General features: G+C 71.6%; 49 protein-coding genes and 2 tRNA genes (1 of these 51 running past the window's edge). 26 read left to right on the plus strand and 25 right to left on the minus strand.

The annotated features are described in order from the left end of the window. Positions 1–545: 545 nt before the first annotated feature. Together nirB and cobA are read left to right on the plus strand one after the other, a co-directional pair. A complete protein-coding gene (gene nirB / locus AVL61_RS04960; RefSeq protein WP_058873263.1) occupies positions 546–3,212 on the plus strand; it encodes a nitrite reductase large subunit NirB in 2,667 nt (888 codons plus the stop codon). Positions 3,213–3,223: 11 nt separating this feature from the next. After that, positions 3,224–4,246 carry a uroporphyrinogen-III C-methyltransferase gene (gene cobA, locus AVL61_RS04965; RefSeq protein ID WP_058873375.1) on the plus strand — a complete coding sequence of 341 codons (1,023 nt, stop codon included), beginning with the start codon at positions 3,224–3,226 and terminating at the stop codon, positions 4,244–4,246. Between the two features lie 177 nt (positions 4,247–4,423). Here the strand turns inward: cobA and AVL61_RS04970 are convergent, their stop codons facing one another. The 3 genes from AVL61_RS04970 to dnaB form a co-directional block, all read right to left on the minus strand. Beyond that, positions 4,424–5,017 (minus strand): recombinase family protein, encoded by a 594-nt coding sequence (locus tag AVL61_RS04970; protein ID WP_058873376.1) that lies wholly within the window; start codon positions 5,015–5,017, stop codon positions 4,424–4,426. A gap of 189 nt (positions 5,018–5,206) precedes the next feature. After that, positions 5,207–5,512: a hypothetical protein gene (locus AVL61_RS17785; protein ID WP_157571299.1), complete on the minus strand. Its 306-nt coding sequence runs from the start codon at positions 5,510–5,512 to the stop codon at positions 5,207–5,209. Between the two features lie 132 nt (positions 5,513–5,644). Beyond that, a complete protein-coding gene (gene dnaB, locus AVL61_RS04975; protein WP_058873377.1) occupies positions 5,645–7,999 on the minus strand; it encodes a replicative DNA helicase in 2,355 nt (784 codons plus the stop codon). Positions 8,000–8,149: 150 nt separating this feature from the next. Here dnaB and AVL61_RS04980 point away from each other — a divergent pair, with 150 nt between their 5' ends. Further along, positions 8,150–9,580 carry an amidase family protein gene (locus tag AVL61_RS04980; protein ID WP_082696971.1) on the plus strand — a complete coding sequence of 477 codons (1,431 nt, stop codon included), beginning with the start codon at positions 8,150–8,152 and terminating at the stop codon, positions 9,578–9,580. A 167-nt stretch (positions 9,581–9,747) separates the two neighbouring features. After that, on the plus strand, positions 9,748–10,716 hold the full coding sequence (locus AVL61_RS04985) for an ABC transporter substrate-binding protein (RefSeq protein WP_058873265.1): 969 nt from the start codon (positions 9,748–9,750) through the stop codon (positions 10,714–10,716). On the opposite strand, the gene AVL61_RS04990 is transcribed toward AVL61_RS04985, so the two are convergent. Next, positions 10,713–11,786 (minus strand): patatin-like phospholipase family protein, encoded by a 1,074-nt coding sequence (locus AVL61_RS04990; RefSeq protein WP_058873266.1) that lies wholly within the window; start codon positions 11,784–11,786, stop codon positions 10,713–10,715. The genes AVL61_RS04985 and AVL61_RS04990 overlap by 4 nt on opposite strands. A gap of 402 nt (positions 11,787–12,188) precedes the next feature. Then, a complete protein-coding gene (locus AVL61_RS04995) occupies positions 12,189–12,497 on the minus strand; it encodes a hypothetical protein (RefSeq protein WP_058873267.1) in 309 nt (102 codons plus the stop codon). Positions 12,498–12,595: 98 nt separating this feature from the next. Between AVL61_RS04995 and AVL61_RS05000 the strand changes: the two genes are divergently transcribed. After that, positions 12,596–13,213 (plus strand): class I SAM-dependent methyltransferase, encoded by a 618-nt coding sequence (locus AVL61_RS05000; RefSeq protein ID WP_058873268.1) that lies wholly within the window; start codon positions 12,596–12,598, stop codon positions 13,211–13,213. A gap of 90 nt (positions 13,214–13,303) precedes the next feature. Here AVL61_RS05000 and rplI read toward each other — a convergent pair whose 3' ends face one another. The 5 genes from rplI to AVL61_RS05025 all read right to left on the minus strand — a co-directional run bounded on the left by rplI (position 13,304) and on the right by AVL61_RS05025 (position 15,715). Next, positions 13,304–13,753 carry a 50S ribosomal protein L9 gene (gene rplI, locus AVL61_RS05005; protein WP_058873269.1) on the minus strand — a complete coding sequence of 150 codons (450 nt, stop codon included), beginning with the start codon at positions 13,751–13,753 and terminating at the stop codon, positions 13,304–13,306. 19 nt (positions 13,754–13,772) lie between these two features. Further along, positions 13,773–14,009: a 30S ribosomal protein S18 gene (gene rpsR, locus AVL61_RS05010; RefSeq protein WP_017835048.1), complete on the minus strand. Its 237-nt coding sequence runs from the start codon at positions 14,007–14,009 to the stop codon at positions 13,773–13,775. 78 nt (positions 14,010–14,087) lie between these two features. Then, entirely contained in the window at positions 14,088–14,726 is a 639-nt protein-coding gene (locus AVL61_RS05015; protein WP_058873270.1) for a single-stranded DNA-binding protein, read from the minus strand. Positions 14,727–14,836: 110 nt separating this feature from the next. Then, the gene (rpsF, locus tag AVL61_RS05020; RefSeq protein ID WP_058873271.1) at positions 14,837–15,142 is read right to left on the minus strand and encodes a 30S ribosomal protein S6; all 306 of its coding nucleotides are present in this window, start codon (positions 15,140–15,142) and stop codon (positions 14,837–14,839) included. A 153-nt stretch (positions 15,143–15,295) separates the two neighbouring features. After that, positions 15,296–15,715, minus strand: coding sequence for a TM2 domain-containing protein (locus AVL61_RS05025; protein WP_058873272.1), 420 nt, complete (start codon positions 15,713–15,715; stop codon positions 15,296–15,298). A 275-nt stretch (positions 15,716–15,990) separates the two neighbouring features. Here AVL61_RS05025 and AVL61_RS05030 point away from each other — a divergent pair, with 275 nt between their 5' ends. Genes AVL61_RS05030 through AVL61_RS05045 form a run of 4 tightly spaced genes read left to right on the plus strand, consistent with a single transcriptional unit; the run spans position 15,991 to position 22,452 of the window. Beyond that, positions 15,991–17,019 carry an extracellular solute-binding protein gene (locus tag AVL61_RS05030; protein WP_058873273.1) on the plus strand — a complete coding sequence of 343 codons (1,029 nt, stop codon included), beginning with the start codon at positions 15,991–15,993 and terminating at the stop codon, positions 17,017–17,019. Beyond that, entirely contained in the window at positions 17,016–18,707 is a 1,692-nt protein-coding gene (locus AVL61_RS05035; RefSeq protein ID WP_058873274.1) for an ABC transporter permease, read from the plus strand. The genes AVL61_RS05030 and AVL61_RS05035 overlap by 4 nt, the downstream gene beginning before the upstream one ends. Beyond that, positions 18,704–19,888: an ABC transporter ATP-binding protein gene (locus AVL61_RS05040; protein WP_082696973.1), complete on the plus strand. Its 1,185-nt coding sequence runs from the start codon at positions 18,704–18,706 to the stop codon at positions 19,886–19,888. Before AVL61_RS05035 ends, AVL61_RS05040 begins: the two co-directional genes overlap by 4 nt. A 23-nt stretch (positions 19,889–19,911) precedes the next feature. Beyond that, positions 19,912–22,452, plus strand: a complete 2,541-nt coding sequence (locus tag AVL61_RS05045) for an AMP-binding protein (RefSeq protein WP_058873275.1) — start codon at positions 19,912–19,914, stop codon at positions 22,450–22,452. Here the strand turns inward: AVL61_RS05045 and AVL61_RS05050 are convergent. From AVL61_RS05050 to AVL61_RS05075, 6 genes are all read right to left on the minus strand, one after another. Beyond that, positions 22,427–23,554, minus strand: coding sequence for a hypothetical protein (locus AVL61_RS05050; protein ID WP_058873276.1), 1,128 nt, complete (start codon positions 23,552–23,554; stop codon positions 22,427–22,429). The two genes, AVL61_RS05045 and AVL61_RS05050, sit on opposite strands and share 26 nt — an antisense overlap. 113 nt (positions 23,555–23,667) lie before the next feature. Next, positions 23,668–24,684 (minus strand): ABC transporter permease subunit, encoded by a 1,017-nt coding sequence (locus AVL61_RS05055; RefSeq protein ID WP_058873277.1) that lies wholly within the window; start codon positions 24,682–24,684, stop codon positions 23,668–23,670. Beyond that, positions 24,681–25,646 (minus strand): ATP-binding cassette domain-containing protein, encoded by a 966-nt coding sequence (locus tag AVL61_RS05060; RefSeq protein WP_058873278.1) that lies wholly within the window; start codon positions 25,644–25,646, stop codon positions 24,681–24,683. The genes AVL61_RS05055 and AVL61_RS05060 overlap by 4 nt, the downstream gene beginning before the upstream one ends. 144 nt (positions 25,647–25,790) lie before the next feature. After that, entirely contained in the window at positions 25,791–27,029 is a 1,239-nt protein-coding gene (locus AVL61_RS05065) for a glycosyltransferase 87 family protein (RefSeq protein WP_058873279.1), read from the minus strand. Then, complete coding sequence (locus AVL61_RS05070; RefSeq protein ID WP_058873280.1) at positions 27,026–28,297, minus strand: glycosyltransferase family 87 protein; 1,272 nt, start codon at positions 28,295–28,297, stop codon at positions 27,026–27,028. Before AVL61_RS05070 ends, AVL61_RS05065 begins: the two co-directional genes overlap by 4 nt. Continuing rightward, positions 28,294–29,706, minus strand: coding sequence for a CCA tRNA nucleotidyltransferase (locus AVL61_RS05075; RefSeq protein ID WP_058873378.1), 1,413 nt, complete (start codon positions 29,704–29,706; stop codon positions 28,294–28,296). Before AVL61_RS05075 ends, AVL61_RS05070 begins: the two co-directional genes overlap by 4 nt. Before the next feature lie 124 nt (positions 29,707–29,830). Between AVL61_RS05075 and AVL61_RS05080 the strand changes: the two genes are divergently transcribed. From AVL61_RS05080 to AVL61_RS05105, 6 genes are all read left to right on the plus strand, one after another. Further along, positions 29,831–30,331, plus strand: a complete 501-nt coding sequence (locus tag AVL61_RS05080) for an NUDIX domain-containing protein (protein WP_058873281.1) — start codon at positions 29,831–29,833, stop codon at positions 30,329–30,331. A gap of 82 nt (positions 30,332–30,413) precedes the next feature. Then, positions 30,414–32,036, plus strand: a complete 1,623-nt coding sequence (murJ, locus tag AVL61_RS05085; RefSeq protein WP_058873282.1) for a murein biosynthesis integral membrane protein MurJ — start codon at positions 30,414–30,416, stop codon at positions 32,034–32,036. A gap of 154 nt (positions 32,037–32,190) precedes the next feature. Continuing rightward, positions 32,191–33,651 carry a hypothetical protein gene (locus AVL61_RS05090; RefSeq protein ID WP_157571300.1) on the plus strand — a complete coding sequence of 487 codons (1,461 nt, stop codon included), beginning with the start codon at positions 32,191–32,193 and terminating at the stop codon, positions 33,649–33,651. A gap of 132 nt (positions 33,652–33,783) precedes the next feature. Beyond that, on the plus strand, positions 33,784–34,815 hold the full coding sequence (gene trxB / locus AVL61_RS05095) for a thioredoxin-disulfide reductase (protein WP_082696974.1): 1,032 nt from the start codon (positions 33,784–33,786) through the stop codon (positions 34,813–34,815). Positions 34,816–34,948: 133 nt separating this feature from the next. Next, a complete protein-coding gene (trxA, locus tag AVL61_RS05100; protein WP_058873284.1) occupies positions 34,949–35,284 on the plus strand; it encodes a thioredoxin in 336 nt (111 codons plus the stop codon). A gap of 118 nt (positions 35,285–35,402) precedes the next feature. Then, a complete protein-coding gene (locus AVL61_RS05105) occupies positions 35,403–36,611 on the plus strand; it encodes a peptidoglycan-binding protein (protein ID WP_058873285.1) in 1,209 nt (402 codons plus the stop codon). An 88-nt stretch (positions 36,612–36,699) separates the two neighbouring features. On the opposite strand, the gene AVL61_RS18350 is transcribed toward AVL61_RS05105, so the two are convergent. From AVL61_RS18350 to rpmH, 8 genes are all read right to left on the minus strand, one after another. After that, a complete protein-coding gene (locus AVL61_RS18350; protein WP_082696988.1) occupies positions 36,700–38,025 on the minus strand; it encodes a ParB/RepB/Spo0J family partition protein in 1,326 nt (441 codons plus the stop codon). 662 nt (positions 38,026–38,687) lie between these two features. Then, positions 38,688–39,584: a ParA family protein gene (locus AVL61_RS05115; RefSeq protein WP_231738280.1), complete on the minus strand. Its 897-nt coding sequence runs from the start codon at positions 39,582–39,584 to the stop codon at positions 38,688–38,690. Between the two features lie 324 nt (positions 39,585–39,908). Next, complete coding sequence (gene rsmG / locus AVL61_RS05120) at positions 39,909–40,580, minus strand: 16S rRNA (guanine(527)-N(7))-methyltransferase RsmG (protein WP_058873288.1); 672 nt, start codon at positions 40,578–40,580, stop codon at positions 39,909–39,911. Beyond that, positions 40,580–41,239 (minus strand): Jag family protein, encoded by a 660-nt coding sequence (locus tag AVL61_RS05125; protein WP_058873289.1) that lies wholly within the window; start codon positions 41,237–41,239, stop codon positions 40,580–40,582. The genes rsmG and AVL61_RS05125 overlap by 1 nt, the downstream gene beginning before the upstream one ends. Positions 41,240–41,324: 85 nt before the next feature. Then, the gene (gene yidC / locus AVL61_RS05130; protein ID WP_058873290.1) at positions 41,325–42,311 is read right to left on the minus strand and encodes a membrane protein insertase YidC; all 987 of its coding nucleotides are present in this window, start codon (positions 42,309–42,311) and stop codon (positions 41,325–41,327) included. Next, a complete protein-coding gene (gene yidD, locus AVL61_RS05135) occupies positions 42,308–42,748 on the minus strand; it encodes a membrane protein insertion efficiency factor YidD (RefSeq protein WP_058873291.1) in 441 nt (146 codons plus the stop codon). Before yidD ends, yidC begins: the two co-directional genes overlap by 4 nt. Next, the gene (gene rnpA, locus AVL61_RS05140) at positions 42,745–43,158 is read right to left on the minus strand and encodes a ribonuclease P protein component (protein ID WP_058873292.1); all 414 of its coding nucleotides are present in this window, start codon (positions 43,156–43,158) and stop codon (positions 42,745–42,747) included. The genes yidD and rnpA overlap by 4 nt, the downstream gene beginning before the upstream one ends. A 102-nt stretch (positions 43,159–43,260) precedes the next feature. Continuing rightward, the gene (rpmH, locus tag AVL61_RS17310) at positions 43,261–43,398 is read right to left on the minus strand and encodes a 50S ribosomal protein L34 (RefSeq protein WP_019181680.1); all 138 of its coding nucleotides are present in this window, start codon (positions 43,396–43,398) and stop codon (positions 43,261–43,263) included. 658 nt (positions 43,399–44,056) lie between these two features. Here rpmH and dnaA point away from each other — a divergent pair. The 11 genes from dnaA to AVL61_RS05190 all read left to right on the plus strand — a co-directional run bounded on the left by dnaA (position 44,057) and on the right by AVL61_RS05190 (position 57,101). Then, positions 44,057–45,640 (plus strand): chromosomal replication initiator protein DnaA, encoded by a 1,584-nt coding sequence (gene dnaA, locus AVL61_RS05145; protein WP_058873380.1) that lies wholly within the window; start codon positions 44,057–44,059, stop codon positions 45,638–45,640. A gap of 630 nt (positions 45,641–46,270) precedes the next feature. Beyond that, a complete protein-coding gene (dnaN, locus tag AVL61_RS05150) occupies positions 46,271–47,395 on the plus strand; it encodes a DNA polymerase III subunit beta (RefSeq protein WP_058873293.1) in 1,125 nt (374 codons plus the stop codon). A 36-nt stretch (positions 47,396–47,431) separates the two neighbouring features. After that, positions 47,432–48,649, plus strand: a complete 1,218-nt coding sequence (recF, locus tag AVL61_RS05155) for a DNA replication/repair protein RecF (RefSeq protein ID WP_058873294.1) — start codon at positions 47,432–47,434, stop codon at positions 48,647–48,649. Next, a complete protein-coding gene (locus AVL61_RS05160) occupies positions 48,649–49,356 on the plus strand; it encodes a DciA family protein (RefSeq protein WP_408669409.1) in 708 nt (235 codons plus the stop codon). The genes recF and AVL61_RS05160 overlap by 1 nt, the downstream gene beginning before the upstream one ends. Positions 49,357–49,707: 351 nt before the next feature. Beyond that, complete coding sequence (gyrB, locus tag AVL61_RS05165; protein WP_058873295.1) at positions 49,708–51,795, plus strand: DNA topoisomerase (ATP-hydrolyzing) subunit B; 2,088 nt, start codon at positions 49,708–49,710, stop codon at positions 51,793–51,795. A gap of 90 nt (positions 51,796–51,885) precedes the next feature. Further along, a complete protein-coding gene (gyrA, locus tag AVL61_RS05170) occupies positions 51,886–54,579 on the plus strand; it encodes a DNA gyrase subunit A (RefSeq protein WP_058873296.1) in 2,694 nt (897 codons plus the stop codon). Further along, the gene (locus AVL61_RS17315) at positions 54,576–55,190 is read left to right on the plus strand and encodes a DUF3566 domain-containing protein (RefSeq protein WP_082696975.1); all 615 of its coding nucleotides are present in this window, start codon (positions 54,576–54,578) and stop codon (positions 55,188–55,190) included. The genes gyrA and AVL61_RS17315 overlap by 4 nt, the downstream gene beginning before the upstream one ends. 93 nt (positions 55,191–55,283) lie before the next feature. Continuing rightward, positions 55,284–55,357, plus strand: a tRNA-Ile gene (locus AVL61_RS05180). 32 nt (positions 55,358–55,389) lie between these two features. Continuing rightward, positions 55,390–55,512, plus strand: a complete 123-nt coding sequence (locus AVL61_RS18585; protein WP_269433307.1) for a hypothetical protein — start codon at positions 55,390–55,392, stop codon at positions 55,510–55,512. A 12-nt stretch (positions 55,513–55,524) separates the two neighbouring features. Beyond that, positions 55,525–55,600, plus strand: a tRNA-Ala gene (locus AVL61_RS05185). A gap of 181 nt (positions 55,601–55,781) precedes the next feature. Continuing rightward, positions 55,782–57,101 (plus strand): Nramp family divalent metal transporter, encoded by a 1,320-nt coding sequence (locus AVL61_RS05190; RefSeq protein ID WP_058873297.1) that lies wholly within the window; start codon positions 55,782–55,784, stop codon positions 57,099–57,101. A gap of 76 nt (positions 57,102–57,177) precedes the next feature. Here AVL61_RS05190 and AVL61_RS05195 read toward each other — a convergent pair whose 3' ends face one another. Beyond that, positions 57,178–57,671 carry the 3' portion of a hypothetical protein gene (locus AVL61_RS05195; protein ID WP_058873298.1) on the minus strand. Its footprint extends 379 nt past the window's final position, so only the last 494 of its 873 coding nucleotides appear in the window; the start codon falls outside the window, past its right edge; it ends in the stop codon at positions 57,178–57,180.

Below are 57,671 nucleotides of genomic sequence, written 5' to 3' on the forward strand. Positions count from 1 at the left end.
AGAAGCCGCATAACTCGATGTCCACGAAACGGGGTCAACCCCACCACCTGGCGGCCGTTGATCAGCGCGGCCTCGCCCCAACCGACCTCTAGTGCGTCGATGCCGCACACGTGGTACCAGTTCAGGCTGGTCTCGTCGGTGGTGGCTTCGGGCGGGGTCAGGGCGGTCATGGAGCACCTCGTTCGTTGCGGGGATGTCAGGTCGCGGGCTCGACGCTAGGGACAGCGTGTTTCGCGGGAGACCGGGCGCCGTAACGCCAGAGTAAAACGCAATTCACGGCCTCCGCCCGCCATCGTGATAGGCCCGAGCAGCGGAACCGTCGTTTCCCCTGGATCCCAGAAGCAGAACGGTGTTGTTGCACTCATGTTTCTCGCCCCTCACGGGTGCTCTCCGCTGCGTTCGGGCAACGTCAAAGCGGTCGAAACATCGGAGCAACGGGGCAGCAACCGACGCCGCCTACGGTCTGTAACACGGGCTGCTGCCCTCTCGCTCCGACCACTCCAGGCGCCCGCTCCGGCACCGACCACCCGACCCGAAGGCCTGCCATGAACCAGAACCCGTCCCGCCGAATCGTCGTCGTGGGCGGCGGCCCCGCCGCCCACCGGTTCGTCGAATCGATGTGCTCCCGGAACACGGCAGGCATCTCCATCACCGTCCTGACCGAGGAGGTGCACCTGCCCTACGACCGCGTAGGACTTAGCCGCGCCCTCACGGATCCGAGCACGGACCTGACCCTGGGCGAGCATTCCCTGTGGGACCACGAGAACGTCACCCTCGTGACCGGTGCCCGCGCCGTGGACCTGGACCTCGAAGCCCGCGTGGTGGTCACCGAGACCGGCGACCACCACGCCTATGACGAGCTCGTGCTGGCCACCGGCTCCAACGCCGCCCGGCTGCCGATCCCCGGCAACGAGCACACCTACGTCTACCGCACGCTCGAGGACGTCTGGTTCCTCAACCGGGAGGTCGCCGCACTCACGGAGAAGCTGGGCCGCGTGGTCAACGCCGTTACCATCGGCGGCGGGCTGCTCGGCCTCGAGGCCGCGGCCGGGCTGCAGCAGCTCGGCGCGGAGCCGATCGTCATCGACGGCGCCCCCTGGCTGATGAGCACCCAGCTGGACGAGGGCGCCGGGCAGGCCATGGGCCGGCTCGTGGCCGACAAGGGCCTGACCGTGCACGGCGGCGTCTTCCCGAAGGAGGTCCGCACCGAGACGGGACCGGACGGCGAGCCGGTGGTGACCGGCGTCGAGATGGCCGACGGCCGGTTCATCGACGCGGATCTCGTGGTGGTGGCCATCGGTGTCCGACCACGAGACGAGCTCGCCCGGACGGTCAACGAAGCCGCCGGGCCCGACGCCGAGCCCGTGTTCCGGATGGGCCAGCGCGGTGGCATCGTGATCGACGAGGGCTGCGCCACCGATGTCGAACACGTGTGGGCCATCGGCGAGGTGGCGAACTTCGACGGCATGTGCCTGGGCCTCGTGGCTCCCGCCAACACCATGGCCGAGATCGTCGCCGATCGACTGCACGGCGGGGACGCCTCCTTCCCCGGCTTCGACACCGCCACCAAGCTCAAGCTCTCCGGCGTCGACGTGGCCAGCTTCGGCGACGCCTTCGCGAGAACCGAAGGCGCACTCGAGATCGTGTACGCCGATCCGGCCCGCGGCGTCTACCAGAAGATTGTGGTCACCGACGATGCCCGCACGCTGTTGGGCGGCATCTTCGTGGGCGACGCCGCGCCGTACACGTCGCTGCGCCCACTCCTCGGCCGCGAGTTGCCCGCCGAGCCCGGGGCCTTCCTCACCGCGGCCGGCGGCGGTGAGACGCCCGAGACCGAGCTACCCGACGACGCGGTCCTGTGCTCCTGCAACAACGTAGCCGCCGGTTCCATCCGCGAAGCAATCAACGGGTGCGGCGCGTGCGAGGGTCAGGACCCCGTCCAGGATCTCAGCGAACTGAAGGGCTGCACGCGCGCCGGCACCCAGTGCGGATCCTGCGTCCCCGTGCTGAAGAAACTGCTCGAGTCCGAGCTCACCAAGTCCGGGATCACCGTTTCCAAGGCGCTGTGCGAGCACTTCGCACTATCCCGCGCTGAGCTCTTTGAGGCCGTGCGCGTGCTGCAGCTGCGCTCCTTCGAGGACATCCTGGCCCGCTTCGGCACCGGCCGGGGCTGCGACGTCTGCAAGCCCGCGGTCGCCTCCATCCTGGCCTCCCAGTACTCCGAGTACGTGCTCGACGCCGGCCTCGGCGCCCTCCAGGACACCAACGACCGCGCCCTGGCCAACATGCAGAAGAACGGCACCTACTCCGTGGTCCCGCGCATTCCCGGGGGCGAGATCACGCCCGCCAAACTCGCGGTCATCGCGCGCGTGGCCGAAAAGTACAACCTCTACACGAAAATCACCGGTGCCCTACGCATCGACATGTTCGGCGCCCGCCTCGAGCAGCTGCCGGACATTTGGAAGGAGCTCGTAGAGGCAGGCTTCGAGTCCGGCCACGCCTACGGCAAAGCCCTGCGCAACGTGAAGTCCTGTGTAGGTTCCACCTGGTGCCGTTTCGGCGTGCAGGACTCGGTGTCCATGGCCATCCAACTCGAGCTGCGCTACCGCGGCCTGCGGTCCCCGCACAAGCTGAAAATGGGCGTCTCTGGCTGCGCCCGTGAGTGCGCCGAGGCCCGAGGCAAGGACGTCGGCGTCATCGCGACCGCCGACGGCTGGAACCTCTACGTCGGGGGCAACGGCGGCGCGAACCCCGTACACGGGAAGCTACTGGCCCAGGACCTTGACGACGGCACGCTGATCCGCTACATCGACCGGTACCTCATGTACTACATCCGCACCGCCGACCGGCTCCAGCGCACGGCGCACTGGCAGGAAGAACTCGAAGGCGGTCTACGGCACGTCGAGGACGTGGTTGTCCAGGACACCCTCGGCATCGCCGAGGACCTGGAGGCCGCCATGGCCCGCCACGTGGACCACTACCAGGACGAGTGGGCCTCCACCCTCCAGGACCCGGAGCGGTTGCGCCGCTTCCGCTCCTTCGTCAACGCCCCGCAGGAGGCGGACACCTCCATCGTCAACGTCGCGGAGCGCGGCATGGAGCGCCCCGCGACCGCCGAGGAGATCGCCGCGGGCGGTGCCGCCGGACCCGTGCTGATCAGCTCGACTATCCCCGTGCGCGTCGCGGAGCAGAGCACAGAGCGGGCCCTGTGAACGCCCCCGCGATGGACCTGACCGGCGCCACGGTCCTGGTGGCCGGCGCACCGGAGGCCGCCCGGCGCGCTGTCCGCCGCTACCGCAGCGCCGGGGCGACCGTGCGGACCGTGCAGACCCCGGCGGACTACCGCAGCGTGCTGCTGGGCCGGGTGGTCCTCGTCGCCCTCGTCGAGGACGGCGACCCCGGGTGGGAACGGCTCGTGGCCGACTGCCGCACGTGCACCGTACTGCTGATCCGCGAGTCCGCCGCAGCACCCGGCGGGCGGGTCACCCTGGTCGGGGGCGGCCCCGGACCGGAGGACCTGCTCACCGCCCGGGCCCTGGACGCGCTGCGCGAGGCCGATGTCGTCTTCTACGACCGGCTCGGCCCGCACCGGGGGTTGAAGCGGCTGACCGGGGGTGCAGAACTCGTCGACGTCGGCAAACGCCCCGGTCACCACGCCGTCCCGCAGCACGAGATCGAGCGCCTCCTGGTTGAGGCCGCCCTTGAGGGTCAGCACGTGGTGCGGCTCAAGGGTGGGGACCCCTTCGTCTTCGGCCGCGGCGGCGAGGAAGTCGCCGCGTGCGTGCGGGCGGGAGTCGAGGTCTCGGTCGTCCCAGGCGTCACGAGCGCCGTCTCCGTCCCCGCCGCCGCAGGGATCCCCGTGACGCACCGCGGCGTCAGCCACCTGTTCACCGTGGTCTCCGGTCACGCGCCACTCACCGACGCCGAGCACCGCCACCTCGCCGGCCTGGGCGGGACGATCGTCGTGCTCATGGGCGTCGGCACGCTGCCGCAACTGGTCGCCGGTCTGTCCGCAGCCGGCATGGACACGACCACGCCAGTCGCCGTCGTCGAACGGGGCTGGAGTGACTCGCAGCGCACCACCGTGTCGGATCTCGCCAGCGTCATCACGGACGCGGCGACCGCCCGGTGCGCCTCGCCCGCCGTGCTTGTAATCGGCGACGTCGTGCGCCAGGCGTACGGCGGCCAGTGCGCCGATCCGCTGGCCGGGATCATCCGGGCCGTCGGGGGCGCCCCGCTACAGTGAGCGCCATAACGGCTCGCCGGGCGTTCCTCGTGGCCGTCATTGGGTTGGAGCCGACGGCTTCACCTCCCGGCTGCGTTGTCGCAGAACAACAACTACCGGAAGACCCCGCGCCGAAATCACAGGTAGAACGGAAACGCGGCGGCATATGCATCACGATGACCATAGGCAACGGCGGTCTCAGATCGTCGTCGCTTGCGGCAGCTCCCGGATCCGTCTATAGAGCGTGGCCCTGGACATGCCGAGGTCCCGCGCGACTTGAGTGGCCGGTTCGCCGGACTCGATCAGGCGCAGGGCGTTGCGGATCTGGGAGTCGGTGAAGGTCTGGCGCCGCCCGCCGAGGTCCTTGCCGGCGGCCCGGCGTTTGGCCACCGAGTCGGTGATCCGCTCCCGTTTGATCTCCAGTTCCATCTGGGCCAGGGCGGCCATGACGGTGAAGACCATTGAGCCCATCGGGGTGGCCGTGTCCACGTCTCCCCCACCGAGGTTGAGCACCCGCAATCCAGCGCCTCTCGCGCGCAACGCCTCGGCGAAGACGAGCATGTTCTGCGTTGACCGCCCCAGACGGTCCAGCGTGGTGATGACCAACGTGTCGCCTTTTTCGAGGGATGCCACGGCCTTGTCGAACTGAGGGCGTGATGTACGCCCTCCAGACACTCCACTGTCGACATACATGTCATCGCGCCGCACGCCGGCACTCAGCAGGTCAGACACTTGACGGTCTGCGTCCTGCTGCCGTGTCGATACTCGCGCATAGCCGATCAGCTTGCCCATGCCCATGCCCATCCCATCTGTCTCGCAACTAAGGTTGAGCATCCAATTCTAGGGGCATGGATAAAGTACAAGGATGCGAGACACCCGCAGCCGCGGAAACATGCGGGCGCAAACTTTCCGGACGAGACGTCTCGCATCCCTTCGCTTGAGATACCTGGTGCGCTTTCGTGGCTGTCGCTCATCCTGGGTTCAGCCCCATGACGCCGGAACACGAAGATCTGAGCGCTGACGACCTAGCCACCTTTTCTGGACGTCGGCCAGCGTGTCAGAGCGCGGCTTTCGCAAGTCCTGCTGTTGCAGGAAATGGACTGGAGGGTTGGCCACGCCAGCTCCGATGAACCGGGCTAATTGCTCCTTGACCGTTTGGATGCGGTCCAGGCGAGGTGTTAATAGCCGGTATGCAATCTGCTCGATTTCCTTTTGCAGTTTGAAGATCTTTGACCAAGAGCGGTTCCCTACGGCGTCGACCCTGACCGTCAGTTTTCCGGTGATCACCGGACGGTTCTATGGAATCATGCGGACAGCTGGTGTCCCGCGGCAGCAAACCTCGCCCTAATCCTAATCCAGGTTTCCTGAGGCTCGTTCAGTTTTACCTGTATATCGACAACACCGACGGTCCTGCGAACGCTACAACCCCTCGTGGGCCATGTTCGCGAACCGGGAGTAGTGACCCTGGAACGCCACCACGATCGTCTTAGTAGGACCGTTGCGGTGCTTCGCCACGATCACGTCGGCCTCACCGGCGCGCGGCGACTCCTTGTCGTAGACGTCATCGCGGTGCAACAGGATCACCATGTCCGCGTCCTGCTCGATCGAGTTGTGCACCGTGATGCCGTTGGCGACGAAGTTGTGGTTGCCGAGCACGGTTGCATCGAAGACCTCCTCTTCGCCCTCGTGCTCAATAGACACTATGGAGTCCCACAGCAGATCGTTCACCGCGGCGAGGTTCATGTCGGCCTCGTCAAGCAGCGTTGAGACCTGCGCCAGCTTCAGAGCCGGTTCCACGGACCGCACCTCGTCGAGGCAGGACCGGACCAGCGATCCCAGCGGCATCGGATCCACCAGCACGTCGCCGACGCTCCGCCAAAGCTCGGCGTCGATCTCAGCATTGACTGGCACGTCGAGCTCCTCGAGGATCACGCGGGCCGCTTCGCCGAAATCGCTGCTGCGCCCGATCTCCTTGAGGAACCGGATCTGGTCGTCGTGCTCCTCCACTATCAGCTCGACTCTGCCGTCGGTCGGTACCGCCGTCGTCGAGATCCCGAAGCGCAGAAGCAGGCGGCTGAACTGATCAGCCTGCAATGGGCCGTCGAAAGACGACGAGACATGGGCCTGCCGATCATTGAGCACGACCGCTCCGTGCTCACGCCAGACGGCCTGCACGAACCGGCGGATCTGCGCCTTCGGCAGGGAGAACACCTCGGGAGACAGGCCAACGCCCCCTTCGGCGAGCACCTGTGCGGCATCTTGGATCTGGGCGTCGTCCCACTCCGTGCGCTGCGTTGGTCCGTCGACGTGCCGAGGCACGCCCACTCGATCCCCGACGGACAGCTCGCCCAGGGGCTTCCACCCTTGGTAAGTGAAGAAGGGATGGTTCGCGGTTGCCCGCACCGTCTTCCCGGATGACAGCGTGAGCCGGTAGACCGGCTTTATCCCGGTCGAGAAGACGTAGGTGAGTGTGCGTTCGACGTAGCGCATGTCGTCGCCCAGCGACCACACCGGGACGTCCCTGGCTCCGGATTCGTAAAGTTCGCCCATGGTGACCTCTGCTCCGGTGTCGGAACGGAGGATTCGAGTCTCCGCTGTGAGACAGCCCGACTCGCGAAGATCCGAGACCATCGGCTTCTTGTCCTGGCGCTGTTCGGACCCACGGTTCAGCTGGGACAGCGCGATGACCGGGACCTCGAGCTCCTTGGCCAGCAGCTTCAGCGCACGGGAGAACTCCGAGACCTCCTGCTGGCGGGACTCGACCTTCTTGCCCGAGCTCATGAGCTGGAGGTAGTCCAGCACCACGAGCTTGAGGTCGTGCTTCTGCTTGAGCCGGCGGCACTTCGCCCGGATCTCCATGAGGGACATGTTCGGGGAGTCGTCGATGAACAGCGGCGCGGAGTCCATCTTGCCCATCGTGGTGGCGATCTTGGCCCACTGCTCGTCCTGCAGGCGGCCCTTGCGCAGGTCCTGCATGTTGAGCGTGGCCTCGGCGGAGAGCAGGCGCATGGCGATCTCGTTGCGGCTCATCTCGAGGGAGAAGATCACCGTGGTCTGGTTGTGCTTGATCGCCGCGGACCGCGCGACGTCGAGGGCCAGGGTTGATTTGCCCATGGCCGGCCTCGCCGCGATGACGATCATCTGGCCGCCCTGGAAGCCCTGGGTCAGTTCGTCGAGCTCGATGAAGCCGGTGGGCACGCCGCGCATGCCTTCGCCGCGCGAGCCGGCGGCCTCGATCTCGTCGACGGTGGACTCGATGACCTCCTTGAGCACCGTGTAGTCCTCGGAGGAGCGGCGCTCGGCCACCTGGTAGATCTCGGCCTGGGCGGCGTTGACGATGTCGTCGACCTCGCCGTCGGAGCTGTAGCCCAGCTGCACGATCTTGGTGCCGGCCTCCACGAGCCGGCGCAGCACGCCGCGCTCGCGCACGATCTCGGCGTAGAAGCCCGCGTTAGCCGCGGTGGGCACGGAGGAGATGAGGGTGTGCAGGTACGCGGGGCCGCCGACGCGCTCGATCTCGCCGCGCTTGGTCAGCTCGTCGGCCACGGTGATGGCGTCGGCGGGCTCGCCGCGCCCGTACAGGGAGATCACGGCCTCGTAGATGGACTCGTGGGCGGGCTTGTAGAAGTCGACGCCGCGCAGGACCTCCACCACGTCCGCGATCGCGTCCTTGGACAGCATCATCCCGCCGAGCACGGACTGCTCCGCCACGTTGTCCTGCGGCGGGGTCCGGCCGAACTCCCGGTCGCTCCCGGACGAGCGCTCCGACACCATCGACACCTGGTCCACCTCTCCTCGCGCGTCCTGCGGGGGGCAGGGTGCGCACACGACGACGCCGCCCCGACCTTCCGGGCAGCCCCTCCATTCTCGCACCGACCGCGGACACCGCTTGCCGCCCGGGCCCGTCCGTGGACACCATGGACCATGACGCTCAGCACAGATCTCAGCGGTCCCTGTTCGTGGGACATCCGGACCACTCGGGCGGAGCTGACGGCGGGCCGGATCAGCCACGTGGAGCACCTCGACGCCCTGCTGGAGCGCCTGCCCGCGGCGCGGCGGCTGGGCGCGGTGATCAGCGCGGACCCGGAGCTGGCGCGGATCTTCGCCCATGCGCTGGACCGGCGGCAGACGCGGGGCCCGCTGACGGGGATCCCGCTGGCGGTCAAGGACATCGTGGACGTCGCGGGGTTCCCGACCACGGGCGGCACGCGAGCGCTCGAACGGGACGTGGTGGGCCGGGACGCCCCGGCGGTGGCCCGGCTGCGCGAGGCGGGCGCCCTGTTCACCCTGAAGACGAACCTGCACGAGCTGTCCTTCGGCATCACGTCCAACAACGGCTCGTTCGGCCCCGTGCGCCACCCCGCCGACCCGGCGCTGAGCCCCGGCGGCAGCAGCGGGGGCTCGGCGGTGGCCGTGGCGGTGGGCCTGGTCCCGGCGGCGGTCGCCGCGGACACCGGGGGCTCGGCCCGGATCCCCGCCGCCCTCTGCGGGATCGTGGGGTTCCGGCCCACGCTGGGCCGCTACCCGTCGTCGGGCGTCCTGCCGATCGCCCACTCGCGGGACACGATCGGCCCCATGGCCCGGACCGTGGACGACGTGGTGCTGCTGGACGCCCTGCTCGCGGGCGAGCACCCGCACGGCGCGCCCGGTGCGCGCCACCTGGAGTTCGACGACGAGGGGCCCGGCCCGCTGCACGGCGTCCGGCTGGGGGTGCCCGAGCTGTTCCTGGAGGACCTGGAGCCGGGTGTGGACTCGGTCTTCGGCGCGGCCCTGCGGGCGCTCGAGGCCGCCGGTGCAGAGCTCGTGGGCGTCGACGTCCGGCCGGCCCGCGAGCTGGCCGCCGCGGCCGGGATGACGATCGCCCTCCACGAGTTCCTGCCCGATCTGCAGACCTACCTGGAGGCGCGCGGCACGGGGCACTCCCTCGACGAGGTCCGGGACGGGATCGGCAGCCCGGACGTGCGGCGGATCTGGGAGCTGGCGCAGGTCTTCCGCGCCGCCGACGACGACTACCGGGCGGCCCAGGAGGAGCGCCGGCTGGCCCTGCGGCTGTACACGGGGGCGATCCAGGGCCAGGGGGTGACGGCCCTGGTGCAGCCGACGTGCCCGCTGACGGCCCGGCCGATCGGCGACGACGAGACCGTGGAGCTCAACGGCCGGCGCGTGCCCACCTTCGACACCTTCACCCGCCACTCCGACCTGGCGGGCATCCTCGGCACCCCGGGGATCAGCATCCCCGCCGGGCGCACCGCGGAGGGCCTGCCGGTGGGCCTGGAGCTCGCGGCGGGCCCGGGCGCGGACGCCGTGCTGCTCGACCTGGCGCGCACCGTGGAGGCGCTGCTGCGCGACCAGTGAGCCCGTCCGGTTCTCTTCGGGGGACAACGCAACGGTTCAGAGCCACAACCGTTGACGAATCCAACGGTCTGCCTCTACGGTGAGGACACCGGCGTGCGTGATGCATGTCACAGCGGATTCACCGGTGCCGGCCGCCGGCAGGACCGACCCGAGGAAGAGGACCCACCATGAAGCACCCGTTCGCCGGCGCAGCCGCCGTCGGAACCGTCCTGACGTTCGCCCTGACCGCCTGCGGCGGCGGGGGGACCACCGGCGGGGGCGGCGAGGAGCTGCAGCCGCTCACCATCGGCGTCATCCCCATCGCGCCGTCCGCGCCCGTGCAGCTCGCCCTGGACGAGGGGATCTTCGAGGACCACGGCCTGGACGTCACGATCGAGACCGCCCAGGGCGGTGCGGCCATGCTCCCGGCCGTCTCGGGCGGATCCATGGACATCGGCGTGGGCAACCCGCTCTCGGTCATCCTCGCCAAGGACCAGGGCCTCGACATGAAGATCCTCAGCGGCTACAGCAGCTCCCTGCCCGAGGGCGAGGACATCACCGGTGTCGCCGCCAACCGGGACGCGGGCATCGCCTCCTGGGCCGACCTGGCCGGCAAGCGGGTCGCCGTGAACACGGTCAACGGCCAGGGCGACCTGACCATCAAGGAGGCCGTGAGCCAGGACGGCGGCGACCCCGACGCCGTGGAGTTCGTGGAGATGCCCTTCCAGGACATGCCGGCCCAGCTGGACCGCGGGGAGATCGACGCCGCCTGGGTCCCGGAGCCGTTCCTGACCCAGTTGATCAACGGCGAGCAGACCGAGCTGGTCGGCTACAACTACCAGGACACGGTGCCGGGCCTCGACACCATGGTCACCTTCAGCAGCGCCGCGTTCGCCGAGGAGAACCCGGAGGTCCTCGAGAACTACGACGCCGCGATCGAGGACGCGCTCGAGTTCGCGCAGAACAACCCGGAGCGGGTGCGCGAGACCCTGGTGAGCTTCCTCAACATGCCGGAGGAGGTCGCCGCCGACCTCCGGCTGGAGGAGTTCGACGCGGAGGTGGACCGCGACGAGCTCGAGACGCTCTCGGAGCTGATGCTGAAGTACGACGTGATCTCGAACGAGGCGAACCTGGACGAGATCATCCAGGCGGACTAGATCTCCGGGTCCGGCCGCGCCGGCGGGAAGTCGTCGGCGCGGTCGATGGCCTCCTCGGTCATCCGCCGGCCGAGCTCGATGAGCTCCCCGGCGCGGTGGAAGTCCAGCAGCCGCCCGGCGCTCTTCGGCACGGTGACGAGGAGGTCGGGCGGATAGCCGGCCAGCCGGTAGCGCAGCACCATGGACTGCAGCACCTCGAGGGACAGCTGCATGACGTCGAGCGTGCGCAGCCCCGCCGGCAGGACGCCGAACCCCTCCGCCACGGCCTCCTCGACGGCCTCCTCGACGACGTCCTGCACGAGGGCCTCGCCCACGTCGGCCGGGCCGGCCCCGGTGGAGCGCAGGGACCGGGACGACGCGCCGCGGCCGCGCGTCTCCGCGAAGCGCTCCAGGACGCTGCGCGTCAGCTCGCGGTCCAGGACGTGGGAGGCGCCGCGGCGGAACCGCCCCACCCACTCCTCCGCGGGACGCGCGGCGGCCGTCTCGTGGGCGGGGACCCTGCCCTCCCCGGACTGCTGCCCCCCGGAGAGGGAGACCGCCACCGTCACGTCCGCGCGGGTGGCGACGGTCGCGGCGATGGGCACGGGGTTCATGATCCCGCCGTCGGCGAGCAGCCGGCCGTTGAGCATGACGGGGGTGATGATGCTGGGCAGGGCGATCGACGCGCGGACGGCCACGTCCACCGGGCCCTCCTGGAACCAGACCTCCTTGCGGGCGAGCAGGTCCGTGGCCACCGCGGTGAAGGGGATGGGCAGGTCCTCGATGAGCGTGCCGTCGAGCAGCTCGCGCACCTTCGCCATGATCTTCTCCGCCCGGATCACCCCGGGCGCCGAGGGGGACGGGTCCAGCAGCCGCAGCACGTCCCGCTGGCTCAGCCCCAGCACCCACTGCGCGTACGCCTCCATCCGGCCGGCGGCGTGGAGCCCGCCCACGAGGGCCCCCATGGAGCTTCCCGCGACGGTCACGATGTCGTAGCCGCGCTCCTCGAGGACCTGGATGGCACCGATGTGCGCGTAGCCGCGGGCGCCGCCGCTGCCCAGCGCCAGGGCCACACGAGTGCGTGGGGACATCCGCCGCTCCTCCTCCGCAGGGGCTTCCGGGCCGCTCCGTCCCGGGTGCCCCGAGCCTAGCCCGCCGGTCGCCGTCCGCGGAGGGCAACCGGCGCGCGGAGGACCGGAAACCCTACCAGCCGACGCGGTTTTCCACCCTGTGGACAACCGGTGGAAAACGCCGTGGACGGCTGTGCACAGGTTGGGGAGAAGGCTGTGGAAAGAGTGCTGTGGAACTCCGCGAAATCGGCTCTGACCTGAGCTGATGTCGATGCACACCCTGTGCAGGGACAGTGCGGACAACACCGGCACCGTCCACAACACTGTGTTTTTCACCTCGTGCTCCGGCCCACGTCGGAGGCCCCTGCCGGAGGTCCCTCGGGCGGGGCCGCCGCACCCCGGCGGAGCGCCGCGCCGGGGCGGTCAGGCCACTGAGACGAGCAGCGCCAGCCACAGCAGCGGGTGGCACAGTACCGACAGGCCCAGCAGCACCAGGAACCGGACCCGGGCGGCCGCGAACCCGACGGCTCCCGCGAGGGCCACCACCGCCGTGACGGTCGCCCCCACGGCTGCCGCGACGAACCCGATCACGAAGAACGCCATGGAGGTCTCGGTCCCCGCGGAGTTGCCGCCCAGGAACGCCACGGCGAAAGCCAGTACCGTGAAGAGCAGGCACCCCACGCCGAACCAGTACAGGGCGGACGGTGTGACGCGGGAGATCAGGGAGGGCATGCACCCATTGTCCCCCGGGGCGCCCGGCGGCACCGCCGCGCCGCCCGCGAGATCCGGAACCGCCCGACCCAGCCGCCCGAACCACCCAGGAGATGCCCGTGGACGACAACCAGCGCATGTGGGAGGACCGGTACGCCTCCGGGGAGTCCTCCCCCGACGGCGCCCAGCCGCACCCGGAGGTCGCCGCCCTCCTGGACCGGGCGGACCGGCGACCCGCGGACGGCCCGCCGACCGCCCTCGACCTCGGGGCGGGCACCGGCCGCCACACCCTGGCCCTGGCGGGCGCCGGCTACGACCCCACCGCCGTGGACTTCTCCCCCAGCGCCGTGCGGACCGTCGCGGGTGCCCTGGCGGAGCGGGGCCTCCCGGGCCGCGCCCTGATCGCCGACCTGCGGACCTGGTCCCCCGAGCAGGAGCAGCGCTCGGGGCCGGACGCCGTGCCCCTGCAGTTCGACCTGATCGTCGCCGCGTACTTCCAGCACGACCTCTCCCTGCTCCGCCGCGCCGCCGAGTGGCTCGTTCCCGGGGGCCGGCTGCTGTGGATCACGCACGCCCCCGGCAGCGTCGAGGGGCCGCCCCCGACCGTGCCCCGGCCGACCCTGCAGGAGACCGTCGCCGTGCTCGAGGGCAAGGGCCTGGACCTGCTGCGCGCCGAGCAGGTGCGCACCACCGAGACGGCGCTCGACGTCGTCGTCGAGGCCGTCCGGCCCCGCTGACCGGCACGCCCGGAGACCCCGGGAACGCGCAGAGGGCCCCCGCGGCGCACCGCGGGGGCCCTCTGTGCTCGGACGGACCGGAGGAACCGATCAGGCCGGGACGACCTCGAACTCGACGTTCGCGTTGACGTCCTCGTGCAGGCGCACGGAGGCCTGGTACACACCGGTGGTCTTGATGTGCTGGTTCAGCTCGACCTTGCGCTTGTCCACGGCGCCGAGGCCGGCGGCCTCGACGGCCTTGGCGACGTCCTCGGCCTTGACGGTGCCGAAGAGGCGTCCCTCGGAGCCGGCCTTGACCGGGATGGTCACGGTGGCGGAGGTCAGCTTCTGGGCCAGGACCTGGGCGTCCTCGAGCGAGGCGACCTCGCGCGCGGCGCGGGCGGCCTTGATGCTCTCGATCTGCTTCTCACCGCCGCGCGACCACGGGGTCGCGAAGCCGCGCGGGAAGAGGTAGTTGCGGGCGTACCCGTTCTTGACCTCGACCACGTCACCGGCAGCGCCGAGACCCGTGACCTCGGTCGTCAGGATGATCTTTGCCATGAGTGTCTGTCCTCTCTGATCAGCGGCCGGCGCCGGAGTAGGGCAGCAGCGCGACCTCGCGGGCGTTCTTGATCGCCAGGGCGATCTTGCGCTGCTCCTGCACGGTCACACCGGTGACGCGGCGGGCGCGGATCTTGCCGCGATCGGAGATGAACTTGCGCAGCAGCGCAACGTCCTTGTAGTCGATCTCAGTGACTTTGGCAGCCTTGAGCGGGTTCTGCTTTGGTTTGGGCTTACGGAGTTCAGCCTTGGCCATCGTGGTGCTCCTTGATCTTCGAGTGGAGCCCGCGGCTTGTCACCGCGGGATGGGGTGGATGGGAAAAGTGCGGAAGGTCTAGAACGGCGGTTCGTCGTCCTGGCCGCTGCCCCAGTCATAGTTCCCGCCGGAGGACTGGCTCCAGGGGTCGTTCTGGGGTGCTGCCTGCGGGGCGGGCTGACGCCCGCCGCCGGAGCGGCCGCCCTGGCCGAAGCCGGAGCCGCCGCCCTGCTGGCCGCCACCGAATCCGGAGTCGCCCCCGAACCCGCCGCCGGCCGGGGCGCCGGCGCCGAAGCCGCCGCCCTGCTGGCCGCCGCCACCGCCGCCGAAGCCGCCGCCCTGCCCGCCGGAGCGGGCGTTGCGGTTGACCTTCGCGGACGCGTAGCGCAGCGAGGGACCGACCTCGTCGACGTCGAGCTCGGTGACGGTGCGCCGCTCGCCTTCCTTGGTCTCGTAGGACCGCGACTTGAGCCGACCCTGGACGATGACGCGCATGCCCTTCTGCAGGGACTCCGCCACGTTCTCGGCCGCCTCCCGCCACACGGAGCAGCGCAGGAACAGGGTCTCCCCGTCCTTCCACTCGTTGGACTGGCGGTCGAAGGTGCGGGGCGTGGACGCAACGGTGAAGTTGGCCACGGCCGCACCCGACGGCGTGAAGCGCAGCTCGGGGTCAGCGGTCAGGTTGCCGATTACGGTGATGACGGTGTCACCAGCCATGTGGACCTCCCGGGTCGAGGGTGTTCGCGGTCGTGCGGGACGTGCTGGGATCTCACAAGCATCTCACCGGGGGCCCGTCGGGGCGCCCTCGATGATCGGTCTGTGAAGTCCTACTCGGCGGAGATCTTCTGCTCTTCCGGGCGGATGATCTTGGTGCGCATGATGGCCTCGTTGAGGTTCAGGACGCGGTCGAGCTCCTGGGTGGTCTGCGGGGTCGCGGTGAAGCGCACGACCGCGTAGATGCCCTCGGTCTTCTTCTGGATCTCGTAGGCGAGGCGACGACGGCCCCAGATGTCGACGTTGTCGACGGTCCCGTTGTCCTTGGTGACGACATCGAGGAACTTCTTGAGAGTCGGCTCCACGGCACGATCCTCGACCTCGGGGTTGATGATCACCATCAGTTCGTACTCACGCATGTTCGAACCCACCTCCTTCGGGCTGAGCGGCTGCGGTCCTTCCGCAGCAGGAGGTTCTGTAGCGTCGTCCGCGCGCCGGCGCCGCACGTCGGGCGGCGGGCACACAGACCTCACAACACTACTACATCCGCGGGCCCGGGCAGAACGGGGTGCTCACCAGCGGTAGGCGCTGCGGGCGATGGAGGCGTTCACGAAGGCCGTGCGGAACGGCATGGTGAAGATGTCCAGGAACATCAGCAGCGTCCACGGGATCAGGAACAGGATCCCGACGCCGACCCCCGCCAGGGTCCAGCCCAGGCCGCCGAGGAACAGGTAGATCAGCCCCCAGACCGGCTGGCGCAGGTAGAACTTGTGGATCCCCAGCCAGCCCAGGAAGAGCCACAGGACGTAGGCGAGGACCACGGACTTCCCTCCCACCACGTTGACCACGGGCGGCCCGGGGTGCGGGGCGCCCTGCCCGCCCCCGCCGAACGGCTGTCCGGACGGTGCGCCGAACGGCGCCCGGGAGTACCCGGCGCGGCCGGGGTCGTTGTTCAGCGGGACGGGGCGGTAGTACTCGGGCTCGGGAGCCACGGGGGTCCTTTCGGCACGGACGGGGAGGCGGGAGGGCCGTTCCGCGGGGAGCGGCCCGACCGGTTCAACGGTCCGCCCGCGGGCGCTATTCCGGTGCGCCGCCGCGGCGGGACGCTCCGGGGCGCGGGCCGCGGCGGGCCGCTCGGCCGGGTGCCGCGGGAGCCCGTGCCCGGGCCCCGGGCGCGACGCGAGGGGCGTTCCGATTAGGTTACGCTTTCCTTGCCAAATGATCGTCGCGCGGTCCCCGAGCGCCGCGCCCTCCGGAAGAGGCTCCGATGCGTCGTCGTTCCCTGTACGCCACCACCGGCATCCTGACCGCGCTGGCGACCCTGGTCACGGGGTGCGGCACGCTCGGGCTGGGCGAGCAGCCCGCCGACCTGCAGATCTACTCGGCACGGCACTACGACCTCGAGGGCGCGTTCGGCGAGTTCACCGACGAGACCGGCATCAGCGTCGAGTTCATCACCGGCGACGACGCCGAGCTGCTCGAGCGGCTCAAGGCCGAGGGGGACGACAGCCCGGCGGACGTGTTCATGACCGTGGACGCGGGCAACCTGTGGAACGCCGCCCGGCAGGACGAGCTGGCCGCCCTGGACTCCCCGGCCCTCGAGGAGGCGGTCCCGGAGGACCTCCGCGACCCGCAGGGCCGGTGGTACGGCCTGGCCATGCGCGCGCGCACCGTGACGTACAACCCGGACAACGTCGACACCGCCGAGTTCGACCCCCAGGAGACCTACGCGGGACTGGCCGACCCGAAGTGGCAGGGCCGGCTCTGCATGCGGGACGCCACCTCGGCCTACACCCAGTCCCTCGTGGCGAGCCTGATCGACCTGCACGGCCGGGAGCGGGCGCTCGAGATCGTCGAGGGCTGGGTCGCCAACGACGTGCAGATCATGAGCAACGACATCCTGCTGCTCGAGGCCATCGACGCCGGCACGTGCGACGTGGGGATCAACAACCACTACTACCTGGCGCGCACCCTGGAGGAGAACCCGGACCTGAACGTCGACCTCTTCTGGGCCAGTCAGGAAGGCGCGGGCACGCACGTGAACATCTCCGGGGCCGGTGTGGTCGAGGGCTCCGACAACGCCGAGGACGCCCAGCGGCTCATCGAGTGGCTCGCCACCGACGGCCAGAACGCGTTCGTGGACGCCAACCACGAGTTCCCGGTGAACCCCTCCGTGGAGCCCGCCCCCTCCATCGCGGCCTTCGGCGAGTTCGAGCGGATGCCCCTGAACGCCGAGGCCTACGGGGACCTCAACGCCGAGGCCGTGGACCTGCTGGCCGAAGCCGGCTACCAGTGACCGAACCCGCCGTCCTCGCGGACACGAGGACACCGACCCGCCGGCCGCGCCGGGCGCCCGGCTCGGGGCGCCCGGCGTGGTCGGCGCTCGTCGTCCTCGTCGCCGTGGTCGTGGCCACCCCGGTCCTGGCCGTGGTCGTGGACGGCCTGGGCAGCCTGGGCACCGCCACCCCGCCGCGCGACCTGGGCCGGATGGTGCTCACCACGCTCCTGCTGATGCTGGGCGTGGGCGCGGGCACCCTCGTGGTGGGCGGCGGGCTCGCGTGGCTCGTGACCGCCTTCCGCTTCCCCCTGCGGGACGTGCTGGTCTGGCTGCTGGTCCTGCCGCTGGCCATGCCGGCCTACATCCTCGGCTTCGTGTTCCTCTCCGTCTTCGACGTGGCCGGGCCGGTGCAGGGGGCGCTGCGCTCCCTGCTGGGACCGGACGTGTGGGTGCCCGAGGTCCGCTCGCTGCCGGCGGCCGTGCTCGTGATGTCCCTGACGCTCTACCCGTACGTCTACCTCCTGGCGCGCTCCGCGCTGGTCGAGCAGACCACCGGGACCTACGACGCCGCGCGCACCCTGGGCGCCGGCCGGGGGCGCGCGCTCGGGCGGGTCCTGATCCCCCTGGCCCGGCCCTCGCTCGCGGCGGGGCTCGCGCTCGTGATGATGGAGACGCTCACGGACTTCGCCACGGTGCAGTACTTCAACGTGCAGACGGTCTCCGTGGGGGTCTACCTCGTGTGGAAGGGCACCTTCGACTTCCACTCCGCCACCCAGCTCGCCGTGCTCGTGCTGCTGTTCGCCGTGGCCGTGCTGACCGGCGAGCGGCTGCTCCGGGGCCGCGCCCGGTTCCACCAGCGGGGCGGCCGCGGCCAGGGCCTCCAGCCGCGGCGGCTCGCCGGGTGGCGCGCCTGGGGCGCCACCCTGCTCTGCCTCGCCGCCCTCTCCGCCGGGTTCCTGGTGCCCGTGCTGCAGCTGCTCGTGTGGGCCGTCGGGGAGGCGGTCGGCAACCCCGCGTCCCTCTCGGACCCGCGCTTCGCGCAGTACCTCGGCAACAGCCTGGTGGTCGCCGGGATCGCCGCCGTGGCCTGCGTGGCGCTCTCCCTCGCGGTCGCCCACGGGGTCCGGATGGGCGGCGGCCGGGCGGTGGCGCTCGCGGCGCAGCTCACCACCTTCGGCTACGCCGTGCCCGGCGCTGTGGTGGGCATCGGCGTCCTCATCGCCTTCGCCGGGCTGGACACCGCCCTCGAGCGGGCGGGCGTGCCCGGGGGCACGGGGCTGCTGGTGACGGGCTCGGTGCTCGGCATCCTCTACGCCTACGTGATCCGCTTCCTCGCCCCGGCCTACCAGGCCGTGGACGCGAGCCTCGCCAAGATCTCCCCCACCGTCACCTTCTCCGCGCAGAGCCTCGGCGCGTCCCCGCTCCGGGTCCTCACCCGGGTGCACCTGCCCATCGCCCGCCCGGGGGTCGCCACGGCCCTCGTCCTGGTGATGATCGACGCCGTCAAGGAGCTGCCCATCGTGCTGCTGCTGCGCCCGTTCGGCTTCACCACGGCCTCTGTGTGGGTCTACGAGCTGGCGCGCGAGAACTTCTGGGAGAAGGCGGCCCTGCCGGCGCTCGTGATCGTGGCGGCGGCGGTCGTGCCCGTGTTCTTCCTCGTCCGGCAGGCCCACCGCGCGGACCGCCACGGAAAGGTGTCCCCATGACCGTGCAGACCACGAGCGCGCAGACCGCGCCCGGCAGCCGCGGCACCGAGCCCGCCCTCGTGCTGGAGGGGCTGAGCAAGCACTACGGGTCCTCCGTGGGCGTCAGCGGGCTGGAGCTGACGGTCCCGCCCGGCGAGCTGGTCACGCTCATCGGCCCCTCCGGCTGCGGCAAGTCCACCACGCTGCGCCTCGTGGCGGGTCTCGAGCGACCGGACGAGGGCACCATCCGCATCGCCGGGGACGTGGTGGCGGGCCGGCACCGGTTCCAGGAGCCCGAGCGGCGGCGGGTGGGCCTCGTCTTCCAGGACCACGCCCTGTTCCCGCACCTGACGGTCGCGAAGAACGTGGCCTTCGGCCTCGACCGGCTCCCGCGCGCCGACCGGCGGGCCCGCGTGGGCGAGGTCCTCGAGCTCGTGCGGCTGGGGCACCTCGCCCACCGCTACCCCCACGAGCTCTCCGGCGGCGAGCAGCAGCGCGTGGCCCTGGCCCGGGCCCTGGCGCCCCGCCCGGCCGTGGTGCTCCTCGATGAGCCGTTCTCGAGCCTGGACGAGTCGCTGCGCGCGCAGGTGCGCCGGGACACCGTGGCCACGCTGCGCGAGACCGGCACCACCGCCGTGCTGGTCACCCACGACCAGACGGAGGCCCTCTCGGTCGGCCACCGCGTGGTGGTCATGCACGACGGGGTGATCGAGCAGTCCGACACCCCCGAGAAGGTCTTCGAGCAGCCCGCCACCCGTTTCGTGGCGTCCTTCATGGGGGACGCGGACTTCCTGCCCGCCCGCGTCCACCGCGCGCTGCTCACCTGCGAGATCGGCATCGTCTCCACCGTGCCGGGGTGGGCGGACAGCGACGTCGACGTCGACGTGGTGCTGCGGCCCCACGAGGTGGCGCTGCGGCCGGACCCCGCCTCCCCCGCGCGGGTCAGCGCGGTCGAGTACCACGGCGCGTTCGTGCTGCACCACGTCCGGCTGGCCTCCGGGCGCACGCTGCGCTCCTGGCAGCCCCACAACGTGCGCCACCCGGTCGGGACGCCGGTGGCGGTGACGGTCACGGCCGGGACCACCCCCACGCTGCTGGTCGACGACCGGGCCGTCACGGCCCCGCCGCCGCGGTCCGCCGACGGCACGTCGAACCGGCGATCCCGCATGTCGGACGAATTAGGCAAGACTTTCCTTCGCTAAAGGTTTTCTCTACCCTGGACCGGGTGAGCATCCAACCTGACCTCTCCCAGGTCTCCTTCGCCGCCGGACTCGCCCGCCACGGGGACCGCCCCGCCGTCCTCACGGGCGAGCAGGTCCTGAGCTACCGGGAGCTGGCCGGGCGCGTCGAGGACGTGGCCGCGCGCCTGGGCCCGGAACGCCGGCTGGCGGTGCTCGCGGCGTCCAACGACGTCGACTCCCTCGTGGCCTACCTCGCGGCCCTCACGGCCGGCCACCCGCTCCTGCTGGTCCCGGCGGACAAGCCGGCCGCCGTCGACGCGCTCGTGGCGGCCTACGACCCCGACGTGGTGCTGCGCTCGGGGAACGGGACCCCGGTGCTCGAGGAGCGGCGCCCGGGCAGCCGGCACGAGCTGCACCCGGACCTCGCCCTGCTGCTGAGCACGTCCGGCTCGACCGGTTCCCCGAAGCTCGTGCGGCTCTCGCACGAGAACCTCGCGGCCAACGCCGAGGCGATCGCCGAGTACCTGGGCATCGGGCCCGACGACCGCGCCGCCACCACGCTGCCCATGTCCTACTGCTACGGGCTGTCGGTGCTCAACAGCCACCTCCTCCGGGGCGCCGGGCTGGTGCTGACGGACCTGTCCGTGGTCGACCCCTGCTTCTGGGACCTGTTCCGGGCCCACCGCGCCACGTCCTTCGCCGCCGTGCCCTACACCTTCGAGCTGCTGGAGCGGGTCGGGTTCGCGGACACCGACCTCCCGCACCTGCGCTGCGTGACCCAGGCGGGCGGCCGGCTCGCCCCGGAGAAGGTCGAGCACTGGGCCCGGACCGGCCGCCGCCGCGGCTGGGACCTGGTCGTGATGTACGGGGCCACCGAGGCGACCGCCCGGATGGCGTACCTGCCCCCGGAGCTGGCGGTGGAGCGCGCCGGGACCATCGGGGTGCCGATCCCCGGCGGGCGGTTCCGCATCGACCCCGTGGACGGGCTGCCGGACGGGGAGCTCGTCTACAGCGGGCCCAACGTCATGCTCGGCTACGCGGAGCGACCCGAGGACCTCGCCGCCGGGCGGACGGTCGAGGAGCTGCGCACCGGGGACCTCGCCCGCCGCCACCCGGACGGACTCTACGAGGTCGTGGGGCGGCGCAGCCGCTTCGTCAAGATCGTGGGCCTGCGCGTGGACCTCGGCCAGGTCGAGCGGATCCTCGCCGAGCTCGGGGTCAGCGCGGCCGCCGCCGGCTCCGACGAGCGGCTGGTCGTGGCCGCCGAGGGGGACCAGGACACGTCCCTGCTCGCCAAGCTCGTGGCCGAGAGCATCGGCCTGCCGCGCCCGGCCGTCGAGATGCACGCGGTGGAGCAGCTGCCCCGCCTGGGCACGGGCAAGGTGGACTACCCGGCGGTCCTGGCGCTCGCCGCGCCCCCCGCCGCGCCGGCGCCGCCGCAGCGCCGGGCCGAGGGACCCGAGGACGTCCGGCGGATCTTCGCCGAGGTGCTCGACCGCCCCGACGTCGGCGACGACGACACGTTCGTGTCCCTGGAGGGGGACTCGCTGTCCTACGTGGCGGCCTCCGTGCGGCTGGAGCAGGCCCTCGGGCACCTCCCGCCGGGCTGGCACCTCACGCCCGTGCGGGACCTGGCCCCCCGGCCCGTTCCGCGCGGACGGGGCCTCGTCTCGTTCCTGGAGACCGGCATCGTGCTCCGGGCGGTCGCCATCGTGTGCATCGTGATGACGCACGTGGAGATCTTCACGTTCCAGACCGCCCACGTGCTCTTCGCGGTGGCGGGGTACAACTTCGCGCGCTTCCAGCTGACGGGGGAGCGGCTCCCCCGGCTGCGGCGCCAGCTGCGCAGCCTGGCACGGATCGTGGTGCCCTCGGTGGCCTTCATCGCCGTGGCCCACCTGCTCACCGACGACTACACGCTCGCCAACGTCCTGCTGCTCAACGGCATCGTGGGGCCCCAGGAGCTCACGTCCCAGTGGCACTTCTGGTTCGTCGAGATGCTCGTCTACGTCCTCGTGGCCGTGACCGCGCTCATGGCGCTGCCCTGGGCCGACCGCGCCGAGCGGGCCGCCCCCTGGCTGTTCCCGCTCGGACTGCTCGCGGTCGGGCTGGTCAGCCGGTACGACATCGTGGACCCGGGGCTGCCCAAGCCCGCGCCGGTGTTCTGGCTCTTCGTCCTGGGCTGGGTCGCGGCCCGGTCGGGGACGGCCCTGCAGCGCTCCCTCGTGACCCTCCTGACCCTCCTCACCGTGCCGGGCTACTTCGACAGCACCGTGCGGGAGGCCACCGTGATCGCCGGGATCCTGCTGCTGCTGTGGGTGCCCACCCTGCCGGTGCCCGTGGGTCTGCGCCGGGTGACGGCCCGGCTCGCGAGCGCGTCCCTGTACATCTATCTCGTGCACTGGCTGGTCTACCCCCCGCTGGCGCCGGTGAGCCCGGCCCTGGCGGTGCTCGCGTCCCTCGTGGCGGGGGTGGCTTACTGGGCCCTGGCCGAGCGCGTGCTCGGCGGGCTCCGGCGCCCGCCCCGGCGTGCCGCGGAGCCGGCCCACGAGGCGCCGCTCACGGCTGCTCCAGGCCCACGCTGATCTCCGCGCTCTGCCCCGTGGAGCGCACGGTGGCGCGGACGGGGAACTCGATCCGCTCGGTGGCCGTCTCCCCGTCCTCCTCGTAGCTCAGCCGCGCCACCGCGGGCCGGTAGGGGTCCGCGGTCCAGCGCAGCGGGTCGCCGGGGTCCTGGACCAGGACCAGGGCGGGCCGGGAGACCAGCTCCCACCGGACGCCGGTGATCTCGGGCTCCGGGGCCCCGGACGCCGCCGTGGACGGCTCGAGGGGCACCCCCGGCGCCGCCCAGCGCCGGGACGAGGGGCACTCCTCGGAGGACAGCTCCTCCGAGGCCGTGCAGTCCTCCAGCCACTCCTCGATCCGGTCGTCGACCTCCTGCCACATCCTCGGCGAGGGCTCGATGCGCAGCGCCACCGTGGCCGGCTGCGGGTCCCGGAACGCCACGGTGTGCGGCTCCAGGGGCGGGTCCGCCACGTAGTAGGAGTGGCCCGGCAGCCCGATCGCGTAGTCCCCGGGCAGGGCCTCGAAGCGCCACGTCCCGCCGGGGCCCTGGGGGTCGGGCACCCGCTCGTCCGCGTCCGGGCGGATGCTCTCACCGTTGACGGAGAGCTCGTCGAGGGGGGCGGGCAGGTGGACGGAGAGCGGTGCCGCGTCCGGGGAGTCCAGCTCCCACTGGTCGTTGAAGGGGCCGGTCCGCCGCACCTGGTGCACCCGGTAGACGTGGACCTCCTCCCGGGCCCGGGTGCCGTCGGGCCCGTCCCACCACACGCGCGCCCGCACCTCGCCGCGGCTGCCGGTGCGGTCCACCCCGAGGATCTCGTGGCCGCTGATCCGTCCCGCCGCGTTGCGGTACACGCGGTTGGCGAAGATGGTCAGGGTGGGGTCCGCCACGACGTCCTCGGTGCGGGACAGCAGCTGCCGCGAGCTGCCGCTCTCGAGCCCCCCGAGCCACGCCTCCACCGGGTCCTGCGGCTCCCGGTCGACGAAGACCCAGTTGACCACGGAGGCGAACACGGTCACGAGGACCACGACGACCGTCAGCCAGTGCAGCAGCGACCGCCGCAGGCCGCGGGCGTCGACCGCGGAGAGGGCCCGGCCGGCCTCCCGCTCCCGTGACACCGACACCGCAGCTCCCGTCCCCTGTCGGTCCGCCCGGCGCCCGCGCCGGAGGTCCGGGCCGCGTCCCGGCCCACCAGCTCACATCGTAGGGCCGGCGCCGTGGCCGCGGCGGGAGGTCGTCAGAGCGCGCGTCTCCTGGTGACCAGGATCCCGGCCAGCACGAGCACCAGGCCCCAGGCGCCGTAGACCAGGCCGGACTCCACGTGGTTCAGCACGGCGTCCGAGGGCTGGTACATCGCCGTCAGCTGCGCGCCCGCCGCCGCCGGGGAGTACGGCTTGACGTCGTCGAGCCACTCGAAGGAGAGCGCGAAGAGCACGATCTCCAGGACCATCAGCAGCACCACGAGCACCACGATGCCCCAGGTGGTGGACTTCAGCAGGGCGCCCAGGCCGAAGCCGAGCCAGGACGTGAGCATGTAGAAGACGCCCACCGCCAGGACGTTGAGCAGCACGGCCTCCTGCAGCAGGTCGTACCCCAGGTCCCCGCCCGCCAGGATCGGCTGCACGAGCAGGTGGGACAGCAGGGCGCTCAGCAGCCCGAACCCGAAGGTGACGGCCGAGAGCACGGCCGTCTTGGCGAGCATCACCGGCGTGCGCCGCGGCACCGCGGTCATGGTCGTCTGGATGGAGCGGGTGGAGTACTCCGAGCCGATCGCCAGCACGGCGAGCGCGCCGAGGAGCAGCATGACCAGCTGCAGGCCGCCGTTGGCGCTGGACATGGCCATGTACTCGCCGAAGCCCATGCCGTCCGGCAGGGACAGCCCGGAGCCCTCCGTCATCTGCTGCTCGGACTGGGCGACGAACTCGTCCTTCTGCTGCTGGACGTCCTCCTCGGTGAGCCCGAGCTCCTCCGGGCTGCGGCCGTCCAGCATCGCGTCGACCTGTTCCTGGGCCGCCTGCTCGTTGAAGTCGATGAAGGTCAGCGCGCTCGAGGCCGAGAGGGCGGCGAAGCCGAGGGAGAGCAGCAGGGCGATGCCGAGCAGGATCCAGTGCGAGCGCAGGGACCGGAACTTGATCCACTCCGAGCGCAGCACCCGGCCGAAGCCCAGGTGCACCCGGGACGCGTGGCGGGATGGCCCGGCGGGATCCGGGGCGCCGGTCTGCCGGCGGGGGGCGGTCGAGGTGCTGGTGCTCATGCTCGGTCTCCGGTTCGTGCGTCGGCGCCCGCCCAGGGTGCCGGGTCGGTCGGTTCGGGAGCGCCGCCGGAGCGGTACTCGACCTCGTTCTGGGTCATGGCCATGTACACGTCCTCGAGGCTCTCCGAGAGGGGCGTCAGCTCGTGGACCAGCACCCCGTCGGCCAGCGCGGCCTCGGCGATCCGCCGCGGCTCCGGGCCCGTGACCAGCAGCCCGTCGTCGTCGAACTCCGTGATGCCGGCGTCCGCGCCCTGCAGGGCGCGGCGCAGCGCCGCCCGGTCGGTGGTGCGCACGCGGGTGCGCGTGCGGCCGCCGGCGAGGATCTGCTGGATGGGCGCGTCCGCGAGGATCCGGCCGCGGCCGATCACCACGAGGTGGTCGGCGGTCTGGGACATCTCCGACATGAGGTGGGAGGACAGGAAGACCGTGCGACCCTCGGCGGCGAGGTACTTGGCGAGGTGGCGCACCCACACGACGCCCTCGGGGTCCAGCCCGTTGACGGGCTCGTCGAGGATCACGGTGTGCGGGTCGCCGAGCAGGGCCGCGGCGATGCCGAGCCGCTGGCCCATGCCCAGGGAGTAGCCTCCCACCCGCTTGTCGGCCGCGGCCCCGAGCCCGGTGAGGTCCACGACCTCCTGGACGCGGGACCTCGGGATGCCGTGGGTCGCGGCGAGCGCGGCGAGGTGCGCGCGGGCGGTGCGCCGGGGGTGGACGGCCTTCGCGTCGAGGAGCACCCCGACCTCCGCGAGCGGCGCCCGGTGCTGGGCGTACGGCCTGCCGTTGACCCGGGTGCTGCCCCGGGTCGCGGACTCCAGCCCGACGACGAGGCGCATCGTGGTCGACTTGCCGGCCCCGTTGGGCCCCAGGAACCCGGTGACCCTGCCGGGGCGCACGGTGAAGCTGACGTCGTCCACCGCCGTCTTGCCGCCGTAGGTCTTCGTCAGGTTCTCGATCTCGATCACCGGCGCTCCTCCCGAGCACTCGTCGTTCTTCTCCGCCACCAACCTACGGGAGAGCCGGCGCGGGGCGGCACCACCGGCAGGATGAGCCCGTGCGGGCGTGGCGCGGATGCTCTCCCCCTCCCGGCGGAGCCGGTGCCGGGGCGCTCAGCCGGGCTCGGACAGCCCGATCCGTCGCGCCCGGCCGCCCCGGAGGACGTCGACCGCGACGGCGACCACGAGCAGCGCCAGCAGCAGCACGCGCACGGCGGCGAGCAGGTCCTGCACGTCCCAGCCGATCGGGCCGAGTCCCGGCAGCACGGGCCAGACCGACGCGGGCAGGACCAGGGTGGCCCACCACAGGACCTCCACGAGCTGCCAGGCGGCGAACTCGAGCCAGTTGCGCCGGCTGAGCACCACGAGCGGGGCCAGCCACAGCGCGTGGACGGGCGAGTAGCCGGGGCCGGCGAGCACCAGCACGGCCAGCAGGAGGAACGCGATCTGCACGACACTGGGCTCCTGCCGGGTGAGCAGGGTCAGCACGAGCACCGCCACGAAGCCCAGCACGAGGGCGAGGAGCACGTACTGGTCCCCGCCCGCGGGATCCGGGGCCGCGCCCGTGCGCGCCTGCTCCACCCGCGCCCACACGCCCCACGGCGAGGAGCCCGCCACGGGCTGCGCCCACGGCGTGCTGAGCTGCCGGGCCCACCGGTCCCCCGCCGAGAGCAGGAACGGTCCGTTGACCAGCGCCCAGGTCAGCGCCGTCCCGGCCAGGACCAGCGCGACGTCCCGGAACTGCCGGTACCGCACGGCGAGGAGCAGCACGGCCAGGAGGACGACCAGGGGGAACAGCGCCACGGACGCCGCGAGGCCCAGGACGATCCCCGCCGGCACCGGGCTGCCCCGGACGTGGAGCAGCAGCGCCAGCACCATGAGCAGCACGGCGAGCAGGTTCCACGTGCCGAAGCCGACCAGGACCGCCACCGGCGCGAGCGCCAGCACGAACGCGTCCGCCCCGCGCCGGCCCGACAGCGCCGAGACCGCGGCCACCGTGCCGATCCACGCCGCCGCCAGCAGCAGCACCGACAGGTCGGCGGACGCACCCCGGCCCGCGTCGGTGCCGAGCAGCGCGGGGACGCGGTCCGCGAGCCAGCCGAGCACCGTGCTGATCATCCCGACCAGGGCGGGCTGGTCCCCCGCGGGGCCGCCCGTGAAGAACCCGCCCGCGCCGGTGGGCTCCCCGGGGGCGACCTCGGTGGCGCACAGCGCCGGGAGGCTCTCCGCCGCGCCCCGGCCGGGCACCCGGCACGGCAGCCGCAGCAGCCAGGCCGTCATGACCGTGTAGAGGCTCAGCCCCACGAGCAGCGCGCCGGGCCCGCCCCGGGGCGTGCCGCCCTGCGGGCTCACGGGCTCGTCCCGCGGCCGCGCAGCACGTCCGCCGCGACGCGCACCACCAGGTAGCCCACCGCGAGCGTGTGCAGCGCCACCGTGGTGAAGTAGACGTCCTCGGCGAGCGCGAGCTCCTCCCCGCCCCCGGTGACGTGGCCCAGCCAGTTGAAAACCGCCGCCCAGTGCAGGACCTCGACGAGCTGCCACACCACGAACTCCCCGACGCGGGGCCGGGCCAGGAGCACGAGGGGCACGAGCCAGATCACGAACTGCGGCGAGTACACCTTGTTGGAGAGCACGAACGCCGCCAGCACCAGGAAGGCGAGCTGCTCCAGCCGCGGCTCCTCGCGCGCCACGAGCCCCAGCACCAGGATCAGGGCGCAGGCGAGGGCGAAGCCGCCGAGGGCCAGGACGTTGATCCCCTCGGCCGAGAGCAGCGGGATGTCCAGCCGCGGCGCCGCGACGTCGTTCCACCAGTGCCACACGGAGGAGAAGCCCGCGCCGCGGTCCTGGCTGAACTGCCAGAACCAGCCCCACTGCACCGGGTCCAGCAGGGCGAAGGGGAGGTTGACGGCGGCCCAGGCCCCCACCGCGCCGGCGGCCGCCCGCAGCGCGGGCCCCGCCTCGCGGCGCCGGACGGCCAGCACGAGGACCGCCCCGAGGAGCAGGAACGGGAAGAGCTTGAACGCGGTGCCGACGCCCAGCAGGACCCCGCCCAGGGCCCACCGGTCCCGGCGGAACGCGAGCAGGGCGGCCACGGTGCACAGCACCGGCCACAGGTCCCAGTTGATGAACCCGGTGACCACCACGGCGGGCGCCAGGGCCGCGAGCACCGCGTGGCCGGGGTGCGCCACCATCCGGCCGAGAACCAGCACGACCGCCACCCACACGGCGGCGAGGAGCACCGCGTTGAGGTCGAAATATATGCCTTGTCCGACATGGACACGGGCGCGGGGGTCGACGGCGTGGGCCAGGACGCCGGTGCCGCTCGCCACCACGGTCTGCAGCACGGGGTACTCCAGCAGCGCCGAGGCGTCCAGGTAGGGGAACCGGCCCTCGGCCATGCCGCGGGAGGCATACAGTGTGGGCAGGTCCGAGTAGCAGAGCTGCCGGAAGGTCTCCGGCTGCTCCCAGGTGACCAGCCGGCACGGGAGCTTGGTCAGGTACGCCAGGAGCGCGGCGTACAGGGCGCAGCCCACCAGCACCCCCGGCCCCACCCGGAGCGCCTCCGGGCGCCCGGCCGCCGGCACCGGCCCGGCCGTGCCGGTGCCGAGGCGGGTGCTCACAGGGCGTCCGCCGCCCAGGCCCGCAGCCGCCGCTCGGCCTCCTCCGGCCCCAGCTCCCCCTCGTCCAGGCGCAGGTCCAGCAGGAACTTGTACGCCCGTCCCACCACGGGCCCCGGCGGGACGCCGAGCACCGCCATGATCTGCTCGCCGTCGAGCTCGGGCCGCACGGCGTCGAGCTCCTCGCGGGCGGACAGCTCCTGGATCCGCGCCTCGAGGTCGTCGTAGGCCGCGGCCAGCCGGGACACCTTCCGCCGGTTCCGGGACGTCACGTCCGCCCGGGTGAGCCGGTGCAGCCGCTCCAGGCACTCCCCCGCGTCCCGGACGTAGCGGCGCACCGCGGAGTCGGTCCACTCGGCGTCCCCGTAGCCGTAGAAGCGCATGTGCAGCTCCACGAGCCGGCTCACCGTCCTGATGGTGTCGTTGTCGAAGCGCAGCGCCCGCATCCGCTTGGCGGTGAGCTTGGCGCCCACCACCTCGTGGTGCCGGAAGCTCACCGCGCCGTCCGCCTCGAAGCGCCGGGTCGCGGGCTTGCCGACGTCGTGCATGAGCGCGGCGAAGCGCAGCGCGAAGTCCGGGCCGGGCACGGGGCCGTCCGGACCCGACTCCAGGGCCGCGGCCTGCTCCAGGACGGTCAGGGAGTGCTGGTAGACGTCCTTGTGCCGGTGGTGCTCGTCCGTCTCGAGCCGCAGCGCGGGCACCTCGGGCAGCACGACGTCCGCGAGCCCCGTGCTCACCAGGAGGTCGACGCCGCGGCGGGGCCGGCGCCCGCAGACCAGCTTGACGAGCTCCTCCCGCACGCGCTCGGCCGAGACGATCCCGATCCGCTCCGCCATGCCGGCCATGGCCGTGCGCACCTCGGGCGCCACCTCGACGTCGAGCTGGGACGCGAAGCGCGCGGCGCGCATCATGCGCAGGGGGTCGTCCGAGAACGAGTCCTCCGGGGCGCCCGGGGTGCGCAGCGCCCGCGCGTGCAGGTCCTTGATCCCGCCGTGCGGGTCCACGAGCTCCAGGCCGGGCAGCCGCAGGGCCATGGCGTTGATGGTGAAGTCGCGGCGGAACAGGTCGTCCTCGAGCGAGTCCCCGAAGGCCACCTGCGGCTTGCGGGAGTCCGCGTCGTAGGCCTCGGCCCGGTACGTGGTGACCTCCAGCTGGACGTCGCCGCGGCGCATCCCGATGGTGCCGAAGTCGCGGCCGATCTCCCACACCGCGTCCGCCCACCCCGTGACCACGGCGAGCGTCTCGTCCGGCGTCGCGTCGGTGGTGAAGTCCAGGTCCAGGGCGGGCCGGCCGAGGAAGAGGTCCCGCACGGGACCGCCCACGAGGGAGAGCTCGTGGCCGGCGGCGGCGAACCGCCGCCCCAGGTCGAGGGCGGCGGGATGGATCGCGGAGGTGTCGGGGAGCTGCGTCATGGTGCGGCCCATTGTTCCAGACCGCGGGGCGCGGGCCCGGCCGCCGCGGCCCCTCCGGGACCGGCCGCCGGAGCCCCTCCCGCGCTCCGGCGGGAGCGCGGGCGATTGTGGCAAGGTAGGAGGCATGGCTTTCCCCGTACCCAGCGCACCGAAGAAGCGGCCGACCGCGCCGGCCGCTGCGCTGCCCACGGTCGAGGAAGTCTCCGCCGGGGGGATCGTCGTCGACCTCGGCACACCGTCCCACCCGGTGGCCATCATTGCCCGGATCAACCGGGGCGGACGCCTCGAGTGGTGCCTGCCCAAGGGCCACCCCGAGGGCGAGGAGAGCAACGAGGAAGCCGCGATCCGCGAGATCGAGGAGGAGACCGGCATCGCCGGGGAGGTGCTGAGCCCGCTGGGCAGCATCGACTACTGGTTCACGGTCTCCGGCCACCGCGTGCACAAGACGGTGCACCACTTCCTGCTGCGCGCCACGGGCGGTCACCTCACCACGGACAACGACCCCGACCACGAGGCGGTGGACGTCGCCTGGGTGGACATCGACGACCTCGGCCGGAAGCTGTCCTTCCCCAACGAGCGGCGCATCGCCGACATCGCCCGTGAATACATCATCCACCAGCTCTGAGACCGCGGAGCCCTCCGGGGCGGCCGGAACGGGCACCCCGGCCGCCCCGGCCCGCCGCTCGGGCGCGGCCTCCAGCGCCATCATGGCCTCGGGCACCCTCGTCTCCCGCGCGCTGGGGTTCGTCAAGGTCGTCCTCATCACCGTGGCCATCGGTTCGGTCACGACCGTCTCCGACGTCTTCGAGCTCGCGAACACCCTGCCGAACCTGATCTACGTCCTGGTGGCGGGCGGCGTCTTCAACGCCGTCCTGGTGCCCCAGATCATCAAGGCCTCCAGGACCGCCGAGGACAGCGGGGCCGACTACATCTCCCGCCTGCTCACCCTCGCCGTGCTCGCCCTGCTCGGCGTCACCGCGGTCGTGGTGCTGCTGGCGGGGCCCATCGTGCGGACCATGGGCACCGACTGGACCGAGGCGCAGCTGTCCCTCGGGCTGACGTTCGCGCTCTTCACCTTCCCGCAGATCTTCTTCTACGGCCTCTACACCGTGGTGGGCCAGGTCCTGAACGCCCGCGGCGCCTTCGGCTGGTACATGTGGGCGCCGGTGGTCAACAACGTGGTGGCCATCGCGGCGCTGCTCGTGTTCGTCCAGCAGTTCGGCGCCTACGAGCAGGACCCGCACACCCTGGAGAACTGGACCCCGGCCAAGACGTTCTGGCTGGCGGCCATGGCCACCGTGGGCGTCGCCACCCAGGCCCTCGTGCTGCTCTGGCCCCTGCGCCGGCTCGGACTGGAGCTGCGGCCCAGGTTCGGCTGGCGCGGCATCGGGCTCTCCACCGCGGCGCGGCTCGCGGGCTGGACCCTCGCCACCGGGATCCTCGCCAACCTCGCGTTCCTGACCCTGACCAAGGTCGCCGCGATCCCCACCGGCTACCGCCCGGAGTACCTCGCCATGGACCCGCCGCAGCAGATCGCGGGCGTGGCGGCGCTCAACCAGGCCTCCATGCTGTACTCCCTGCCGCACGGGGTGATCGGGCTGTCCATCGCCACGGTGCTGTTCAACCGGATGGCCGCGGCCTCCACGGACGGCGACCGGGCCGGGATGGTCGCGTCCCTGTCCTCGAGCCTGCGCATCACCGGGGTGGCCACCGTCTTCGCCACGGTCGCCCTCGTGGTCTTCGCCGGCCCGCTCGGCATGCTCTTCAGCGGCGGAGTCCCCTCCGCGGGCGCCGTGGTCGGCCAGGTGGTCGCGGTGATCGCGGTCGGTGCGCCCTTCATGTCGATCTCCTTCATGCTCGGCCGGGCGTTCTACGCCCAGGAGGACGCCCGCACCCCGTTCCTGGTGCAGGTCGGCGTCGCGCTCTTCACCGTGGCCTGCGCCCTGCTGATCTGGTCCTTCGTCCCGCCGGACCGCATCGTCTTCGCGGTCGCCGCGTGCTACGCGGCCCAGAACGTGCTGAGCACCCTGATCTACCACGCGGTCCTGGTCCGCCGGCTCGGGGACTACGACGTGGCCCGCATCGTGGACTCCCACGCCCGGATCCTCGCGGCCTCCCTGCTCGCCGGCGCGGTGGGCGCGGTGGCCCTCCTGCTGCTCGGCGGCTACGACCCCGACGGCTTCCCCTGGACGAACCAGCTGACGGCGATCGCGACCCTCGCGGTGGGCGGCACCGTCATGGGGATCGCCTACCTGGGCGCCCTCCGGCTCTGCCGCGTCCAGGAGCTCGACAGCCTCGTGCGCCCGGTCCTCGCCCGGCTGGGCCGCTGAGCGTGTGACGGAGCTCTCGGCCCCGGAGCGCCGGGACCGGTAAGGTGCTGAGTGGTCGGTGACGTGGGTCAGGAACACCCCTTCTGCCCCGCCGGCCACCCCCGCCCGCGAATTCCGGCCCCCTCCGCGAATTCCCGACCCCCAGGGAGCCAACGTGCCCGCACCGATGAAGCTCGGTTCCGTCCTCGGCGGCCGCTACAAGGTCGTCTCCGACGTGCTGGCCACCGCCGAGGGCGACCACGTGCTCGAGGGACAGGACCAGATCCTCGGCCGCCGCGTCTCGATCCTGCTGCCCGCCGAGCGGCACACGTCCCTGCTGGTGGAGAACGCCCGCTCCATGGCCAACGGCAGCATCGGCGCCCCCTTCCAGATCCTGGACCTCGGCCAGGCGGAGGCGCACACCTACCTCGTGACCTCGTACACCCCGGCCGCGGACATGCTGGACTCCCTGCTCGTGGAGCCGGACGAGGTCGAGGACGAGTCCCTCAGCGACGACATCTTCGGGGCCCCGCGCGGCGGCGGCACCGGCTCCTACGTGTACGAGGAGCCCGCCCCCACCAGCCCGGCGCCCGTGGTCGCGACCGAGCCCTCCGACGACCTGGGCGGCGCGGCGCCCCAGCCCAAGGTCACCCGGTGGCGGGACGACGACTCGTACGACGACGCCGCGCCCGCGCCCTCGGTGCGCACCCGGCTCGGCCGGCCCGTGCGGGTCAGCGCCACCTCGACCCGCTCGACACTCTTCGACCGGGCGGCGGCGAGCGGCACCGCGGCCTCGGCCGTCCGCACCGCCGGGACGGACATCGATCCCGGCTACGACGGCGACAACCGCTACGACAGCTACGAGAGCGCCGAGAGCTTCGAGAGCTACCGCAGCGCGGCCCCGGGCACCGCCCCCCGCCCGGAGGAGCCCGCCGCGGCCGCGCCGCCGCGGAAGGAGGACACCGCGCCGCAGACCCGGAAGGGCGGCAGCGGCCTGCTGCTGCTCCTGGCCCTGCTCCTGGCCCTGCTGGTCGGCGCCGTGGTCTTCAGCTTCGACCGGCTGGGCGGGCTCTTCGCCGGGGCGGACGCCCCCGAGCCGGCCGTGAGCGCGCCCGCGGAGGAGCAGGGCGCGCAGGAGGAGACGCGGCCGAGCCCGGAGCCGGAGGCCCCGGCCGCCGAGCCGGAGCCCCGTGCCGTCACCCGGGTGGTGCCCACCGACCCGGGCTTCATGGCCGACCAGGACGCCCAGCTGGGCCAGACGATCGACGGCAACCCGTCCACCTTCTGGATCAGCTACGGGTTCTCCGACCAGAACTTCGGCAACCAGACCCCGAGCGTGGGCCTGGCGGTCCAGCTCGAGGAGCCCGCACCGGTGGAGACCCTGCAGCTCGACCAGTCGTCCGGGTCGGGCGGGATGTTCGACGTGTACGTCAACGACGCCCCGAGCCTGGACGGCGCCGAGCAGGTGGCCTCCGGCTCCTTCACCGGCCCGGAGATCACCGTTCCGCTCTCGGCGGCGGCCCGGGACGGGGAGCACGAGTACGTGATCGTGAACTGGACGCAGCTGCCGCAGCTGACGAACCCCATCGCCGGGTTCGACCACGGCCTGCGGATCGGCGAGATCCAGCTCGGCTGAGGCCTCCGGTCCCCCGCCGGGCCCGGCACGGCGGGCCCGGCACCGGAATATCCGCCGTGCACGCCCCGTTGTGCCAGTGGTCCCTGCGGTCGGCGTGCCCGGCCGCTCCCTGTACGGAAGGTCTGCAGAACAGTGAGCCCCGACTTCGGTCCCGTGATCAACGCCCTGAACCTCGCCCCCTCGACCGGCGAGCCGACGGCCCCCGCGGACGACGGGGCCGTCCACGAGGTGATCATCGTGGGGTCCGGCCCCGCCGGGTACACCGCAGCGGTCTACGCCGCGCGCGCCGACCTCCACCCCATCGTGTTCGCCGGGTCCGTGACCGCCGGCGGCGAGCTGATGAACACGACCGAGGTCGAGAACTACCCGGGATTCATCGACGGCATCCAGGGCCCGGAGCTGATGTCGAACATGCAGCAGCAGGCGGAGCGCTTCGGCGCCGACATCCGCTACGAGGACGTCGTGGCCCTCGAGCTCGAGGGCGAGATCAAGACCGTGACCCTCGAGGACGGTTCCGTGCACCGCGCCCACGCCGTGATCCTCGCGACCGGCTCCGCGTATCGCGAGCTCGGCCTGCCGGACGAGAAGCGGCTCTCCGGGCACGGCGTGAGCTGGTGCGCCACCTGCGACGGCTTCTTCTTCAAGGAGCAGCACATCGCGGTGGTGGGCGGCGGCGACTCCGCTCTGGAGGAGGCCACGTTCCTCTCCCGCTTCGCCTCCAAGGTCACCATCATCCACCGGCGGGACAGCTTCCGCGCCTCCGAGATCATGCAGCAGCGCGCCTTCGAGGACCCCAAGATCGAGGTCCTGTGGAACGTCGAGGTCGTGGGCATCAACGGCGAGGAGAAGGTCCGCTCCGTGACCGTGCGCGACACGGAGTCCAAGCAGACCACGGAGCTGCCCGTGACCGGCCTGTTCGTCGCCATCGGCTCCGATCCTCGCACCGCCCTCGTCCAGGACCAGCTGGAGCTGACCGTGGACGGCACCATCGCGGTGGACGGCCGCAGCTCCACCACGAGCCTCGCCGGGGTCTTCGCGGCCGGCGACGTCGTGGACGCCACCTACCGCCAGGCCATCACGGCGGCGGGCTCCGGGTGCGTCGCCGCCGTCGACGCCGAGCACTACCTCGCCGCCCTGCACGACCGCTCGGTCCTGCACAGCTGAGCCGGCCCGCCCCGGGACGCACGGCGCCCCGGCCGGCATGGGTCATAATCGAACCAGTTCCGCCTCCCGCACGTTCCACCCAGAGCGGCCAGGGCCCGCAGACCGCAGGCCCCCCGCCCGGACAAGGAGAAACATGAGCGCCGCCAAGAACGTCACCGACGCAGACTTCCGCACCGAGGTCCTCGAGTCGGACAAGCCCGTCATCGTCGACTTCTGGGCCGAGTGGTGCGGCCCCTGCCGCATGGTCGGCCCGGTCCTCGACGCGATCGCCGCCGAGCACGCGGACGCCGTCGAGGTCGTCAAGCTCAACGTGGACGAGAACCCCGCCGTGGCGTCCCAGTACGGCATCACCTCGATCCCCGCCATCTACCTCTTCTCCGGCGGCGAGGTGGTCAAGAAGGCCATCGGCGCGAAGCCGAAGAGCGCCCTCGAGAAGGAGTTCGCCGACTACCTCGTCGCCGGGAACTGAACGGTTCCACCGACATCCTCCTCGGCACCGCGGCCTCGTCCGCCCCTCCCCCGCTGGGGAGGGGCGGACGAGCCGTCGTCCTGGCACCCTGCCGACCCTTCCGACCCGTGGGACACCCGTGAACAACGACGAGACCGAACCGATGCTGCGCCGGACCATGACGAGCCGGCGGGTGGTGAGCCTGCGGGAACGACTGCTGCGGGCCGGCGTCACCGTGGCCTATCTCGCGCCGCAGGACGTCAACAACCCCTCCTACTTCGACGACCACGTCGACGCCGCCGTGCGCGCGTTCCAGCAGGAGCGCGGACTGATCGTCGACGGCCTGGTGGGCCCGGAGACGGACCGGTGCCTCAACGAGGCGCAGTACGCCCTCGGTGACCGGCCGCTCTACGCGGACGACGACCGTCCGCTCCGGGGCGACGACGTCAACCAGCTTCAGCACAACCTTTCCCGGTTGGGTTTCTACTACGGACATCTGAACGGCGTCTTCAGCAGCAGCACGCACCACGCGGTCACGGAGCTCCAGCAGAGCCTCGGCCTGCCGGCCACCGGAGTGGTGGACCGGGAGACCATTGCGGCCCTGGCCCGGATCAACAAGAACATCACCTCGTCCAAGGCCTTCTCGCTGCGCGAGTACCACCGCCTCGAGCGGGCCACCTCCGCCCTGCGCGGCCGCCCCGTGGTGCTCGTCCCCTCCGGCGCCGCCGGGCAGCAGCCGCCGGCCTCCGCCGCCGCGGACTTCCGGGAGCGCGCCGACGGGATCACCCGTGACGTCGCCCTCCGCGCCTTCGAGCTGCTGCGCGAGATCGGCGCCGACCCCGTGGTCGTATCCCCCGGCCAGGACCTGCGCGACCGCCGCGGCGAGCCGGTGCGGACCGCCGCCTCGGCCCAGGAGGTCGTCGCCGGGGGCCGCTCGGACTCCGTGGTGGTCACCCTGCACTGCGACTGGAACGCCTCCCCCGCCGCCGGCGGGGTCGCCTCGTACTACTGGGGCGAGCAGGACCGATCGGAGATCTACTCCCCCATCGGCGAACGCGCTGCGGTGCTCGTGCTCAAGGAGATGGTGGCCCGCACCGGAGCCCTCGACCTCGGCACGCACGCCCGGCAGTGGGACCTGCTGAGGTCGCAGGACGCCCCCACCATCTGGCTCGACCTCGGCTATCTCTCGAACTCTGCCGATCGTGCGGCCCTCGGCGACCCCGAGCACCGGAGCCACCTGGCCGAGGCGGTCGTCTTCGGGCTGCAGCGGATGTTCCTGCTGGCCGAGGACGACGTCCCGACGGGCACCATGAGCGTGGACGACGTCGCCGAGTACAACGGCCGCTGACGCCGGCTCCTGCCGGCCGGCCGCCACGGTGTGCGAGAGCCCCGATGTTCCACGTGGAACATCGGGGCTCTGGCGTACGCGGAGGGTGCTAGTTGCGCTCGATCCCCGGATCCAGCACCTCGATGATGCGGTTCAGGTCCTCCACCGAGGCGAACTCGATGGTCATCTTCCCCTTGCGCGCGCCCAGGGCGATCCGCACGCTCGTGTCCAGCCGGTCCGAGAAGGCGTCCGCGATGTAGTCCAGCCGCTCCTTGTGCCGCCCGGCCGGGGCCGGCGTCCGCTGCGGCTTGCGCTCCCCCGTTCCCGCCAGCTGGACCGCCTCCTCGGTGGCCCGCACGGACAGGCCCTCGGCCACGATCCGCTGTGCGAGCCGTTCCATCTCCGCGGGGTCCGCGAGGGAGAGCAGGGCTCGGGCGTGTCCTGACGAGAGCACACCGGCCGCGACCCGGCGCTGGACGAGGGGCGGCAGCCGGAGCAGGCGGATCGTGTTGCTGATCTGCGGGCGCGAGCGGCCGATGCGCCGGGACAGCTCCTCCTGCGTGGTGCCGAACTCCTCCAGCAGCTGCTGGTAGGCGGCGGCCTCCTCGAGCGGGTTCAGCTGGCTGCGGTGCAGGTTCTCGAGCAGGGCGTCCCGCAGGAGCGCGTCGTCCGCCGTCTCCCGCACGATCGCCGGGATGGTCGCCAGTCCGGCACGCTGAGTGGCCCGCCAGCGGCGCTCACCCATGACGAGCTCGTAGGACTGCTCGCCGTCCTCACGGCTCGAGCGCACCACGATGGGCTGCAGCACGCCCAGCTCGCCGATCGAGTACGCCAGCTCCGCGAGCTCCTCCTCGTCGAACACCTGACGCGGCTGCTTGCGGTTGGGGTGGATCGAGGCGACGGGGATCTCCGCGAAGGTGGCCCCGGGCACTGCGGCCAGCTCCTCGGCCCCCGCGTCCGTTTCACGTGAAACATCCTCGGTCCGGCTCCGGCCGGACGTTGCCGGGCCATTATCGGCCGAGGCGGTCGAGGCCGGCGAGTTCGTCGGGTCCGCCGGGTCCGCCGCACCGCCGGAGGCCGGGGTGGCCGGTTCCGGTGCTTCGGCGCCCTCGTTTCCGGGAGCGTTTTCGGCCGGGCCCTCCGGGGCGCGGGAGCTCGAGTCGGTCTCGAGTTCGGCCGGGATCTCCGACGTCGACCGTTCCGTGCCACTCTTCCCCGCACGGGAACGCCTGGCCGCGCCCTGCCGACCGGCGGCCTGGTCGGCGGACGCGGCCGTTCCACGTGAAACATCCGCCGAAGCGTCCGTGGCAGCAGTCTCGCTCGGGACCTCGGTGGCCGTCGTCTCGGTCGAGGCCGAGGGCTCCGGCGTCGGAGCGGCAGGTGCCGATGCGGCGCCGTCGGCCTCGGGCGTGGCGCCGGACGGCAGGAAGAACATGTCGGACGGCCGGCTCACGAGCGTGGTGTTGCGCAGGGCCTCGCCCATGTCCATCCGCGCCTTCATGGCCTTCTGCCGTGCTGCCGGGCTGACGGTCCGCCCGCGTCCGCCGGCTGCCGGGCGCTTGGGCCCGCCTGTCGGCTCGGCCGGGTCCGGTGCCTCGTCCCCGGACGACTGTCGCGGTTCCGCCGAGGCCGGCTTCCGCGTGCTGCTGTCCGCCCTGCCGCCGCTCGCCCGGCGGGGGAATTCTCCGGACCCCGGATCCTTGTCCGCCGTGCCGGCGTCCGCGGGGGAGACGTCCTCCGGTGTCGGCGCAGCCGTGGTCGCTGGCGTTTCACGTGAAACACGCGTCGTCCCGCCGACGGGGGGAGCGGTCTCGGAGCCGGCCGGCGGGGTCGAAGGAGTGCCGGCGCCCGGTTCCTCCCGCTCGGCGGTCTCCGCCGCGGGCGCGCTCGGAATGAGCGCCCCCAGTCCTCGGCCCAGACCACGTCGTCGTTCGCTCACGGTGTTCCTCTCCTTCGCCCGGCAATCCGGACAATTCTAGCGGAGCAGCACGGGTCCGAATGCCGTTCCACGTGGAACGGCGCGACGCCCGCGGTCCCGTCCGGGGACAGCACGACGCCCGCCTCCGGGGGAGACGGGCGTCGGGCGGGTGGAGCCGGTCAGCGCTGGGGTCGCTGGGCGATCTCGGCGGCGGCCTCCAGATAGGACAGGGCACCCGTGGAACTCGGGTCGTAGCTGATGACGCTCTGCTGGTAGCTGGGCGCCTCGGAGATCCGCACCGACCGGGGGATCATGGTCTCCAGGACCTCCGCGGGGAAGTGGTTGCGCACCTCGTCGGCCACCTGGGAGGCGAGGTTGGTGCGGCCGTCGTACATGGTCAGCAGGATGGTCGAGACCGACAGCTCCGGGTTCAGGTGCTTCTGGATCATCTCGATGTTCTTCAGCAGCTGGCTGAGCCCCTCGAGCGCGTAGTACTCGCACTGGATGGGGATCAGCACCTCGGTGGCCGCGACGAACGCGTTGAGCGTGAGCAGTCCGAGGCTCGGTGGGCAGTCGATGAAGACGTAGTCCAGCCGCGGCAGGCCGTCCGTCTCCCGCTGACGGGCGTAGGCCTCGATCGCACGGCGGAGCCGGTGCTCGCGCGCGACCATGGAGACGAGCTCGATCTCCGCGCCGGCCAGGTCGATGGTGGCGGGGACCACCCACAGGTTCTCCGCCTCTGCGGAGGGCTTCACCACGTCGGCGATGGGCATCTCGTCGATGAGGACGTCGTACGTGCTGTCGACCTCGGAGCTGTGCTCCACGCCGAGAGCAGTCGACGCGTTCCCCTGGGGATCGTTGTCGATCACGAGCACGTTCTGCCCCTGCCGGGCCAGCGCCACAGCGAGGTTCACCGACGTGCTGGTCTTGCCCACGCCGCCCTTCTGGTTGCTGATCGTGAAGATCCGCGTTGCGGCGGGCTTCTCCAGCTGGACCTTCTTCAGCCTGGCGCGTCGCCTGGTCTCCTCCACGAGCTTCCTCCCCAGCGGCGTGTCCTCCGCCATCGTTGTGGTCATCTTGGGCAGCTGTCCGTCCGTTTCACGTGAAACACGAGTACCCCGGTCCGGAACAACCTTGATCGATTGATCAGAGGGATCGGGGGGAAACTCGGCGTCGAAGCCTCGGGGACTTCCCGCGCCGTCGTCGATCGGCATCTGACTGCGCACCTTCCCGGTTCGTCTCGAACTCGTTCCGTCGGAGCACGTCTCCCGCGGGGGAGAGGCGCCTGGGGTCGCACCGCAGGTCAGGTAGCCCTCGACCCGGGGCCGAGCGCGGCGCCCCGCCCGTGGCACACTCCGCCCAGCCTACCGCCGCCGCCGGACGTCACCGGCGGCGCCGCGTCAGAGCCGGACCCGGACCACCGTGGTCGGCTCCTCGAGCAGTTCCTGCCCGGCCGTCACGATCTCGGTGGACCGGGCGCCCAGCCGGTCCAGCTTCTTCTGCGCCCTGCGCACCTCGTCCGCCGCCGACCGTCCCTTGAGGGCGAGGAGCTCGCCCGTGCCCCGCAGCAGCGGCAGGGTGATGTCCACGAGACCCACCAGCGCCGACACCGCCCGAGCCGTGACCACGTCCACCTCGCCGACCTCCTCCTTGGCCTGCTCCGCTCGGGCGCGCAGCACCCGCACGTTGCTGAGCCCCAGGTCGGCCACGACCTCGTCGAGCCACTGGACGCGCCGCTCCAGCGGCTCGATGAGCGTGATCCGCAGATCGGGGCGCGCCAGGGCGAGGCAGAGTCCGGGCAGTCCGGCGCCCGAGCCCACGTCCGCCACCCGTGCGTCCTGCGGGATGCACTCCTCCACCACGGCGCAGTTGAGCACGTGGCGGCTCCAGAGCCGCGGCACCTCACGCGGGCCGATGAGCCCCCGGACGATGCCCGAGGACGCCAGGTGCGCCACGTAGCGCTCGGCCAGCGGCAGCCGCTCGCCGAACAGCCGCTCGGCGGCGCGCCGCTCCCGGGCGTCCGGGAGCGGCGGGTCCTGCGGGGCGGGGGAGGGGCGCCGGTCCTCGGCCATCAGCCCTGCGGGACGGACACGACGATGTGCCGTGCCGCCCCCTCGCCCTCGGACTCGCTGACGAGCCCCTGCTCGGCGACCACGTCGTGCACGATCTTGCGCTCGTAGGCCGAGAGCGGATCGAGGTGCACGCGCTCCCCGGACTGCCGGGCCTCGCGCACGGCGGAGAGCGCCAGGTCCTGGAGCTCGTCCGCCCGGCGGCGGCGGTAGCCGCCGATGTCGAGGACGAGCCGGGACCGGCGGTCGGTGGCGGCGAGGACGGCGAGCCGCAGCAGCTCCTGGAGGGCCTCGAGGACCTCCCCGTCCGCACCGACCAGCACCGCGAGTCCCTCGTCGTCGTCCCCGTCGGCCACGACCGACAGGTAGGTGCGGCCGTCGCGGACCTCGATGTCGATGTCGCCGTCGAGGTCGGCCGTGTCGAGCAGCTCCTCGAGGTAGTCGGCGGCGATCTCGCCCTCCTCCTCGAGCGGGTCGGCCGCGGCGCCGTCCTCGGCGCCGCTGTCGGCGGGCTCCTGCCCGGCCTCCGGCCGGCCGGCGTCCTGCGCCCCCGGCTCCTGCGCGGAAGCGCTCTCCGTCCGCGCGCCGCGCTCGGCGTCGTCGGCCGGCACGGGGTGCTGCACGTCGTCGGCGTCCTGGGTGGTCTGCCGGATGTCGGTCATGTCGTCTCCTGGGGCCGTGGAAGCACGGGGCCGGTCGTGCCGGTCCCGTGCGGGGCGGGGGTCGAGCCGGATCGACCGGCGGGGGTCATCGTGCCTGTTTGCGCTTCGCCTGCTGCTTCTGACGCTTCTTGCCGACGGGCTGCTGACGCTGTCCCGCGGCGGCACGGGCGCGCTGCTCCTCGACCTCGGCCTCGTGCTCCTCCTGCGTCTTGCCGAGCGGGGGGAGACCCTTGGCGGCGCGGCGCTCGTTGAGCTCCTGCTCGGCCTGCGAACCCGGCGTGGGGTTGTTGCGGATGACCCACCACTGCTGGCCCATGGACCAGAGGTTGGAGACGGTCCAGTAGATGAGGACGCCGATGGGGAAGTTGATGCCGCCGATCGCGAAGACCAGGGGGAACAGGTACAGCATCATCTGCTGCTGGCGGTACATGGGGGAGGCCTTGGCGGTCTCGCTCATGTTCTTGGCCGTCAGCTGCTTCTGCGTGAAGAACTGCGAGGCGGACATCGCGATGATCATCACGATCGCCAGGAGGATCGTGGCCACGTGGTTGCCGTCGCCCGGGTTGAGCAGCGTGGAGAACAGCGGGGCGCCGAAGAAGGTCGCCTCGTTGAAGGACTCCACGGTCGCGGCGTCCAGGACGTGCACTCCCTCGCCCGCCGCCGCGGAGCCCGGAACACCGTTGAGGACCTGGAACAGGCCGAAGAAGATCGGCATCTGCACCAGGATGGGCAGGCAGGCGGAGAACGGGTTGGAGCCGTGACTCTTGTACAGCTCCATCTGCTCCTGGGCCATGGCCTGCCGGGACAGCTGGTCCTTCTTGCCCTTGTACTTGGCCTGCAGCTTCGCCATCTCCGGCTGCAGCTCCTGCATGCCGCGCATGGACTTGATCTGCTTGAGGAACAGCGGGATGGTCAGCGTGCGCATGACCAGGGTCAGGCCCACGATGCACAGCACCCAGGTGATGCCGGCGGCGGGGTCCATCCCGATGGCGGTGAGCAGCTCGTGGAACACCCACAGCACGGCGGAGACGACCCACCTGAAGGGGAAGAGGATCATTTCGAACAGGTTCATGGGGAAGGCTCTCCTTGGGCCGCGGGACCGGTGTCCCCGGCGGGGTGGTGCTGGTGGCGCTCGGCAAGGGTGGGATGGTTCAGCAGGACGATCCGGGGAAGGGACGCGAAGTCGGGGAAGACCCGGCCGCCGTCCGGGACCCTGTCGATCCCACCCGCCGCCCAGGGATGGCAGCGGAGGAGCCTGCGGACGCTGAGGCCCAGGCCGCGCACGGCGCCGTGCACCGTGACGGACTCGAGCGCGTAGGCCGAGCAGGAGGGGAAGTACCGGCAGACGTCCCCGTACAGGGGGGAGACGATGGTCCGGTAGAGCTTGAGGCCCGCGATGAGCGCGTTCTGCGGCAGGAACCAGAGGACCTGCCACGCCGACGCCGGGCGGACGAACTCGTGGGGAGCCGCCGCAAGGAGGTCCTCGGGTGCGTGAGCGTGCTCGCTCATGACTCCGGCTCCTCCCGTGCGGGTCGTCGGTCTTCTGCGGTGGTGCTCGCCCCGGCGGCCCCGGGGAGCCCGGCCCGCGCGGAGGCCGTCCGCCACGCCTTCGCGTAGTCGGCGGCCAGCTCCGCCCAGTCCGCGCGCGAGGCGGGCGGCAGTGCGCGCACCACGACGTCGTAACCGTACGGCGCCTGCCTGACCGTGGTCTGGGCGAGCTCCCGGAGGCGCCGCTTGACCTTGTTGCGGCGCACGGCGTTGCCCACGGCCTTCGAGACGACGAACCCGAACCGGGCCGGCGCGCCCTCGTCGGTGGGACGCACATAGACGACGACGTTCCGGCGCCCGTTGCGGGCGCCGGAACGCGTGGTGGCCGAGAACTGGACCGAGGTCCGGATCCGGTGCTGGTCAGGCAGCACGGTCCCGCTCCTGCCGGGCCGGCCGTTCAGGCGGCTCCGGCACGACGACGACCGCCCGTCGCGGGGCGGTCGTCGGGAGCGCCGGCGCCGACACGGGCCGGCTCAGGCGGAGAGCTCGGTGCGGCCCTTGCTGCGGCGGGCGGCGAGGATGGCGCGACCGGCGCGGGTGCGCATCCGGGCACGGAAGCCGTGCTTCTTGGCGCGACGGCGGTTATTCGGCTGAAAAGTCCGCTTGCTCACTGGTTACTCCAAAGGCGTCAGGGTGTGCGCCCGTCCTCGTGCTCGCCGCACCGGGTTCGGGGCGGACGAGACGGACGGTCACAGCGGTGCTGGTGGATGCGTCCGAGCATGCGGATGGGCATGACGGTGGACACAAAAGACTGTCTCACCCTAGACAATGGGCAGGGGCCGGTCAAATCCGCGGTGGGTGGCCACATGCCCCGGCGCCGGATCGCGGAGAGCGGGACTGCCGGGGAGGACGCGGTATCGGGAGCTGTTCGGTGCTGGAACGGGCGCCGGGACGCCCGGTGCCGCTGTGCAGTGCACATCCTACCCACAGCTGTGCACGGATCTTTCTCACATCCTGTGGAAAACCGGTCCCGCTCCCGCCGCGGAACGGCGCGGATCGGGGCCCGAACTACACACCTGTAGTTCCCGGAGGGCCTGAAAAACGGCTATGAACTGGTCTGACGCATGTTCTAGGCTGGCACTCGCGGCTGGCCCCCGACAGCTTTTCCACCGTTGTGAACAACGCTGTGGACAAGATCCCCGCCGAGGGGCCGGGACGATCCGTCCACCGCCTCGTCATCCCGACGACATCTCGACGACAGCAGGAGTACGTGTGGGCACGCAGGACAATCAGGCGCTCAGTGCGCAGTGGGCGGAATGCGTGCAGTACATGTACGAGGACCCCATGACCACGGGGCGCTACCGGGGGTTCATCTCCCTGGCGCAGCCCCAGGGCCTCATCGGCACCACGCTGCTCGTCGCGGTCCCCAACGAGCTGACCCGCGAGTTCTTCCAGAACCAGATGGCGTCCGTGCTCCGGTCCTCCGTGGGCCGCGCCTTCAGCCCCGAGACGCTCGTGGCCTTCGTCGTGGATGCCGACCTCGAGACCGCTCCCGCGCCGGAGCCCGGCGCCGCGGCGCCGGGTGCGGCGCTGCCCCCGATCAGCGAGCTCGAGGCGGAGCGCAACCGCACCGACCTGCCCGCCCGGGCCGACCACGCCGACACCGCCGACACGGTGGGCGTCGACCGGCGGACCGCGGGCCTCGACCAGCTGCCCGTGGGGCTCGCGGCTCCGGCCGCGGAGCCGGCGTCCCGCTCCGGCCTGGGCACCGCCGACCGGACCCTGCCCCCGCCGCGGGACCCGCAGGCCGCCCCGCCCCGCCGGCCCGTGCAGGACACCGGCACCGCCCCGGCCGTGGTGGGGGAGTGGGACAGCTCCGCACGGCTGAACCCGAAGTACGTCTTCGACTCGTTCGTGATCGGCCAGTCCAACCGGTTCGCCCACGCCGCGGCGTTCGCGGTGGCCGAGACGCCGGCCAAGGCCTACAACCCCCTCTTCATCTACGGGGAGTCCGGCCTGGGCAAGACCCACCTGCTCCACGCGATCGGCCACTACGCCAAGCGCCTCTACCCGCAGGTGCGGGTGCGGTACGTGAACTCGGAGGAGTTCACCAACGACTTCATCAACTCGATCCGCGACGACGAGGGCTCCTCCTTCAAGGAGATCTACCGCAACGTGGACATGCTGCTGATCGACGACATCCAGTTCCTCGCGGGCAAGGAGCACACGCAGGAGGAGTTCTTCCACACCTTCAACGCGCTGCACAACCACGAGAAGCAGATCGTGATCACCTCCGACATGCCGCCCAAGCAGCTCACCGGCTTCGCCGAGCGGATGCGCTCCCGCTTCGAGTGGGGCCTGATCACCGACGTGCAGCCGCCGGAGCTCGAGACGCGCATCGCGATCCTGCGCAAGAAGGCCACCAGCGAGGGCATGGACGCCCCTGACGACGTGCTCGAGTACATCGCCTCCCACATCTCCACCAACATCCGCGAGCTCGAGGGCGCCCTGATCCGGGTCACCGCGTTCGCCTCGCTGAACAAGCAGTCGGTGGACCTGCCCCTGGCCGAGCTGGTGCTCAAGGACCTCATCACCGACGACGGGGCGCAGGAGATCACCGCCGCCTCGATCCTGGCCCAGACCGCGGTCTACTTCGACATCAGCCTCGAGGAGCTCAAGAGCAAGTCCCGCACCCGCACCCTGGTCACCGCCCGGCAGATCGCGATGTACCTGCTGCGCGAGCTCACGGACATGTCCCTGCCGAAGATCGGCCAGGAGCTCGGCGGGCGCGACCACACCACGGTGATGCACGCGGACCGCAAGATCCGCACGCTGATGGCCGAGCGCCGGCAGATCTTCAACCAGGTCACCGAGCTCACCAACCGGATCAAGCAGCAGCAGCGCGAGGGCTGAACCACCCCTCCTCAGCTCCGAAAGTGGCCCGGCGGACTCCCGCCGGGCCACTTTCGTGTAGTTCGTCCACAGGCCCGGGCCGCGGCATCCCGGGCTCGGGAGGACCGTTCTGCACAGGAGATCCGCCCTTGTGGAGCGCCTGTGCACAGGACAGAACCCACACCTGTGGATAAAATTGTGGAATTCCCGCTCCGAGCGGTGGAGAACCTCGGTACAAGTCGGGGGAGGGCTGTGGAACCCGCGGAAACGCGCGGATCTCGTCCACCGGCACCCGGCGTTCCTGTGGTTCGCGAACCACAGGAACTCAACAGGCTCCCGCCGCCCGGGAGCTAGCCGGGAGGCAGTTATCCACAGATTCCACAGCGGTTATTAACACTCCCGTCCTTAAAGAGAGATCCGGCCAAACAACAAGAATCCTGGAGCTCCGACCCCGTCCGGACCGTTCCGGACGGCCGAACCACAAGAACGCCGCCACGGGACGGCCGAATGGCCGTCCCGTGAAACGGACCGATACGATGCAGAGGGCGAAGACACCGTCCGCACCGCTGCACCCGGCGGCGCAGCCGGCACCGGTTCCTGCGGAACCGTGGCTCCGCCCTCCTGGCTCACACTGAAAGGCAGCAACCTCTCGTGAAGTTCTCCGTCGAACGCGATGTTCTCGCCGAGGCCGTCACCTGGACCGCACGGTCCCTCTCTCCTCGGCCCCCGGTTCCCGTGCTGTCCGGCCTGCTCATCCGTGCGGAGGGCGGTTCGCTGTCCATCGCGAGCTTCGACTACGAGATCTCGGCACGGCTGTCGATCAGCGCCGACGTCCAGGAGGAGGGCACCACCCTCGTCTCCGGCCGGCTGCTCGCGGACATCTGCCGCTCGCTGCCCTCCGCCCCAGTCGAGGTGCACGCCGACGAGGGCAAGGTGACCCTGACCTGCCGGTCCTCCCGGTTCAACCTCGCGGCCATGCCCGTGGGCGACTACCCCGAGCTCCCCGCGCTGCCGGACGTCTCCGGCGTGGTGGCCGGCGACGAGTTCGCCCACGCCGTGGCCCAGGTCAACATCGCCGCGAGCAAGGACGACACCCTGCCGATCCTCACCGGCGTCCGGGTGGAGATCGAGGGCGAGAAGATGACGCTGCTCGCCACGGACCGCTACCGGCTCGCGATGCGCGAGCTCACCTGGCGGCCCAGCGCCCAGGACATCTCGACGGCCGCCCTGATCAAGGCCCGCACCCTCAACGACATCGCCAAGACCCTCGGCCCGGCCGGTGACATCAACATCGCGCTGTCCGACTCCGCGGAGCTCGTCGGCTTCGAGTCCGGCGGCCGCCGCACCACGAGCCTGCTCATCGACGGCGAGTACCCCAAGATCCGCTCGCTGTTCCCGGAGCACACGCCGATCACCGCGGCGGTGCGCACCACCGAGCTCGTCGAGGCCGTCCGGCGCGTCTCGCTCGTGGCCGAGCGCAACACCCCCGTCCGCCTGGCCTTCACCCAAGGACAGGTGGCCCTGGACGCCGGGACCGGCGAGGACGCCCAGGCCTCGGAGGTCCTCGACGCGCACCTCACCGGCGACGACATCACCGTGGCCTTCAACCCGACGTACCTGTCCGAGGGCCTGCACGCCTTCGACTCCGACTACGTCCGGTTCTCGTTCACCGCCCCGCCCAAGCCGGCCGTGCTCTCCGCCCAGGCCGAGCCCGAGGGCGAGGACAAGGACGACTACAAGTACCTGCTCATGCCGGTCCGGCTCCCCAGCCAGTGACCGGCCGGCCCGGAACCGGAAGCTGCTGATCCCGGCGTGTTCGTCGACCACCTCTCACTGCTCGACTACCGGACGTATGCCCATCTGGACATACGTCTCGCGCCCGGGACCACCGTGTTCCTGGGGCCGAACGGCGTGGGCAAGACGAACATCGTCGAGGCCCTGGACTACACAGCGGGCCTGTCCTCCCACCGGGTGTCCTCCGACGGACCGCTGATCCGCTTCGGCGCCGAGCGCGCCATCGTCCGCGTCCGGGTGCGGCGGGGCGCTCAGCAGACCGTCCTGGAGCTCGAGCTCAACGACGGCCGCGCCAACCGGGTGCGCATCAACCGGGCCTCCCCGGTGCGGGCGCGGGACGCGCTCGGCATCGTGCGGACCGTGCTGTTCTCGCCGGAGGACCTGGCCCTGGTGAAGGGCGACCCTTCCCACCGCAGGCGTTTCCTCGACGACCTGGCCAAGTCCATGCGCCCCGTCCTCGCCGGCACCCTGGCCGACTACGAGAAGGTCCTCAGGCAGCGCAACGCGCTGCTGAAGTCCGCCCGCCGGAGCGGCCGGTTCACGGACGTCCACCGGTCGACGCTGGCCGCCTGGAACGACCAGTTCGCCCGGGCCGGGGCGGCCATCCTGCACGCGCGCCTGCAGCTCATCGACGCCCTGGCCCCCCAGGTCGCGACCGCCTACGGCCAGCTCACGGACGGGAGCAAGGCGACGACGCTGCGCTACGTCTCCTCGGTGCTGCCCGAGAGCGCGGCCGGGGACGCCGAGCGGCTGCGCGGCTTCAGCCCGGCGGATCTCCACCAGCTGGTCCTCGACGCGTGCGCGGCCGCGGAGCAGCGCGAGCTCGAGCGGGGGCTGACGCTCGTGGGCCCGCACCGCGACGAGCTCGAGCTGCTGCTCGGCGAGGCCCCGGCGCGCGGCTACGCCTCGCACGGCGAGACCTGGTCCTACGCCCTGGCCCTCCGGCTCGGCTCCTGGTACGTGCACCTCGCGGACGACCCCGCGGAGGGCGCGGCGCCGATCCTCGTCCTGGACGACGTGTTCGCGGAGCTCGACGCCCGCCGCCGCAGCCGCCTCGCCGCGATCGTGGCCTCCGCGGAGCAGGTGCTCGTGACCGCCGCGGTCGAGGAGGACCTGCCGGCCGAGCTCGTCGCGGGCCCGCACGACGTGGTCCGGGTGGGCCCCGGCACCGCCGTCCGGGACGACGAGCCGGCGCCCGCCGGCACCGGCCCGGAGCCGGAGGAGGCGTCGTCGTGATCCGGCCGCCGCGCGAGGAGGGCGACCGCCTGGCCCGGGAGCCCGGGGGGACGCCCGGCTCCGGACCGCCCGCCCCCGGAACGGACGTGCCCGGGCGGAATGTGCCCGAGGCGAACGTCGTGCGGATCGAGGACGAGATCGACGCCCCCGCGGCGCTGCTCACCCGGATGCGCCGCGCCGCGGAGGCCCGCGGGGACGGGCGGCTCCACGGCGCGGCCGCGCGGCGCAACCTCAAGGGCTTCGGCGCCGCGATGGAGTCGGCCACCGCGTCCGCCGCCGAGCGCCTGGGCCGCCGGGGCAACGACGTGGACCCGCGGGCGCTCGGCGGGTACTCCGGGGCGGGACGCTCCGCCCGCGACCCCCGGGGCGTCGGCGCGGTGCTGGACGGCCTCGTGTCCGGGCGCGGCTGGAAGTCCCCGGTCGCCGTGGGCTCGGTGCTCGCCCGCTGGGACGAGCTCGTGGGCCCGGGCATCGCCGGGCACTGCCGGCCGGAGAGCTTCGACGAGACCGTGGTGCGCGTGCGCTGCGACTCGACCGCCTACGCCGCGAACCTGCGGCTCATGGTGCCGCAGCTGCTGCGCATGTTCGACGAGCACCTGGGGGAGGGCATCGTCACGCGGATCGAGATCCTCGGCCCCGCGGCCCCGAGCTGGAAGCGCGGCCGCCGCTCGGTGCAGGGCCGCGGTCCCCGGGACACCTACGGCTGACCGGGGACGGCCGGGACCGCTGAGCGGCCTCGTGGCGCGCTGCGGCCCCCCGGGGGCGTCCCGGGGGTCGCGGAGCGCGGAAAAAGTGGTCCTGAGGCCCTTTCCAGGCCGTTCAGAGGGGTCTGGGAGCACCCCGGGGCCACGGTTTTCCGATAGAATCGATCCCAGACAGCAATCGACGGACCGGGCCCCCACGGCCGATGGCGACAACCCCGCCCGCGGCGCGGGCACCCGGAGACGTCGAACCGTTCCGATCCTGCACGAGCCGATGAGCCGCCGAACGTCTCATCGGCGTTCTCTTGTGCTGTCCGGAGCGGGACCGGTGTGCCCAACAGGAGGAGCCAGGAACCCGTGGCAACAGAGGATCCGCAGAAGCGCGAGTACGGTGCCGGTGACATCACCGTCCTGGAAGGTCTCGAGGCCGTCCGCAAGCGTCCCGGCATGTACATCGGCTCGACCGGCCCGCGCGGGCTGCACCACCTCGTGTACGAGGTGGTCGACAACTCGGTCGACGAGGCCCTGGCCGGCTACTGCGACCACATCGAGATCACCCTCCAGGCCGACGGCGGCGTCCGGGTCGTGGACAACGGCCGCGGCATCCCCGTGGACATCCACCCGACCGAGGGCCGGCCCACCGTCGAGGTCGTCATGACGATCCTGCACGCGGGCGGGAAGTTCGGCGGCGGCGGCTACGCCGTCTCCGGCGGTCTGCACGGCGTGGGCATCTCCGTGGTCAACGCGCTGTCCCGGCGCGTCGAGACGGAGGTCCGGCGCCAGGGCCACGTCTGGCGGATGGTCTTCGCCGACGGCGGCATGCCCCAGGGCGAGCTGGTCCGGGGCGAGGAGACCTCGGAGACCGGCACCACCCAGGTGTTCTACCCGGACCCCGGCATCTTCGAGACCGTCGACTTCGACTTCGAGACGCTGCGGGCCCGCTTCCAGCAGATGGCGTTCCTCAACAAGGGCCTGCGCATCACCCTGACGGACGAGCGGGCCCCGGAGGAGTCCGGCGAGGAGATCGCCGGCTCCGCCTCGGACCGCACCGCCGTCCACGCGGACGCCGAGCCGGTCGAGGGCCGCGACGGCGGCACCGACGTGGCCCGGCTCAACCACGAGGACCAGGACGGCTCCGGGCACCGGCGGGTCGTCTACAAGTACGACCACGGCCTGCTCGACTACGTGACGTTCCTGAACACGTCCAAGAAGGCCGACCTCGTCCACGACGACGTCATCGCGCTCGAGTCCGAGGACACGGAGCGCAAGATGTCCCTCGAGCTCGCCATGCAGTGGACCACGGCCTACACCGAGTCGGTGCACACCTACGCGAACACGATCAACACCCACGAGGGCGGCACCCACGAGGAGGGCTTCCGCTCGGCCATGACCTCCCTCGTGAACCGCTACGCCCGGGAGAACAGGCTGCTCCGGGACAAGGACGAGAACCTCACGGGCGACGACGTCCGCGAGGGCCTCACGGCCGTCATCTCGATCAAGCTGGCCGAGCCCCAGTTCGAGGGCCAGACGAAGACCAAGCTCGGCAACTCCGAGGCGAAGACCTTCGTCCAGCGCGAGGTCAACAACCGGTTCGGCGACTGGCTCGAGCGCAACCCGGCCGCCGCACGGGAGATCATCCGCAAGGCCATCAACGCCTCGCAGGCCCGGCTCGCGGCCCGCAAGGCGCGCGAGACCACCCGGCGCAAGGGCCTGCTCGAGTCCGGCGGGATGCCGGGCAAGCTCAAGGACTGCTCGTCCAAGGACCCGTCCCTGTCCGAGATCTACATCGTGGAGGGGGACTCCGCGGGCGGTTCGGCGGTGCAGGGGCGGGACCCCGCCCACCAGGCGATCCTGCCCCTGCGCGGGAAGATCCTCAACGTGGAGCGCGCGCGGCTGGACCGGGCGCTGTCCAACGCCGAGGTCCAGTCGATGATCACCGCCTTCGGCGCGGGCATCGGCGACGACTTCGACATCGAGAAGGCCCGCTACCACAAGATCGTGCTGATGGCCGACGCCGACGTGGACGGCCAGCACATCACCACGCTGCTGCTGACGCTGCTGTTCCGGTTCATGCGCCCGCTCATCGAGCACGGCTTCGTCTACCTGGCCCAGCCGCCGCTGTACCGGATCAAGTGGTCCAACGCCCCGCACGACTACGTCTACACGGACGCCGAGCGGGACGAGGCGCTGGCGCGCGGGCTCGCCAACAACCAGCGCATCCCCAAGGAGAACGGGATCCAGCGCTACAAGGGTCTCGGCGAGATGGACTACACCGAGCTGTGGGACACCACGATGGACCCCGACCACCGCACCCTGCTGCAGGTGACCATGGAGGACGCCGCCGCGGCGGACCAGATCTTCTCCGTGCTCATGGGCGAGGACGTCGAGTCCCGCCGCGAGTTCATCCAGCAGAACGCCAAGGACATCCGGTTCCTCGACATCTGATCCGCGACATATGTTCCGCTCGGCATGCAACAGCCGGGGGCGGGGCCTGCGCAGGACACCGAGGACCAGCAGACAGAACGGAAAGACCGCATGAGTGACGAGACCCAGGACGGCCGGACCCCCGAGGACGCCGGCCTCGCCGGCGACCTCGAGCACACCCCCGTGCTGACCGACCGCGTGGAGCAGGTGGACCTGCAGACCGAGATGCAGCGGTCCTACCTCGACTACGCCATGGCCGTCATCGTGGGGCGCGCCCTGCCGGACGTCCGCGACGGGCTCAAGCCGGTGCACCGGCGCGTGCTCTACGCGATGTACGACGGCGGCTACCGCCCGGACCGCTCCTTCAACAAGTGCGCCCGCGTGGTGGGTGAGGTCATGGGCCAGTACCACCCGCACGGCGACTCCGCGATCTACGACGCCCTCGTGCGGCTGATCCAGGGCTGGGTGATGCGCTACCCGCTCGCGCTGGGCCAGGGCAACTTCGGCTCCCCGGGCAACGACGGCGCGGCGGCCCCCCGGTACACCGAGACCAAGATGGCGCCCATCGCCATGGAGATGGTCCGGGACATCCACGAGGAGACCGTCGACTTCCAGGACAACTACGACGGCAAGAACCAGGAGCCGTCGGTGCTGCCGTCCCGGTTCCCGAACCTGCTGGTCAACGGCTCCTCCGGGATCGCCGTGGGCATGGCCACCAACATCCCGCCGCACAACCTGCGCGAGGTCGCGGACGGCGTGCAGTGGTACCTCCAGCACCCGGACGTCTCCAACGAGGAGCTGCTCGAGGAGCTCCTGCAGCGGATCAAGGGCCCGGACTTCCCGACCGGCGCGCAGATCCTCGGGCACAAGGGCATCGAGGACGCCTACCGCACGGGGCGGGGCTCGATCGCCATGCGCGCCGTGGTCAGCGTCGAGGAGATCCACAACCGCACCTGCCTGGTGGTCACCGAGCTGCCCTACCAGGCGAACCCGGACAACCTCGCGATGAAGATCGCGGACCTCGTGAAGGACGGCCGGATCACCGGCATCGCCGACATCCGGGACGAGACCTCCGGGCGCACCGGCCAGCGGCTGGTGATCGTGCTCAAGCGCGACGCCGTGGCCAAGGTGGTGCTCAACAACCTCTACAAGCACACGCAGCTGCAGGACAACTTCTCCGCCAACATGCTCGCGCTCGTGGACGGGGTGCCCCGCACCCTGAGCCTCGACGCGTTCATCCGGCACTGGGTCACCCACCAGATGGACGTCATCGTCCGCCGCACGCAGTACCGGCTGCGGCAGGCCGAGGCCGAGGCCCACATCCTGCGGGGCCTGCTCAAGGCGCTCGACGCCCTCGACGAGGTCATCGCGCTCATCCGCCGCTCCCCGACGGCCGACGACGCCCGCACCGGGCTCATGGAGCTCCTGCAGATCGACGAGGACCAGGCGCAGGCCATCCTCAACATGCAGCTGCGCCGGCTCGCGGCCCTCGAGCGGCAGAAGATCCAGGACCGGCACGCGGAGCTCGAGCGGCTCATCGCCGAGTACACCGAGATCATCGCCTCGGAGGAGCGCCAGCGCGGCATCATCTCCTCCGAGCTCGAGGAGATCGTGAGCCGCTTCGGCGACGACCGCCGGTCCGAGATCATGTACGGCTACGACGGCGACATGTCGATGGAGGACCTGATCCCCGAGGAGGAGATGGTCGTCACCATCACCCGCGGCGGATACGTCAAGCGCACCCGCTCCGACCAGTACCGCTCCCAGCGGCGGGGCGGCAAGGGCGTCAAGGGCGCGCAGCTGCGCGGGGACGACGTCGTCGAGCACTTCTTCGTCACCACCACGCACAACTGGATCCTGTTCTTCACGAACCTGGGCCGGGTCTACCGCACCAAGGCGTACGAGCTGCTCGAGGCGGGCCGGGACTCCAAGGGCCAGCACGTGGCGAACCTGATGGCCTTCCAGCCGGGGGAGCGGATCGCGCAGGTCATGGAGCTGCGCTCGTACAGCGACGCCCCGTACCTGGTGCTCGCCACCCGCAAGGGTCTCGTCAAGAAGTCCCGGCTGATGGACTACGACACCAACCGCACGGCCGGGGTGATCGCGATCAACCTGCGCGACGACGACGAGCTGGTCTCGGCTCAGCTCGCCTCCGCGGAGGACGACCTGCTCCTGGTCTCGCGCAACGGCATGTCCCTGCGCTTCACCGCGAGCGACGAGGTGCTGCGGCCCATGGGGCGGGCGACCTCCGGCGTGACCGGGATGAAGTTCCGCGACGGCGACGAGCTGCTGTCCGCCAACGTGGTCACCGACGACGCCTACGTCTTCGTGGTCACCGAGGGCGGCTACGCCAAGCGCACCAAGGTGGAGGAGTACCGGGTGCAGGGCCGCGGCGGCCTCGGCATCAAGGTGGCGAAGCTCGCGGAGCAGCGCGGCCGGCTGGTCGGCGGGATCATCGTGGGGGAGGAGGACGAGGTCCTCGTGGTGATGGAGTCCGGCAAGGTCGTGCGCACCGGCGCCTCCGAGGTCCCGGCCAAGGGCCGCGACACGATGGGCGTGATCTTCGCCAAGCCCGCGCAGGGCGACGCGATCACCGGGGTGGCCCACAACGCGGAGCGGGAGATCGCCGAGGAGGTCGACGCCGAGGCCGTGGCCGAGGTCGACGTCCAGCTCGACGAGACGATGGAGACGGCCGACGTCCTGGACGACGGGGCGGACGACGAGCACGGGTCCGTCCCCGGTTCCGGGGACACGGCGGACGATGAAGTAGCGTTGGACCCGAACAACAACGGAGGTAACGCATGAGCTCGAGTTCCGGCTCCAACGCCGCCGGCAAGTCCGGACGCGCCCCCCTCGCGTCCGCGCCCCGGACGGGGACCGGGGCGCCGTCCGGGACGGCGAGGCCCTCGACGAGCGCCCGGACCGCGCCGAAGCCGGCGAAGTCCGGCTCCGGGCCCGCCAAGCCGGGTGCGGCCAAGCCCGGCTCCGGTGCGGCCAAGAGCACGCGGCCCGCGAGCCCGGCGAAGGGCCTGGTCCGCCCGGCCCCGCGCCCGCGCGTGCGCCGGGCGCGGCTCGTGGTCTCGAAGGTGGACACCTGGTCGGTGCTCAAGCTCGCGTTCCTGCTCTCGGTCGCGCTGGGGATCATCACCGTGGTCGCCGCGGTCGTGCTGTGGATCGTCCTGGACCTCACCGGCCTGTTCGACGGGATCAACGAGCTGCTCGGGATGCTGGGCGGCGCGGGCGGGGCCCTGAACATCAAGGACTTCCTGTCCCTGGGGCAGATCGCGATCTTCGCGACGATCGTCTCCGTGGTCAACGTCATCCTGCTGACCGCGCTCTCGGTGCTCGCCGCGCTGCTGTACAACATCGCGGCGGCCCTCGTGGGCGGCATCGGGCTCACGCTCACGGACGACTGACCGCACGGCCGGCGGAGGCCGGCCCGGTCGCCGTGATTTGGCACGGGTCGGCAACTCCGGTATCGTTTCTTCTCGGTCCGCAAGGGCCGGAAAGGGCGTATAGCTCAGACGGTTAGAGCGCTTCGCTGATAACGAAGAGGTCCCAGGTTCAATTCCTGGTACGCCCACGGTTTCCCTTTCCGCAGGTCAGGAGGCAGGCGTGAACAGGAAAGTGGCTGCGGCGCTCGCCCTGGTCGGGGCATCGGTCGCGGTGCTCACCAAGCTGCGGGAGGCCGACGCCGACAGGTCCGCCTGGGCGGACGCCACCGACGAGGTGGAGTAGCCCGCACACCGCGGGGGCGTGGCGCAACTGGTAGCGCATCTGCTTTGCAAGCAGAGGGTTAGGGGTTCGAGTCCCCTCGCCTCCACCACATCGGATCCCGATCGAGCAGATGCTCGGTCGGGATCTTCTCGTTCCCGGCGAGGTCCCCGTCCCGGGGTCACCGCACGTCGGAGCGCAGATCCCGTGGCAGACTGGGCGCGTCCCCGACCGTCCTCCCGGCGAGTTCCCCGGCCGTTGCCAGGAGAGCCGCCCGGAACCCAGGAGAAGCCATGCCCCGAGACGACTTCGCCGACAAGGCGCTCACTCCCCTGCCGGGCATCGACCCCGGCGAACCGCTCGAGAAGGTCAACGGCTGGAAGGTCGTGGGACCGGGCCTGGTGGTCGCGGCCACCGGGGTGGGCGCCGCGGACCTCGTGGCCACGCTCACGGCCGGCTCCCGGTTCGGCTACGGCCTGCTCTGGGCGGTCGTGCTCGGCACGGTCCTGAAGATCATCCTCGTCGAGGGGGCCGGGCGGTACTCCCTGGCCACCGGACGCACCATCTTCGAGGGCTGGCGCTCCCTGGGCCGGTGGACCACCGTCTACTTCGGGCCGTACATCATCATCTGGGGGTTCGTCTACGGAGCCACCGCCATGTCCTCGGCCGCGCTGCCGCTCGCGGCGCTGTTCCCGGTCCTGCCCCTGTGGGCGTGGGCCGTCTTCATGGGCCTGCTCGGCTTCTTCATGGTCTGGTTCGGCCGCTACGCCCTCGTGGAGCGGCTCGCCGCGCTCATGGTCGGCATCATGTTCGTCGTGGTCGTGGGGCTGGCGATCATCGCGGTCCCGAACGTCCCGGACATGATCACCGGCTTCGTGCCGGTCATCCCGGAGGGTGGGCTGGTCTACACCCTGGCGCTGGCCGGCGGGATCGGCGGCACCATCACCCTGGCCGCCTACGGCTACTGGCTGCGGGAGAAGGGCTGGTACCGGCCGCGCTGGATGCGGGTGATGCAGTTGGACAACGCGGCCGCCTACACCGTCACCGGCATCTTCGTGGTCGCCATGCTCATCGTGGGCGTCGAGGTGCTGTACTCCGCGGGGTACGCGATCAGCGCCGGGGACGAGGGCCTGCTCGAGCTCGGCGAGATCCTCAAGGACCGCTACGGCGACGTCATCGGCACCGCGTTCCTCGTGGGCTTCTGGGCGGCGTCCTTCTCCTCGCTGGTCGGCGTGTGGTCCGGCGTCTCCCTCATGTTCGCCGACTTCTGGGGCAACATCCGCGGCAAGCACAGCGGGCACCCGGACACCGTGACCGGCGGCAAGTACTTCCGCTTCTACCTGCTGTGGCTGACCTTCCCGCCCATGCTCCTGTTCATGCTGGGCCGGCCGGTGTTCCTGATCCTGCTCTACGGCGTGCTGGGCGCCCTGTTCATGCCGTTCCTGGCCCTGACCCTGATCTGGCTGCTCAACACCCGGCGCACGCCCGAGCGCTGGCGCAACGGCGTCTTCACGAACGTGATGCTGGCGGTGTGCGTGGTGCTGTTCACCGTGCTCGGCCTCTACCAGGCGTGGGACACGCTCCAGGACGTCATCGTCTGGTTCCAGGGCTGAGCGCCGGACCCCGCAGACGGACGGAGACCCCCGCTCCCGGAAGGGGAGCGGGGGTCTCCGGTCGATCGGGCGGGGCTCAGGCCTCGTTCTCGTCCTGCTTGCCCTGGATCTGCTCCTTGACCTCGTGGATCGTGGTCTTGGCGTCGTCACCGACGGACTTGGCGTTGTCCTTGACCTCGGAGGCCGCCTCCGAGACACCGCCGGACTGGCCGGCCGGGGTGGTCGCGTCCTTGACGTCGTCGACCTGCACGCCGGTGCCGGCGGCCACGGTGGACTGCTGGGCCACCGGGGACGCGGTCACGCGCGGGGACGTGGCCGCGGGGGTCTTCCAGGGGTCCTCGACGGGGCGCGAGGCCTTCCAGGCGGCCACGCCGGCCACACCGCCGGCGGTGAGCAGGCCCAGCAGCAGCAGGCCCTTGTGGGACTTCTCCGCCTTCTTCTGCTGCCTGGCGTAGTCCTTGGCGACCTTCGCGGCGGCCTTCTTCGCGTTGGCCACGGCCTTCTTGTCGCCCGTGAGCTTCGCGACGATGGCCTCGAGCTGCTCCGGGGTGTCCGCGTCGGCGAACTTGC

This window comes from Kocuria rosea subsp. polaris (assembly GCF_001483755.1).
Taxonomy (GTDB): domain Bacteria; phylum Actinomycetota; class Actinomycetes; order Actinomycetales; family Micrococcaceae; genus Kocuria; species Kocuria cellulosilytica.

Excerpts from the sequence above, each read along its gene's own strand:
- nirB (WP_058873263.1), top strand. The coding sequence starts at position 546 with ATGAACCAGAACCCGTCCCGCCGAATCGTCGTCGTGGGCGGCGGCCCC.
- cobA (WP_058873375.1), top strand. The coding sequence starts at position 3,224 with ATGGACCTGACCGGCGCCACGGTCCTGGTGGCCGGCGCACCGGAGGCC.
- AVL61_RS04970 (WP_058873376.1), bottom strand. The coding sequence starts at position 5,017 with ATGGGCAAGCTGATCGGCTATGCGCGAGTATCGACACGGCAGCAGGAC.
- dnaB (WP_058873377.1), bottom strand. The coding sequence starts at position 7,999 with ATGGTGTCGGAGCGCTCGTCCGGGAGCGACCGGGAGTTCGGCCGGACC.
- AVL61_RS04980 (WP_082696971.1), top strand. The coding sequence starts at position 8,150 with ATGACGCTCAGCACAGATCTCAGCGGTCCCTGTTCGTGGGACATCCGG.
- AVL61_RS04985 (WP_058873265.1), top strand. The coding sequence starts at position 9,748 with ATGAAGCACCCGTTCGCCGGCGCAGCCGCCGTCGGAACCGTCCTGACG.
- AVL61_RS04990 (WP_058873266.1), bottom strand. The coding sequence starts at position 11,786 with ATGTCCCCACGCACTCGTGTGGCCCTGGCGCTGGGCAGCGGCGGCGCC.
- AVL61_RS04995 (WP_058873267.1), bottom strand. The coding sequence starts at position 12,497 with ATGCCCTCCCTGATCTCCCGCGTCACACCGTCCGCCCTGTACTGGTTC.
- rplI (WP_058873269.1), bottom strand. The coding sequence starts at position 13,753 with ATGGCAAAGATCATCCTGACGACCGAGGTCACGGGTCTCGGCGCTGCC.
- rpsR (WP_017835048.1), bottom strand. The coding sequence starts at position 14,009 with ATGGCCAAGGCTGAACTCCGTAAGCCCAAACCAAAGCAGAACCCGCTC.
- AVL61_RS05015 (WP_058873270.1), bottom strand. The coding sequence starts at position 14,726 with ATGGCTGGTGACACCGTCATCACCGTAATCGGCAACCTGACCGCTGAC.
- rpsF (WP_058873271.1), bottom strand. The coding sequence starts at position 15,142 with ATGCGTGAGTACGAACTGATGGTGATCATCAACCCCGAGGTCGAGGAT.
- AVL61_RS05030 (WP_058873273.1), top strand. The coding sequence starts at position 15,991 with ATGCGTCGTCGTTCCCTGTACGCCACCACCGGCATCCTGACCGCGCTG.
- AVL61_RS05040 (WP_082696973.1), top strand. The coding sequence starts at position 18,704 with ATGACCGTGCAGACCACGAGCGCGCAGACCGCGCCCGGCAGCCGCGGC.
- AVL61_RS05055 (WP_058873277.1), bottom strand. The coding sequence starts at position 24,684 with ATGAGCACCAGCACCTCGACCGCCCCCCGCCGGCAGACCGGCGCCCCG.
- AVL61_RS05075 (WP_058873378.1), bottom strand. The coding sequence starts at position 29,706 with ATGACGCAGCTCCCCGACACCTCCGCGATCCATCCCGCCGCCCTCGAC.
- AVL61_RS05080 (WP_058873281.1), top strand. The coding sequence starts at position 29,831 with ATGGCTTTCCCCGTACCCAGCGCACCGAAGAAGCGGCCGACCGCGCCG.
- murJ (WP_058873282.1), top strand. The coding sequence starts at position 30,414 with ATGGCCTCGGGCACCCTCGTCTCCCGCGCGCTGGGGTTCGTCAAGGTC.
- trxA (WP_058873284.1), top strand. The coding sequence starts at position 34,949 with ATGAGCGCCGCCAAGAACGTCACCGACGCAGACTTCCGCACCGAGGTC.
- AVL61_RS18350 (WP_082696988.1), bottom strand. The coding sequence starts at position 38,025 with ATGTTCTTCCTGCCGTCCGGCGCCACGCCCGAGGCCGACGGCGCCGCA.
- AVL61_RS05115 (WP_231738280.1), bottom strand. The coding sequence starts at position 39,584 with ATGACCACAACGATGGCGGAGGACACGCCGCTGGGGAGGAAGCTCGTG.
- rsmG (WP_058873288.1), bottom strand. The coding sequence starts at position 40,580 with ATGGCCGAGGACCGGCGCCCCTCCCCCGCCCCGCAGGACCCGCCGCTC.
- AVL61_RS05125 (WP_058873289.1), bottom strand. The coding sequence starts at position 41,239 with ATGACCGACATCCGGCAGACCACCCAGGACGCCGACGACGTGCAGCAC.
- yidC (WP_058873290.1), bottom strand. The coding sequence starts at position 42,311 with ATGAACCTGTTCGAAATGATCCTCTTCCCCTTCAGGTGGGTCGTCTCC.
- yidD (WP_058873291.1), bottom strand. The coding sequence starts at position 42,748 with ATGAGCGAGCACGCTCACGCACCCGAGGACCTCCTTGCGGCGGCTCCC.
- dnaA (WP_058873380.1), top strand. The coding sequence starts at position 44,057 with ATGTACGAGGACCCCATGACCACGGGGCGCTACCGGGGGTTCATCTCC.
- gyrA (WP_058873296.1), top strand. The coding sequence starts at position 51,886 with ATGAGTGACGAGACCCAGGACGGCCGGACCCCCGAGGACGCCGGCCTC.
- AVL61_RS17315 (WP_082696975.1), top strand. The coding sequence starts at position 54,576 with ATGAGCTCGAGTTCCGGCTCCAACGCCGCCGGCAAGTCCGGACGCGCC.
- AVL61_RS05190 (WP_058873297.1), top strand. The coding sequence starts at position 55,782 with ATGCCCCGAGACGACTTCGCCGACAAGGCGCTCACTCCCCTGCCGGGC.